Here is a 55,668-nt window from a genome sequence, read left to right as displayed (position 1 = left end):
CACCGTAACGCTCAAGGAAGTCGACCGCTTCAATGTCGGCAGCAAGCCGCAGCATGTCGTGCCGTCCTGGGATTTGAAGACGCTGTGGGTCGCCAACAACGGCACCGGCAAGAATGGCAGCCTGACGCCGATCGACCCGATTACCGCCAAGCCCGGCCAGCAGGTCCCGGTCGACGATCCCTACAACCTCTATTTCATGCCGGACGGCAGCGCCGCCATCGTCGTCGACGAAGCATTGCAGCAACTCGATTTCCGCGACCCGCACACCATGGCGCTGAAATCGAGCCTGCCGACGCCGGCCTGTCTCGGCATCAACCATGCCGATTTCTCGGTAGACGGCTCCTATGCGATCTTCACCTGCGAATATGGCGATGGCGGCCTGGCCAAGATCGACCTGAAGAACCAGAAGGTGCTCGGCCATCTCGACCTGTCCAAGATGGGCATGCCGCAGGACATCCGCCTCTCGCCCGACGGCAAGGTTTTTTACGTGGCCGACATGATGAATGACGGCGTCTTCCTGATCGACGGCGACAGTTTCAGGGAGATCGGCTTCATCCCGACCGGCATCGGCGCGCATGGCTTCGTCGTCAGCCGCGACGGCAAGCGCCTCTACGTCTCGAACCGCGGATCGCACAAGATGGAGCAGGGCAAGGCCAAGGGCCCGGGCAGCGTGACGGTGATCGACTTCGCCACCCGCTCAGTGGTCGCGCAATGGCCGATCCCCGGCGGCGGCAGCCCCGACATGGGCAATGTCAGCGCCGACGGCAAGCAGCTATGGCTCTCCGGCCGCTTCGACAACGAGGCCTATATGATCGACACGGTGAGCGGCGCGGTGACGAAAATCCGCGTCGGCCTCGAGCCGCATGGGCTGACGGTGTGGCCACAGCCGGGGCGGTATTCGCAGGGGCATACGGGGAACATGCGGTAGGATCGTTTGGGATGGCCTGCCACCCGAAGCTCGCAGAGCGAAGGGTGGTGCCCCTAGCCGGGATCGAACCAGCACTCCTTGCGGAACTCGATTTTGAGTCGAGCGCGTCTACCAATTCCGCCATAGGGGCTCAGGCCGGGCGGCCTGGATGGGCGCGGACTATACGGGCGGATGGGTGTTCGTCAACTGGCCTGTTGCGGATTTGCCCGCGCAGCGGCATTCCCCACCCTTCGGCCCTCGTGGCGACGCAGACATTGTGCGTCGCGAAAAATCTTTCTAGACAGGCGGGGCGTTGAGCGCCTCGCATCCGCAAGCTGGATGCGGCGCTTTGGGTCCTTGTCTTCCTGCCTGCCGTTGCCCACAACCGCAAAGCGTCTCGGGTGACATTGATCAGAGCAATTCCAGGAAAAGCGCGCTGCGGTTTTCCGTCCGGAATTGCGTCGACCGCATTAGGAGAGCCGATGCTTCGCGGACTTTACGACTGGACGCTCTCGCTGGCGGCGCGCAAATCCGCCGAATGGTGGCTGGCCTTCATCGCCTTCGTCGAAAGCTCGGTGTTCTTCATCCCGGCCGACGTGCTGTTCCTACCCATGGCGCTGGCGCGGCCCGAACGCAGCTATCGCTACGCGCTGATCGCCACGGCGGCATCCGTGCTGGGCGGCATTGCCGGCTGGCTGATCGGCTACTACGCCTACGACACGATCGCACGGCCGATGCTGGAGCATTTCGGCGGCCTTGCCACGTTCGAGAAGTGGCAGTCGTCGGGCGCCGAACTGATGCTGGTGCTGCTTGTCACATCCGGCGCGGCGCACCTGCCGCCGATCAAGGTGGTCACCATTCTGGCCGGCGCGCTTCACGTCAACATTGCCGTCTTCATCGTCTCGGCCATCGTGGCGCGCGGCGCTCGCTTCCTGCTGCTTGCCTGGCTGCTGCGCCGCTATGGCGAAGAGATCAGGGAGTTCATCGAAAAGCGCCTGGGATTGATCGTTGGCGCCGGCGCGGCTGCCCTGATTTTGCTCTATATCCTCGTCAGATACGCCCACGGATAGCGACGCAACCAACGGACCCGATCGATGACCGCGACCATGAATGCCGACACCGGACGCCAGCGCACGCGCGCAGCGCTGTTTCTCGCCGTCGCCATGGCGGCGACCGTCGGCTCGGCGCTGGCTTTCCAATATATCGGCGGCTACATTCCCTGCCATCTCTGCCTCGAGCAGCGCACCCCCTACTATATCGGCGCGCCGCTGATGCTGCTGGCCGTGATCGCCTCGATGCTTCATGCGCCGGCCTGGGCGATGCGCGGCCTGCTGGCGATCGGCGGCTTGCTGATGCTCTACGGCCTCTATCTTGGCGTCTACCATTCCGGCGTCGAATGGCATTGGTGGGCCGGCCCGACCGACTGCACCGCCGGCGCCGGGCCGGTTGACACCGGCGGCAAGGGCGTGCTCGACGCGCTCGACAAGTTCGTGCCGCCGTCCTGCGACAAGGCGGCGCTGCGCATCCTCGGCCTGTCGCTCGCCGGCTGGAACGCGATCGCCAGCCTCGTGCTCGCCGCCGTCGCCTTCCGCAGCGCGCTCGCGCGGGATTGAGCCTGATCGAGCGGCACGACGCAGAGTTCGTCCAGAAATTCGCCAGCCCGGATCGGCTGGTGCGGCTTTCGAGAACCGGAGCGGAGCGTACTTAAGTACGTGAGCACCGGAAGCGCAGAAAGCTGCGGCAGACGACCGGGCTCGCGGATTTCTGCCGAACTCTACGGTTCGAGTTCGACATCCCAGTACAGATAATCCATCCAGCTTTCATGCAGATGATTGGGCGGGAACAAGCGTCCGTTGTTGTGCAGGTCGTGCACCGTCGGCTGATAGGGTTTTTGCAGCGGCCACATCTTGGCCTGCGCCGGCATCATGCCGCCCTTGCGAAGATTGCAGGGCGAGCAGGCGGCGACGACATTCTCCCAGGTCGTCGCCCCGCCGCGATGGCGCGGGATGACATGGTCGAAGGTCAGATCCTCCGGCGTGCCGCAATACTGGCACTGGAAGCGGTCGCGCAGGAACACGTTGAAACGGGTGAAGGCGGGATGCCGCGACGGCTTCACATAGGCTTTCAGGCTGACCACGCTCGGCAGCTTCATCGAGAAGGTCGGCGAGGAGACCGCGTGCTCGTATTCGGCGACGATGTTGACCCGGTCGAGGAACACAGCCTTGATCGCGTCCTGCCACGACCAGAGCGACAGGGGGTAATAGCTGAGCGGGCGGTAGTCCGCATTCAGCACCAGCGCGGGAAGCCCATCCGGAGATACGGCAACCGTCACGTCCTTCGCCTCCTACATTCCAAACCGAACGGCGCGGATACTGTAAGCCCGACATGACAGGGATGTGAAGCGGATTGTCTCTCGCCGAAACTCTCAAAAACGCATGATTTTCATGCTTTTTTGGCCATTTCGACGGGAGGCGCCGCGTCCCTGCCCTTCAGTTCACGATAGTAGGCCCAAAAAAGCCGCGACGCGACACCCCGCCAGGGGCTCCATGATTCGGCCAGCCGGATAAGCATTTTTTCCGGCGGACGCGGGTCTATGCCGAGCGCATGGCCGACCGCCGTCTGCAGCGCGACGTCGCGCGCGGGGAACACATCCGGATGGCCGGCGGCGAACAAAAGGTAGCATTCGGCCGTCCATGGGCCGATCCCGGGCACGGCCGTCATCGCCGTGATCGCCTCGCCGGCGTCCAGGGTGCACAGGTGATCGAGATCGAGCCCGCCGGCCACGGCTTGCGCGACCGCAAGCAGCCCGCGCTGCTTCGGCCGCGACAGCCCGGCCTCGCGGAATATGTCCTCGCCGGCGGCCAGGATTGCCTGCGGCGTCAGCGGATCGACCAATTTGACCAGCCGCCCGAAAATGGCGTCGGCGCTCGCGCGCGATACCTGCTGCGAAACGATGATCGAGGCCAGGCTTTGAAACCCCGGTTCCGACAGCCGGAGCGGCACCTCGCCCGCCTTGCCGCGCACCGTCTCCAGCCGCGGATCGATCCGACAGAGGGCGTCGAGCCCAGCCGCAATGTCGTCGAGCGAGGCGATGCGTTGCACGTTGCTTGTTCCCAGGGCGCCCGCGAAGTGGCAATGGATGGCTAAATACCAACTGGCAAAAGCGCCTTTCAACCCGAATGCCATCTCGAAGATGACGCTCCTGACATTTCGCTTCGCCCCGAGCCCGAATGGGGAACTGCATCTCGGCCATGCGTATTCCGCCCTGCTTAACCGGCAGATGGCCGCGCAAGCGGGCGGACGCTTGCTGCTGCGCATCGAGGATATCGACGTCACCCGCTGCACACCCGAATTCGAGGCCGGCTTTTTCCGCGACCTCGAATGGCTGGGACTGCGCTGGGAACAGCCGGTGCGCCGGCAATCGGAACATTTTGCCGAATACCGGGCGGTGCTCGACAGGCTGATCGCCGAGGAACTGGTCTATCCGGCCTTCATGAGCCGGGGCGAAATCCGCGCCTTCATCGCCGAGAGAGGCGGCCGCGACTGGCCGCGCGATCCCGACGGCGTGCCGCTCTACCCGCCGCTCGACAAGGCCTTGCCGGCCAGGGAGCGCAAGCGGCGGATCGCCGAGAACGTGCCCTTCGCCTGGCGGCTCGACGTCGAGGCGGCAAGGATGCGCGTCAGGGCCGACCTGTCATGGACCGAATTCACCGATGAGACGATGTCGGCGACACGGGCGATCGAAGCGCAACCGCAGGCCTGGGGCGACGTCATCGTCGCCCGCCGCGACATCCCGACCAGCTACCATCTCGCCGTCGTCGTCGACGACGCGCTGCAGAACGTCAGCCATGTCGTGCGCGGCCAGGACCTTTATGCGGCGACGGGTGTGCAGCGTCTGCTGCAGGAACTGCTCGGCATGCCGCAGCCGCGCTACTTCCACCATCGCCTGATACTTGGCACTGACGGCAGAAAACTGTCCAAAAGCTTCAAGGACACGGGCCTAGCCGCGCTTCGCGAGGCAGGCATGTCGCCGCAGGACATCAGGCAGTTGGTCGGTCTGTGACTAGAGTCGCGCCATCCCGGCCTTGATCAGCGCCAGCACGCTGATGAAGATAAAAGCGCCGCCGAGCCCGCAGGCAACCGCCAGCCTGAGATCGCTCAGGCTGATGCCATGCTTGCTGGCGGCCGTCAGGGCGACGAAAAAGCCGAAGATGAACAGCAGCGTGTTGCCGGTTGGGCCAAATCCGCTCTCCTTCATGATCGCGTCGAGCGCCGTGCCGAAGAAGAAACCGAAGCCGGCGATGATCAAGAAGGCGAACAACAGCGAAGTCGTGTCGAGATGCAAAAACATGCCCACCCATGGCGCGACGACGCGCCATGCCCCTCCTGGCACGGTTTGTTGAATTCGACTTAGCTTATGGATCAAACGTTTCGTTTTGCTTGCCGGATTGAACGGCATTAGAGCAATTGCCGTCATCAACCGTTCACCCCGGCAGCCTCCCATCCATGCAGAGCATCAAGCGGTTCATTCCCGCCTCCTTCGTCGTTTTGTGGGCGACAGGCTTCATCGGCGCGCGCTACGCCATGCCCTGGGCGGAACCCTTCACCTTCCTTGCCATCCGCTTCGTGATCGCGGCGATCCTCTTTGCCGGCCTCGCCATGCTACTTGGCTCTCGCAAGGCCACGCGCGACGAAGCGCTGCACGCGACGGGCGCCGGCGTCCTCATGCACGGCGTCTATCTCGGCGCCGTCTTCTGGGCGATCCACCGGGGCATGCCGGCGGGGTTTTCGGCATTGATCGTCGGCCTGCAGCCACTGATCACCGCCGTGCTCGCCGGCAGATTCCTCGGCGAGGCGATCCTGCCCCGCCATTGGGCCGGGCTCGCTATCGGGCTTGTGGGCGTCGTCATCGTGCTGTGGCCGAAGCTCGGAGCGGTCGGCGGCGGCGTGACCGCGGCTACATTAATCGCCTCGCTCGTCTCGGTGCTCGCCATGAGCGCCGGCACCATCTGGCAGAAGCGCTACGCTTCCGGCGGCGATCTGGTGTCGGCGACGATGTGGCAGTATGTCGGCGGCTCCGCGGTCATGATCCTGGGCTCGCTCGCCTTCGAGACGCGCGCCATCACTGTCAATGGCGAGTTGATCTTTGCCATGGCCTGGCTGGTCCTGGTGCTGTCGGTCGGCGCCATCTTCCTGTTGATGGTGATGATCAGGGACGGCGAAGTGTCGAAGGTAGCCTCGCTGTTCTACCTGGTGCCGGCCGTGACCGCGGGCATCGCCTGGGTCCTTTTCGACGAGCAGCTCAACCTGCTGCAGATCGCCGGCATGGCGATCGCCACGCTTGGCGTCGCCCTGGCGACGGCTGGCCAGGCTGGGGGGAAGGGGAATTGAAGAATTGAGGAATTGGGGAAAAACCGGCAAGAGCTAGCGCTGTGGCCCTTCTTCAATTCTTCAATTCTTCAGTTCTTCAATTCCTCTGCTCGGGGACGCCAGCTCAGCCAACTCGGGCACGCGCCTCCAGATAGCGGCTGATCGCGGCGTTGAGCTCGCCGCCGAGGATGAAGATCGCCGAGATGATGTAGAGGAAAACCACCGCGATCATGATCGAGGCGAGCCCCGCATAGGTCGTCACGTAGGACGAGAAATGATCGAGATAGCTGGCGAAGATGGTCGAGCCGGCGAGCCAGGCGATCAGCGTGAAGACGATGCCCGGTATGATCGAGACAAAGCGGCGCTTGCCGGCCGGCAGCCAGATATGCACCGAGAACAGCCCGATGACGATGACGGTAGAGGCGACGACGTAACGCCACAGCGTGATGGTGCCCATATAAGGCTTGATCCATTCGAGATGCGCCTCCGCCAGCCTGGCCAGCAGAGGGGCGAACACCAGAAGCACGCTGACGGCCAGGAAGCAGGCCGTAGCGATCAGCACGAAAATGATGCTCTGCACCCTGCGGTGGATGATGCCGCGCGTTTCGGTGACACGATAGGCCCGGTTGAGCGAGGTGCGCAGCGCCTCGATGCCGTTCGACGCGAAATAGGCGGCAAGCACGACGCCGTAGGTCAAAAGGTCGGTTCGCCTGACGGTGAGGACGTTCTGCACCTCGCGCGCGATCGGCTTGGCGATCTGCTCCGGCCAGGTGTCGAAGACGAGATGCACCGCCGTATCCGAGAACGCCTGCGCGCCGAGGAAACTGGCCAGTGTCGTGGCGAAGATCAGGAACGGAAACAGCGCCATCAGCGAGGTGATGGCGAGATGGCTGGCCATCGCCCAGCCGTCGTCATTGGTGAAATGGCCGATCGCATCGTAGAGCACGCGCTTGACGGCGACGATATTCCTGAGCAAGGACCCGCGCTCCGCTCGATTGTGTCGACGCCGCGAATATGGGAAGTGATTGCGGCAAATGGCAACCCCAGGTCAGACAACGTCCACCGTCGCGAAAGAGTTGCGCACCGTCATCGTCACCGGGGCCTCCTCCGGCATCGGCGCCTATTGCGCGCGGGCCTTGAAGGCCGAGGGCTGGCGGGTCTTCGCAACAGCGCGCAAGCCAGCCGACATCGCCGTGCTCGAGGCCGACGGCTTGGAAGCCTTCTATCTCGATTATCGTGAGCCCGAATCCATCGCCGCGCTGGTCGAGGCGGTGCTTGAACGCACCGGCGGCACGCTTGACGCGCTGTTCAACAACGGCGCCTACGCCCAGCCCGGCGCCGTCGAGGACCTGCCGGTCGCAGCGCTGCGCGAGCAGTTCGAGGCCAATTTCTTCGGCTGGCACGACCTCACCCGGCGCGTCATGCCGGTCATGCGCCGCCAGGGGCACGGCCGTCTCGTCCATTGCTCCTCGATCCTCGGACTGGCGCCTGTCCGCTTCCGCGGCGCCTATTCGGCATCCAAGCACGCCATCGAAGGCCTGATGCTGTGCATGCGCCAGGAGCTCGAAGGCAGCGGCATCCATCTCTCGCTCATTGAACCGGGACCAGTGACCTCGAAGATCGCCAGCAATGGCTTGCCCTGGTTTTTGAAGAACATCGACGTCGAGAATTCCGTCCACCGCGCCGATTATCAGGCGCAGCTCGCCCGGCTGCAGGCCGGCGGCAGCGTGTCGAAGCTGAAGCCCGGCCCGGAGATCGTGCACAAGGCGCTCCGCCACGCGCTTCTGTCACAGCGCCCGCGCCCACACTATGTGGTAACGGTGCCGGCCAGGATCGGTGCGGTGCTGAAACGTATCCTGCCGGCGTCACTGCTCTACCGCGTGCTCGCCAGGCGCGCCTGACCGAAACTGAACCGGAGCCAGCCAGATGGTCATCATCTTGAAGATTCTCGCCGTCATCGCGATGGCGGCCGTGCTGATCGTGCTGGTCCGCGGCCTGATCAACATGATGCGCGGCGGCTCCGGCGTCACCTCGAACAAGCTGATGCAAGCCCGTGTGATGCTGCAGGCCGTAGCCTTGGCGCTGCTGTTGCTGGTGGTCTATTTCACGCGCAAATAACGCGGGCTCGGCTATTCCAGGAAGATGCGGTTTGCCGCCCGGAATTGCCGTAAGAAGTCGCTCAAGAGGGGGATGGTATGGTCAAGCTCAACAAGATCTACACCCGCACCGGCGATGACGGCACCACCGGGCTCGGCACCGGCGCGCGGCGGCTGAAATCCGACCTGCGCGTCGATGCCTATGGGACCGTCGACGAGGCCAATGCCTGCATCGGCTTGGCCCGCATCCATACCGCCGGCGGCCATCCCTTGATCGACGCCATGCTGTCGCGCATCCAGAACGATCTGTTCGATCTGGGGGCCGACCTTGCCATACCCGACGACGGCAAGCCCATGGACTACGAGCCGCTGCGTATCGTCGCCGCCCAGACCGGCCGCGTCGAACAGGACATCGACCTCCTCAACAAGGAACTGCAGCCGCTGAAATCCTTCGTGCTGAACGGCGGCACGCCGGCCGCCGCCGCGCTCCATCTGGCCCGCACCGTGGCGCGCCGGGCCGAGCGCCTGATGGTGGCGCTAGCGCAGGATCCGACCGAGCATGTCAACCGCGAGGCGCTCAAATACATCAACCGCGTCTCGGATTTCCTGTTCGTTGCCGCCCGTGCCGTGAATGACAATGGAAAGGCCGACGTGCTATGGGTTCCCGGCAAGAACCGCTGAATTCAGGGGCGGGAGGGTCCGATGTTCATCCCGCTTTATGACACCAACAGGCTGCGCCACATCCGCCTGCAATATGTGACGATCGGCCTGATCGTGGCGAATGCGCTGGTCTATCTGGCGACCACGCTTGGCGGTGAGAACTTCACCAATGCCGCGGTTCTCGGTCTCGGCTTCATCCCCTCGGTGGTCCACGACAAGGTCGAGCTGTCGCCAGAATTCGTCGTCATCCCCGAAAGCCTCAGCTACCTCACCTATTCCTTCCTGCACGCCGACATTTTCCATCTCGGCGGCAACATGCTGTTCCTGTGGGTGTTCGGCGACAATGTCGAGGATGCGCTCGGCCATATACGCTACCTGATCTTCTACCTCGCCTGCGCCATCGCGGGCGCTTTCTTCCAGGGGCTGGTGGCCTGGGATTCGCAGGTGCCGCTGATCGGCGCCTCCGGCGCCATTGCCGGCGTCGTCACCGCCTATTTGATTCTCTACCCTCGCGTGAAGGTCTGGGTGCTGGCCTTTGCCCGCATTCCCTTGCGCATTCCGGCCTTCATCCCGCTGATCCTCTGGATCCTTTTCCAGATCGTGATGTTTGCCGCCGGCGGCGAGGACCAGATTTCCTGGGCCTGCCATATCGGCGGCATCATCGCCGGATTCGTGCTGGTGCTGGTGCTGCGCAGCCGCGGCGTGCCGCTTCTGGCCGGCACCGACGGCGAGCCGGACCCGACGCCGAACATCCAGCAGCCGCCTGTCCCTGTCGAGCCGGCGGGCAGCGACTCGGCGCAGCCGGGGTCGCAATGGGGCCGTGGAGCAGCAACGCCTCGCGACTGAACCGATTTGGGTGCGTCATGGGATATTGACGCGCGGATTTGCCGCCACTACGGAAACGGCACCGTTGGGCGGATATTCCGCCGCTAATGTCGGCTTTCGACAACTCTGACAGGGCGTACGCTGCTATAGCGCCCCGACTATCTCAGGAGAGGTGACAGGAAAATGAAGATCCTTGTGCCCGTGAAGCGGGTTGTGGATGCCAACGTCAAGGTCCGGGTGAAAGCCGACGGACTGGGCGTCGAGCTTGCCAACGTCAAGATGGCGATGAACCCGTTCGACGAGATCGCGGTCGAGGAAGCGATCCGCATCAAGGAAGCCGGCAAGGCTGAGGAAATCATCGTCGTCTCGGTCGGCCCGCAGCAGGCGCAGGAAACGCTGCGCACCGCGCTCGCCATGGGCGCCGATCGCGCCATCCTGGTCAGGACCGACGAGCAGACCGAGCCGCTCGGCATCGCCAAGGTGCTGAAGGGTGTGGTCGAGGCCGAGAAGCCCGGCCTCGTCATCCTCGGCAAGCAGGCGATCGACGACGATTCCAACCAGACCGGCCAGATGCTGGCCGCGCTGCTTGGTTGGTCGCAGGGCACCTTCGCCTCCAAGGTTGAGCTCGCCGGCGACAAGGCCAAGGTGACGCGCGAAGTCGACGGCGGCCTGCAGACCGTGGAGCTGAAGATGCCTGCGATCGTTACCGCCGACCTTCGCCTCAACCAGCCGCGCTATGCCTCGCTGCCCAACATCATGAAGGCCAAGAAGAAGCCGCTCGACGAGAAGAGCCCGGCCGACTTCGGCGCCGACGTCAAGCCGCGCCTCAAGGTGATCAAGACCGAGGAGCCCGGCGGCCGCAAGGCGGGCGTCAAGGTGAAGTCGGTGGCCGAGCTGGTCGAGAAGCTGAAGAACGAAGCCGGCGTGCTCTAAAGCGATCAGGAAAGGACAAAGAAAATGGCAATTCTCCTCATCGCCGAACACGACAACGCAAGCCTTTCCGACCAGACCGCAAAAGCGCTGTCGGCGGCTCTCCAGATCGGCCAGGATGTCGACGTGCTGGTGGCCGGCAAGGGCGCCAAGGGCGCGGCAGATGCCGCCGCCAAGCTGAAAGGTGTCCGCAAGGTGCTGCTCGCCGAAGCCGACGAGCTTTCGGAACGCCTCGCCGAGCCGACCGCGGCTCTCGTGGTGTCGCTTGCGGGCGGTTATGACACGATCATCGCGCCGGCGACCTCCGCCGGCAAGAACATCGCGCCCCGCGTGGCAGCACTCCTCGATGTCGCCCAGGTGTCGGAAATCATCGAAGTCGTCTCGCCTGACACCTTCAAGCGGCCGATCTATGCCGGCAACGCCATCCAGACTGTCCAGTCGACCGACGCCAAGAAGGTCATCACGGTGCGCACGGCCTCCTTCGCGGCAGCGCCCGAGGGCGGATCGGTCCCGGTCGAGACAGTCGGCGCCGCCGCCAACCCCGGCCTGTCGTCTTTCGTCGAGAACAAGCTCTCGGAGAATGATCGCCCGGAACTGACCTCGGCCAAGATCATCATCTCGGGCGGCCGCGCGCTCGGCTCCTCGGAGAAGTTCCAGGAAGTCATCCTGCCGGTCGCCGACAAGCTCGGCGCCGCGGTCGGCGCCTCGCGCGCCGCCGTCGACGCCGGCTACGCGCCGAACGACTGGCAGGTCGGCCAGACCGGCAAGGTGGTCGCGCCCGACCTCTACATCGCCGTCGGCATTTCCGGCGCCATCCAGCACCTCGCCGGCATGAAGGACTCCAAGGTCATCGTCGCCATCAACAAGGACGAGGAGGCGCCGATTTTCCAGGTTGCCGACTACGGCCTGGTCGGCGATCTCTTCGTCATCCTGCCGGAGCTGCAAAAGGCGCTTTGACGCCGTCCGTTCCAGCATATTAAAATCCAAAGGGTGGGGTAGACGAAGTCGCCCCGCCCTTTTAGTTTGCACTGCACAAAAAGCGGGCCATCAAGGCCCGGAGTCAATCCGGCGGTTCGCATCCGGATTGCGGGAAACAAACAAGCAGGAGCGTCTTTGTACTTCAAGGAAAGTGCGGGCGTTCCGGACGGGATCGGGGTCATGAGCAAGATCGAGACGATCGGCATTGTCGGCGCGGGTCAGATGGGTGGGGGTATTGCCCATGTCTCGGCGCTGGGTGGCTACAAGGTCCTGATCCACGATACATCGGCCGACCGGATCGAGAAGGGCATCGCCACCATCAGCGGCAACATGGCCCGCCAGGTCGGTTCCGGCAAGCTCGAGGAAAAGGCGCGCAACGAAGCGATGGCGCGCATCTCCGCCGCCCCGGCCATGGCCGACCTCGCCGCCGCCGACCTCGTGATCGAAGCGGCGACCGAGGACGAGACGGTCAAGCGCAAGATCTACGCGCAGCTCTGCCCGCAGCTCAATCCGGAAGCGATTCTGGCGACCAACACCTCGTCCATCTCGATCACCCGGCTCGCCGCCCAGACTGATCGTCCCGAGCGCTTCATCGGCATACATTTCATGAACCCGGTGCCGGTGATGAAGCTGGTCGAGTTGGTGCGCGGCATCGCCACCGAGGACCAGACCTTCGAGGCCGCCAAGACCTATGTGAAGCACCTCGACAAGACCATCACCGTCTCGGAGGATTTCCCCGCCTTCATCGTCAACCGCATCCTTTTGCCGATGATCAACGAGGCGATCTACACGCTCTATGAGGGCGTCGGCACGGTCGACGCCATCGACACCGCCATGCGGCTCGGCGCCAACCATCCGATGGGACCGCTGCAACTCGCCGACTTCATCGGCCTCGACACCTGCCTGTCCATCATGCAGGTGCTGCATGAGGGCCTGTCGGACTCGAAATACCGCCCCTGCCCGCTGCTGGTGAAATATGTCGAGGCGGGCTGGCTCGGCCGCAAGACCGGTCGCGGCTTCTACGACTATCGCGGCGACCATCCGGTGCCGACGCGCTGATTGTCCGCGGCTGGACCCTTTCGACGCGGCTCAGGACGCCGCGGCGAGCGGCATAGGCGGCACATCTCTTGAAGCTTCGTCCGGCGCGGCGGAAACGCAACCGCGGCCGGCAGCCTTGGCGGCGTAGCAGGCGGCGTCCGCGCGGGCGATGATCTCGTCCACCTCACCGCAACCGGCGCGGATCGGCGCAAGGCCGATGCTGGCGCCGATCGAATGCGGGCGGCCGTCCCAGCTGAAATTGAGGTTGCGGATGGCATCGATGATCGAGCGCGCCGCGATCGGCCCGCGCGCCGCGTCGCCCGATTTGAGGATGACGGCGAACTCGTCGCCGCCGAGCCGCGCGACGATGTCTTCCAGGCCAAGCACATTGCGCAAGGTGTCGGCCACGCGCCTGAGCAGTGCATCGCCCGCGGCATGGCCGCCGGTGTCATTGACGGCCTTGAAGTGGTCGAGGTCGACGAACATGAACTGGTGCTCGCCGCCATTGAGACGACACTGGTCGACCAGTTCCTCCATGGTGCGGATGAAGCTCGAACGGTTTGCAAGCCCGGTCAGCGCGTCATGGGCGGCGGCGTAGGCCAACTGACGCTGCAGGGCGCGCGCGTCGGTGAAGTCCTGGAAGACGATGACCAGGCCGCAGAACTCCTCGCGGTCGTTCATGATCGGCGACACCACCTGGCGGATGCTGCAGCGTGTATCGTCGCGCCGCACGAGGACCGCGCGCGTGTTCTGGTCGCAAAGGGGCCGCGCGCTCGCCGAAGGGCGCGTCAAGCCGATTCTCTGCCCGCTTTCCTCGTCGACCGCCCAATAGACATGGCCGAGCACCTTTCCAAGGGCTTCGCCGACGTCAACGCCGGTGAGCTTTTCCGCGACCGGGTTCATGAAGGTGATGCGGTTGGCGGCATCGGTGCAGATCACCGCGTCGCCGATCGATTGCAGCGTCACCCTTAGGCGCTCTTTCTCGTCGGCCAGCATCGCGGCCGAAACCATCAGCCGCGCCTCAGCCTCCTTGCGCTGGGTGATATCGGTCAGGCTGCCAATGGCCCGGATCAGCCGGCCCTCGGCGTCGCGCTCGATCGTCTTGCCGCGATCGAGGATCCAGACCCAGTGGCCGTCCTTGTGCCGCATCCGGAACTCGGCCTCGAAGAAGGGCGTCTCGCCGGCAAGGTGCGCGCGATCCGCCTCGGCGACGCGTGCCTGGTCGTCGGGATGGATCATGGTCCGCCAGCGGTCGGGGTCGCCGTCGAGCTCGCCATCGGCATAGCCCAGCATCTTCACCCAGGTTTCGGAATAGGTCGTGCCACCCTTGCGCATATCGAGGCTCCAGACACCCTGTCCGGTGCTGGTGAGCGCGAAATTCCAACGGGTCTCGGCCTCGGCGATGCGCGCCTCCGCCTGCTTGCGCGCGTCGATGTCCTCGATCTGCGACACCAGATAAAGCGGCTTGCCGGTATCCTCGTCCCGGATGACCGAACCGGCGAGCTGTGCCCAGATCGGGGTCCCGTCCTTCCTGAGGTAGCGCTTTTCGAAATGGTAGGAGCTGATCGTGCCTTCCTTCACGTTCAGCATCGTCTCGCGGCCGATCGGCAGGTCGTCCGGATGCGTGATCTGCGGGAAGGTCAGCGCCTCGATCTCCGCGCGGCTGTAACCCAGCATGGCGGCGAAAGCGGAATTGGCCTGCTGGATGCGCCCGTCGAGCCCGACAATGGCGACGCCGATCGCCGAATCCTCCATGGCGCGACGGAAGCGCTGCTCGCTCTCGGCGATCTGCCGGCGGTCATCGACGATACGGTTGATGAACAGCGCCGACAAGAACAGCGTCGCGGCGGTGATGGCGATTGAAATCTGCAGGCAGAACTTCAGCGCGTCCGCACCAAATTCAAAGCGTGGCGACAGGACCGAAGCGGCGGTGGCAACGATGCCAACCGCCAGCAGCCCCTGCGCGGCGTGCCTGTCGGCACGAAGCCCTTTCCAGTTCAACCCCGCCACAATGCGATCCCACCCAATGCGCAACTGCACGTTGCCACAACCCTGGCGGATCGGTTTTAAGGAATCGTTGCGCAGATGAAAGCGGTAGCTCCGCTAACCGGCAAACAATTTCCGGCATGATTAAGGGACTGTTTCGAAACAGCCCCGGCGGGCTACCAGCGCACGAAAAGCCGGCCGCCGATGGCCCCGAGCAGCGTCAGGAAGGCGATGGCGATCGTATACCATGTGGCGACGAACAGCGGCGAATCGTCGAAGCAATGCGCGGCATAGAAGGTCGCCGCCAAGCCGCCCGCCAAAAGACCTGCAACCGCGCCGGCCAGAGCCGGCCGCGTCGGCGCGCCATAGCGCAGCATGCCAAGGAAAATCGCCAGCGGGCCGATGCCGATCAGCGGGATGAAGGTCATGCAGATCATCATGTTGGTGCCGACAAGCCGCTTGCCCCAGTCGGCCTCGGGCACGACGAAAAGCTCCAGGATCACCGCCAGCACGACCAGAAGCGGCGCGGCAACCATCCAGGCCATCGCCCGCCTGGTCGAGGCACCTGGCATCGACAGCACCCGGATCAGCGCGAAGGCGCTGGTCGCAAGCACCAGGGTGAACACGAATTTCGACATGAAGCGCATCGTGTGCATGGCCGGCATGATGTCGGGACGCGGCCCGATGGTCGTAAAGAACACGGCTGCCGCGATCGCCACGGCAACGCCGGCCGCCAGCCACCAGGCCTTGCCGAGCGGCATCGCCTTGTCGCGGGCATCGGCGTCGAGCGCCTTGATGAGATCCTCGGTCCTCATGTCACTGTCGTCCGAATCTTTTGGCGATCGCGGCGAGGCCGCGATGCAACGACACGCGCACCGCCGTTTCGCTGACGCCGAGCCTGGCGGCGGTCTCGCCGATCGAATGGCCGTCGACCGAGATTGACGAGACGACCGAACGCTGCGTCGGCGGCAGTCCCTCGAGCGCCCGGTTTATGTCGCGCTCGCTGACCGTCTCCGTCTCCGGCTCGGCGAAGGTCTCGGCGATCTCGTCGATCTCGACCTCGATGCGGCGCCCTCGCCGGCGAAACGCGTCGATGAGCTTGAAGCGGGCGATCGCGTAGACCCAGGGCAGCACCGGCGCGTCCGGCCGCCAGGTGTGGCGTTTCACATGAATGGCCAGCAAGGTTTCCTGCACGACATCCTCGGGGTCGACTCCGCCCTGAACGATCTTGCGCCGGACAAAGCCGCGAACGAGGGCGGCGATGCGGTGCAGAAAGTCGGCATAAGCCCTTTCGTCTCCCGCGATCGCGGCCCTGAGCAGCCCGGACAGCTCTGCCTCGTCCTTGCCGGTCACAAGAGTTTACTCCCGAAGTTCGCATCTCGGCCCTGGTTTGTTACGTGGCCGGCCAAATAATGTCCAAGCCAAACTGCCGCAAAATCACGATAGTTTGCGACGACCGCCGCGCCTTTTTAAATTTCGCGAAAAGGCGCGGCCCATGCGGCATCCGAGACGGTCGCACGACACGATACTGCTTATTTCGGCGGCGCTGCGATGATTTTTGCGCCATAGGCATGCCGCGATCGCCTTCAGAACCCGGGAAAACAGCCTCGGGCCGGTGCTTTTCAGATTGGCATGGCCCTTGCATCGTAACTGGCGTGCAGAGCGTCTAGGGTTCCGGCCGTGTCCATCACGGTGCTGGTCCGAGAGACGCAACCGCCAGGGATGCATTGAGGCATCCGGCGGAACACGGCGGGCCAAAATCCCGGGAGAACCCTGCACGGGTTTGCTGGCGCGAACCTCTCCCGGATGCGCGCTCCGTGAACCCCCAACAAAAGTCCGGACGCAATCCGGACCGCAAAAAGGGGTACGCAATGCTTCGCAAGCTGGCTGCAATCATCCTGGCCGCGTCACTCAGCCTTCCCTTGATCCCGGCCGCGCAAGCGGCGCCCAAGAAAGACTTCAAGATCTGCTGGTCGATCTATGTCGGCTGGATGCCATGGGGCTATCTCGCCGACAGCGGCATCATGAAGAAATGGGCCGACAAATACGGCATCAACGTCGAGATCACCCGCATCAACGATTACGTCGAAAGCATCAACCAGTACACTGCCGGCGGCTTCGACGGTTGCTCGATGACCAATATGGACGCGCTGTCGATCCCCGCCGGAGGGGGTGTCGACACCACCGCGCTGATCGTCGGCGACTTCTCCAACGGCAACGATGCCGTCATCCTCAAAGACAAGACCGCGCTCAAGGACATTTCCGGCCAGAAGGTCAACCTCGTCGAGCTCTCGGTCTCGCACTACCTGCTGGCGCGCGCGTTGGATACGGTCGGGCTCGCCGAGAAGGACATCACCGTTGTCAACACCTCCGATGCCGACATGGTCGCCGCCTATGGCACCGGCGACGTCACCTCGGTCGTCACCTGGAATCCGCTGGTCTCGGAAATCGTCGCCATGCCGGGCGCCCACAAGGTGTTCGATTCGACGCAGATCCCCGGCGAGATCATCGACCTGATGGTCGTCAACACCGCGACGCTGAAGGACAATCCGGCTCTCGGCAAGGCGCTCGTCGGCGCGTGGTACGAAGCGATGGCCCTGATGACCTCCGGCACGACCGAAGGCAAAGCGGCCAAGCAAGAGATGGCCAAGGCGTCCGGCACCGATCTTGCCGGCTTCGATGCCCAGCTCGCATCGACGGCGATGTTCTTCGAGCCGGCCAAGGCGGTCGAGTTCACCAAGGGCGCCGAACTGCCCAAGACGATGGATCTCGTCCGCAACTTCCTGTTCAGCCACGGCATTCTGGGCACCAAGGCGCCCACTGTCGACGTGATCGGCATGAGCTTCCCCGACGGCTCGACGCTGGGCGATGCCGGCAACGTCAAGCTGCGCTTCGACCCGGCCTTCATGGCGGAGGCGGCCGCCGGAACGCTCTAGGACCCATCGTCATGCTGGCCACAGGAACCGGTGCCGTGCAAGCCGGGGCGGGCGCGAACACCGCCAGCCCGCCCCCCAGCGTTGCGAAGACACGGCTTCGCCTGATCAACGCCACGGTCTCGCGTGGCGGAGCGGTGTTGCTTGGCACAATGCCCTTCGCGGCGGTTGCCGTGGCCTATCTGTCCGCTTCGGCGCAACGGCTGGCCGTCAACGCCAATGACAAGCTGCTGCCCGCCCCGGCACAGATGTGGTCGGCGTTCTTCGATCTGGCGACCGTGCCGGACAAGCGATCCGGCGACCTGATCCTGTGGGCCGACACTTATGCCAGCCTGGTCAGGTTGTTCGCGGGTGTCGGCTTGGCGACGCTCATGGCGCTCTTGCTTGGCATCGCCATCGGCTTCATCCCGCGCGTCAGGGCGTTTCTCCTGCCCTTCGTCACCGTTGTCTGCGTCATCCCGCCCTTGGCCCTGTTGCCGATCCTGTTCATCGCGCTCGGCCTCGGCGAAACGGCCAAGATCACCTTGATCGCCATTGGCGTGGCGCCTGTCATGGTGCGCGACATCGCCAACCGGGTCATGGAACTGCCGCCCGAGCTCATCGCCAAGGCACAGACGCTCGGCGGCAATAGCTGGACCATGGTTCTGAGGCTGGTGCTGCCGCAAATCATGCCGCGCCTCATCACCTGCGTGCGGCTGGCGCTCGGACCGGCCTGGCTGTTTCTGATCGCGGCGGAGGCCATCGCCTCGACCGAGGGGCTGGGCTACCGCATCTTCCTCGTCCGGCGCTACCTGTCGATGGACGTCATCCTGCCCTACGTCGTCTGGATAACGCTGCTCGCCGTCGCCACCGACTGGCTGCTCGCGCGGCTCTCGCATACGGTTTCCCCCTGGGCTCATCCGGAGTCGGACAAATGAGCCGTATCGTCGTCCGCGGCCTGGAAAAGAGCTACGGCGACGCACGCGTGCTGGAGCGCGTGAGCATCACCGCCGAGCCCGGCGAATTCCTGTCGCTGGTCGGCGCCAGCGGCTGCGGAAAATCGACCTTCCTGCGCATCCTGCTCGGCCAGGAGCGGCAGAGCGGCGGCGTGGTCGTCATCGGAGACCGGCCGATCGTGCCGGAACCGACGCCGCAGCGCGGCATCGTCTTCCAGCGCTACTCGGTGTTTCCGCATCTGACCGCGCTGCAGAATCTGCTGCTGGTCGAGGACTTCCGTTCCGGCGGACCTTTCGGCCGCGTCTTTGGCGCCAGGCGCAGAAGCGCGCGGCAGGAGGCCGAAACCATGCTGGAGCGCGTCGGCCTCGGTCATGCGCGCGACCTCTATCCGGCATCGCTCTCCGGCGGCATGCAGCAGCGGCTGGCGATCGCCCAGACCCTGCTCGGCCGGCCGCAGATCCTGCTTCTCGATGAGCCGTTCGGGGCGCTCGACCCGGGCATTCGCGTCGAGATGCACGAATTGCTCACCGAGCTGTGGAACGAGCACGGCATGACCGTGGTCATGGTCACCCACGACATCGGCGAGGCCTTCAAGCTTGGTACCCGCGTGCTTGTCTTCGACAAGGTGCGCCACGATCCCGAGTTCCCGTCCGCCTACGGCGCGACGATCACCTACGATCTGAAGCTCGACCGCAAGAGCCGGGCTTCCGCACGAGACGTGGCCGAAGTGGCCGCGATGGTCGGGACGACCCGACTGGACAGCGCAATCGCGACGACGGCGTCGTAACGGAGGTTTTTCATGCATAGAGACATTCCAGCGCGCCGGCACCGCCGGGCCGGGCTGTTTGATCGCCAGCCGCGCCAGCACCTGCATCATCCCAACTTCGAGATCCGCGACATGCAGGGCTGGAAGTCGATCGAGGCGGAAGGAAAGCTGCCCGAGGACGGCTGGCGCAAGGAACAGAAATGGGCTTTGGACATGGGTCTGCCGGGGTCGGATTCGATCACCGACAAGTCAATCCCGACCTTCGCGCGCGGCGAGCTGCCGCATTTCGCCGGCATCAACACCTTCCTCAAGGCGCCCTATGTCGAGAATGTCCGCGATGTCGGCCGATATGACGCTGCCGTCATGGGCATTCCCTTCGACAGCGGCACCACCTACCGTCCGGGAACCCGTTTCGGGCCGCAGGGCATCCGTCGCATCTCGGCGCTCTACACGCCTTACAACTACGAGCTGGGCGTCGACCTGCGCGAGCAGATGACGCTGTGCGACGCCGGCGACGTCTTCACCATTCCGGCCAATCTCGAAAAAAGCTTCGACCAGATCACCAAGGGCGTCAGCCATGTCGCCTCCTCGGGCGCGCTGCCGATCATGCTGGGCGGCGATCATTCGATCGGGTTTCCTTGCGTGCGCGGCATCGCCGACGTCACCTCGAAACGTATCGGCATCATCCATTTCGACCGCCATATCGATATCCAGGAAAAGGATCTCGACGAACGCATGCACACTACGCCCTGGTATTGGGCGACCAACCTGCCGAACGTCTCGGCCACCAATCTGGTGCAGCTTGGCATCGGCGGCTGGCAGGTGCCCCGCTATGGCGTGGCCGAGGCCAGGAAGCGCGGCACCAACGTGCTGACGATTTCGGACATCGAGCAGATGGGGCTGGAGAAGACGGCGGAGGTTGCGCTCGAACTGGCTTGGAAGGACGCAGACGCCGTCTACATTTCCTTCGACGTCGACAGCGTCGACTGTGGTTTCGTGCCAGGCACTGGCTGGCCCGAGCCCGGCGGCTTCCTGCCGCGCGAGGCGCTGAAGCTGCTCGGGCTGGTCTCGGCGCCCGGCATTTGCGGGCTGGAAGTGGTCGAGGTTTCGCCGCCATACGACACCTCAGACATCACCGCGCTGTTCGGTGTGCGGGTCGTCGTCGAGGCGCTCGGCTCGATGGTCGCCCACGGCACGCTGGGCAAGCACAAATCCATCATCGACAAGCCGACGAGCTTTTGACCATGCACGATGATCATCATCACCACAGTCACGATCATGGCGACGGCCACCACCATCACGGCCCGACCGGCTACCATCACCATCCGCACGCCGTCGGCCACAACGGGCCGGCCGGCAAACCGTTGCAGTGGCAGACGCCGCATTTGCCGCGCGAGCATGCGCCCGAGCCGGCCGACCCGCGCGCGACCGATCTCGATCTCGTTGAGACAGCCTTTCTCGACGGGTTCGCGCGGGCACCCGATCCATCCAGTTTCCTACGGCTCGCCGGTATTCCGTTCCTCGGCGAAACCACCGACGGCAGGCGGCTGCACCTGCTGCGGGTCGAGACGCAGGATATCGTCGACGTCGGCGCCGTGATGCCGCTGATCGGCGGCGCCGGCGTGACCTACAACCCGCTGCCCGCGAAGCTGACGTCACACCGGCGCCGCCTGGCATTCGTCTACCATGACGGCAATGGCCAGCGGCCTCTCGATTTTAGCGAGGCAAGGCTTCTGATCGACAGGTCCGCGGCGGCCGAAATCGCTATGCCCGGACAGTGAACGCCGGTTTTGACCCGGATCCTCCCCTCTCAGACAGGTTCAGACCCATGAACAGAATGCTTTCGATCCTCACCAGGCTTGCTCCGGCGGCCGCGGCGGCTCTCACACCCTCACTGGCCTTCGCTCACAGCGGGGGCTTTCACGTCCACGGCCTTCTGAGCGGCCTTCAACACCCGCTGGCCGGCATCGACCATCTGCTTGCGATGCTGTCGGTCGGCATCATTGCGGCACGAACTGGCGGCAGGGCCGGCATCCTCGTGCCGGCGTGTTTCGTAGCGGCGATGGTCGCGGGGGCCACGCTTGGGATCGCTGGTATCGGCTTGCCATCGCTGGAGTCCGGGATCGCGCTGTCGCTGGTAATTTTCGGCACCATGGTTGCGCTCGCCAAGCCGTTTCCGCTTACCCTTGCTGCAACGCTGACAGCGCTCTTCGGCCTCTTCCACGGCAACGCCCATGGTCTTGAGGTTCCGGAGACGGTCGGTGGCATGGCCTATGCGATCGGCTTCCTGGCCAGCACCTCGGCTTTGCACGCGACCGGAGTGCTGGCCGCCCTGACGTCGCGGAGCCGGCCGGCAGCTTTCCGCGCGGCAGGGATCGGCACCTCGCTGGTCGGAGTGGCGCTGGCCGCGCAGCTCTTCTGAACGGGCGGCTCAAGGATCGCGCGAACGGGAGGCGGAGCCATGCCCAGGCCATTGACGATCTGGCGGCGCATTCGAGAGCTGCTGTACCATATCCTGAAGGTACGAGCCGAACGGCTCTGACCGCATTCGCCTGGCAACCCCGTCGCACCGGACCCGATAATTTGGGCCCCCGTGCGACCAGAGATTGTTCGGCTTGAAACAACGAATGGCCATCCGAGACCGCCAGGCGCCCCGCAGGATTCTGTAACACCCCAATCACATGGAATTGTCCCGCGTGGCGCCGGCTTTAACGCCCCGCGACGGAATGAGCCACCTTCACAATGTTGACTATCGCTATCAGGTATTGATAGGTGCAGTCGCCTTCCCGGGGCGGATCACCAAGATCAAGGACCATGCCATGAAATATGCTCTTTCCACCCTTGCCGGCGCTGTTGCGTTGACAGCCAGCCTGGTCGCCGTGCCGGCCATGGCCGAGGATCAAGGCATCGTCGTCTACAATGCCCAGCATGAGAGCCTCGCCAAGGAATGGGCGAAAGGCTTCACCAAGGAGACCGGCATCAAGGTCACACTGCGCAACGGCGGCGACAGCGACTTCTCCAACCAGATCGTCGCCGAAGGCGCGGCCTCATCGGCCGACGTCTTCCTGACCGAGAACTCGCCGGCCATGGCGCTGGTCGAGGCGGCGGGCCTGTTCGCGCCGGTCGATGCCGACACGCTGTCCCAGGTGCCGCAGGAATATCAGCCCTCGACCGGCAAATGGGTGGGCGTCGCCGCCCGCAGCACCGTCTTTGTCTACAACAAGGACAAGCTCAAGGAAGACAAGCTGCCCAAGTCGCTGCTGGATCTCGCCGATCCGAGCTGGAAAGGCCGCTGGGCCGCCTCGCCCTCAGGGGCCGACTTCCAGGCCATCGTCAGCGCCCTGCTCCAGCTTAAGGGCGAGGCCGCGACCACCGACTGGCTGAAGGCGATGAAGGAGAATTTCACCGCCTACAAGGGCAACAGCACCGTGATGAAGGCGGTGAACGCCGGCGAGATCGAAGGCGGCGTGATCTACCACTATTACTATTTCGGCGATCAGGCCAAGACCGGCGAGAACAGCAAGAATATCGGACAGCACTATTTCAAGAACCAGGATCCGGGCGCGTTCGTGTCGATCTCCGGCGGCGGCGTACTGGCCTCCAGTAAACATCCGAAGAAAGCCCAGGCCTTCCTGAAGTGGGTGACCGGCAAGGGCGGCCAGGAGGTTTTGAAGACCGGCACGTCCTATGAATACGCGGTCGGCAAGGATGCCCAGTCCAACCCGAAGCTGGTGCCGCTGGCCGATCTGCAGGCACCGAAAATCGATCCGGCAACGCTGAATTCCAAGAAGGTCATCGAACTGATGACGCAAGCCGGCTTGCTTTAGTTAGCGTTCGTCCTAAAAGGGCGAACGACCATGCTCCCGCGGGAACTCGCTTCCGTGGGAGCGCTTTTGTTTTGGAGATGGCCTCGTCGATGACGATCATCTGCGTTTGCGGCCGCGTCCGCGGCTCATCACGTCGCTTCCAGGCGGCCTATTCCGACTGATGGCGTCCGCGATCCACCTCACGCCTTCCGCGCTGCCGGCGGCCGGGATGAAGAAGCGCCGGGCCATGTCGTGGATCACGCTCGCCGCGGCTCTCATCTCGCTCATCGCGCTGCTGCCTCTCGCCTTCATCGTCTGGATCGCGATCCAGACCGGCTGGGATACGGTGGTGGCGCTGATCTTCCGTCCGCGCGTCGGCGAGCTGCTTATCAACACCGTGCTCCTCGTCATCATCACCGTGCCGATCGCCATCACGCTGTCGGTGGCGCTGGCCTGGCTGACCGAACGCAGCGACCTGCCGGGCAACCGGTTGTGGTCGTGGCTGTCGGTGGCGCCGCTCGCCATCCCTGCTTTCGTGCACTCCTATGCCTGGATCAGCTTTGTCCCGGGCCTGCATGGGCTCTGGGCCGGCGTGCTGGTCTCCGTCATCGCCTATTTCCCGTTCCTCTATTTGCCGATCTCCGCCGCGTTGCGCCGTCTCGACCCGGCGCTGGAGGATGCGGCGGCGGCGCTTGGCCTCGGTCCGTGGCGGGTTTTCGCGCGCGTCGTGCTGCCGCAGCTGAGACTTGCCATCTGCGGCGGCTCGCTGCTGGTCGGCCTGCATCTTCTGGCCGAATACGGCCTCTACGTCTTCATCCGTTTCGACACCTTCACCACCGCGATCGTCGACCAGTTCCAGTCGACCTTCAACGGCCCGGCCGCCAACATGCTGGCCGCGGTGCTTGTGGCCTGCTGCCTCTTTCTGCTCGCCCTCGAGGTGATCGTCCGCGGCGAGGAGCGCTACGCCCGCGTCGGCTCCGGCGCAGCGCGCAAGCAGCAGCGCGCCCGGCTTGGCCGCGCCACTCTGCCTTGCCTGCTGTTGCCGGCGGGGGTCGCGTTGCTGTCGCTGGGTGTCCCCTTCGTCACCGTCGGCCGCTGGCTGCTGGCGGGAGGCGCGGATGTCTGGCGCTGGGACGAGATCAGCCTGGCGCTCGGCCAGACGCTGTTCCTCGCCATCGTCGGCGCGGTGCTTGCGACGGTTGCCGCCATGCCGATGGCCTGGATCTCGATCCGCGCGCCGGGACGGCTGCAGCGCCTGCTCGAGGGCTGCAACTACATCGTGGGCGCCCTGCCGGGCGTGGTCATTGCGCTGGCGCTGGTGACGATCACCGTGCGCGTCGCGCTGCCGCTCTACCAGACGCTGTTCACCATCCTGTTCGGCTATGCGCTGATGTTCCTGCCGCGCGCGCTGATAAGCCTGCGCGCTTCGATCGCGCAGGCCCCGGTGGAGCTGGAACGCGCCGCTTCCAGCCTCGGCCGGCCACCGGTCAAGGCGCTGTGGGCGACGACCATCCGTCTGTCGGCGCCGGGCGCGGCGGCCGGCATGGCGATGGTGGCGCTCGGCATCACCAACGAGCTCACCGCCACCCAGATGCTGGCGCCCAACGGCACCCGCACCCTGGCAATGGCCTTCTGGTCCTACAGCGGTGAGATCGACTACGCCTCCGCCGCTCCTTACGCGCTGATCATGGTGGCGATGTCGTTGCCGATGACCTGGTGGCTCTACGTCCAGTCGAAGCGGATGGCCGGACGATGAGCTTTCTTGAACTCAGCGATGTCGCCAAGAACTATGGTCCGGTGACGGCGCTGGCCGGCGTCGACCTTCAGGTCGAAAGCGGCAGCCGCACCGCGATCGTCGGCCCGTCCGGCTGCGGCAAGACCACCTTGCTCAGGCTGATCGCCGGCTTCGAGGCGCCGGACCGCGGTCGCATCGCGCTCGATGGCAAGGTGCTCGCCAACGGCGACGCGGCCGTGCCGGCGCATCGCCGCGGCATCGGCGTGGTGGCCCAGGATGGCGCCCTGTTCCCACATCTCAGCATCGCCGATAATATCGGTTTCGGCATCGCGCGGAATGCCGACAAACGGGTCGAGCATATCGTCGAGCTCGCCTATATCGTCGGGCTGGACAAGGCGATCCTGAAGCGCCGGCCGCACGAGCTTTCCGGCGGCCAGCAGCAGCGCGTGGCGCTCGCGCGCGCCATGGCGATGAAGCCGAGGCTCATGCTGCTGGACGAACCCTTCTCGGCGCTCGACACCGGGCTTCGCGCTTCGATGCGCAAGGCGGTCGCCGAGCTTCTGGAAGAGGCGGGCATCACCACCATCCTGGTCACGCACGACCAGGCCGAGGCGCTGTCCTTCGCCAGCCAGGTGGCGGTGATGCGCGACGGCCTGTTCTCGCAGGTCGGCACGCCGCGCGAGCTCTATTTCCAGCCCAGGGACAGGATGGTCGCCGAATTCCTTGGCGACGCCATCATCGTGCCCGCCAGGATCGCGGATGGCTTCGCCGTGTCGCCGCTCGGCCGCATCGCCGTCGACACCAAGGAACGGCGCGATGTCGCGCGCATCATGCTGCGGCCCGAGCAGATCCTGCTGAAGCTCACCTCGCGCGAAGGCATGTCGGGCACGCCGGATATGCTGTTCGGCGAGGTGACGGACTGCGAATTTGCGGGCGCCGTCTGCACCGTGGCGGTACGGCTGCTCAACAGCCCGGATCCGCCGGACGCGGCCGCGATCGGCAACACACCGCTTATCTTGCGCAGGACAGGCATGGACGCGCCAGCGGTCGGCGAGATCGTGCGCCTCACCGTCACTGGCAAGGCGCATGTCTTTGCCTGACTGCTAGACTAAAGCGGCCTTTAACGGACTCGTTCGCCCGTTGCCGGCGACCAGAGCGGCCATTGCTCGAGGAAATCGCAGCTATGGATTACCACACGCTGGCCGTCGATCAGGATGATCGAATAGGCGGGCGGCGCCTGCTCGACCATTTCGTCGCCGACCAGGTCGAGCATGAAGCGGGCATGCAGGCCGCGCTGCACCGAAAACGGAATCCCGGCGACGGTACCGGCGATGTCGCGGTGGACATGGCCGAAGAAGATGTAGCGGACATTGCCGTGACGGGTCAGCACGTCGACGAGCCGTTGCGGCTGTTGGAGGCCGAGCGGGTCGAGAATCGTCAGGCCCAGCTCGACAGGCGGGTGATGCAGGAAGACATAGGCCGCCTTGCCCGCTGCCTCGCCTAGCTGCGCGTCGAGCCAGCCAAGCCGGTCGTCGCACAGCTCGCCGGTAACGCGGCCTTCCGCCAGACTGTCGAGGAAAATGAGCCGCCCTTCCGGCGTGTCGAAAACCGACTGCACGAAACCGTTGCCGTCGGTGCCGTTTTCGGGGAAGGCGGCGATGAGGTTGGCGCGCCGGTCGTGGTTTCCGGGCAGCAGCCGATAAGGCACGGTGAGCCGGCTCAGCGCCGTCTTCAGGTCTGCATAGCTCTCGGCCTCGCCGTCGTCGGTCAGGTCGCCGGTAAAGACGCAAAGCGTCGCATCGCCGTGGCGCTGATTGATATGGTCGATGCAATGATCGAGCCGCTCAATCAGGTTCGCGCCATAGCGCATCTCGCGCAATCGGCCGAGATGGACGTCGGTAACCTGGATGATCTTCATGCCCTGAACCCTCAATCAAATTTCGCAAAACCGACGGGAAGGGATCACCCTTGAAGTGTCCGTTCCGGCACCGAGGCCTTGAACACGTCGAGCCTGCCGCCGGTCTCCGAGGAGAAGAAATGCAGGTCCGATTCGGCGAACTGCAGGCCGATCGTGCTACCCGGTTCGGGGTGGACGGTCTCCGACGTCACGACGGAGAACGGCGCGCCGTCGAGATCGACATAGATGACGCGGCCAGCGCCCAATTCCTCGATGAGGTCGACAGTCGCCGCGACCGCGCCCGGTGTGCCCGGCGCCGCCATGCGCACCGCCTCCGGCCGGATGCCGACCTCGACTTTCGCGCCCACGGCAAGGCCCGAGCGCGACACGTTGAGCTTGCGGCTGCCGCCGAGCAGCGAAATGCCGTCGAGCGTCACTTCGCCTTCGAGCATGTTCATCGCCGGCGCGCCGACGAAGGTCGCGACGAAGCGGCTTGCCGGCCGGCTGTAGACCTCAGCCGGGGTGCCGACCTGCTCGACGCGGCCGCCATTCATCACCACCAGCCGGTCGGCCAGCGTCATTGCCTCGACCTGATCATGCGTGACGAAGACCGACGTCGCGTTTAGCCGCCGGTGCAGCTTGCGGATCTCGGAACGCATCTGCACTCGCAGCTTGGCGTCGAGATTGGAAAGCGGCTCGTCGAAGAGGAACACCTTGGGCTCCCGGATCATGGCGCGGCCCATGGCGACGCGCTGACGCTGGCCGCCGGACAGCGCCATCGGCTTGCGGTCGAGCAGGTGCTCCAGTTCCAGGACGCGCGCCACCGCCTGGATGCGCTGCGTCCGTTCGGCGATGGGAACGCCGGCCACCTTCAGCGAATAGCCGATGTTCTGCGCCACGCTCATATGCGGGTAGAGCGCGTAATTCTGGAACACCATGGCGCAGCCGCGTTCGCGCGGCTCGAGCTTGTTGACCACCGTGCCGTCGATCGCGATCGTGCCGTCGGAAATCTCTTCCAGCCCCGCGATCATCCTCAGCAGCGTGGACTTGCCGCAGCCCGACGGCCCGAGAATGACGACGAATTCGCCCGAGGCGAAGTCGAGGTCGACCCCATGCACGACCTGCGTCTTGGCATAGTTCTTCTTGACGCCGCGAATGGTGATGGAGGCCATTCCTGTCTCCTTATTTTTCGGTCGCGATCAGGCCGCGCACGAACCAGCGCTGCATCAGCACAACGACGATCAGCGGCGGCAGCATGACGATCAGCGTGCCGGCCATGGCGATATGCCATTCGGGCGCGCCGCCGACATTGGGGATGAGCTGCTTCAGCTCGGTCACCGCCATCGCATGCGACTGGTCGGTGGTGATGAGCAATGGCCAAAGATACTGGTTCCAGGCCCACAGGAACATGATGGTGCCGAGCGCGGCCATGTTGTTACGCGACAGCGGCAACAGGATATCGACGAAGAAACGCAGCGCGCCGGCGCCGTCCATGCGCGCAGCCTCGGTCAATTCGTCCGGCACGGTCAGGAAGAACTGGCGGTAGAGGAATGTGCCGGTGGCAGTGGCGACCAGCGGCAATATCAGGCCGCTATAGGAATTGAGCAGCCCCAGGCTGAGCTGGACCTGAACCCCCGACACCTTTTCGATGAGCCAGGAGAGGCCGGTCAGGTCCAGGATCGCCTGGTAGGGTTCGAGAACATTGGCGACCACCGCATAGGTCGGCACGATGCGCACTTCGAGCGGCAGCATCAGCGTGATGAAGATCAGCCAGAAGATCAGCATGCGGCCGGGATATCGGAAATATACGATCGAGAAGGCGGTGAGCGCCGACACGATCACTTTGCCGGCGGCAACGCCGAACGCCATGATGAAGGAGTTCAGCAGCTTTGGGCCGAGATCGGCAGTCGTCCAGGCGGTCTTGATGTTGACCCAGAAGTCGCTCCCAGGCAGCAGCGACATCGGCACGTCGTTGACGTCCTTCAGATTGTGCGAGGCGGCGATCGCCACGATGACGAATGGCGCCACGCAGAAAATGAAGCCGGCGAACAGGATCAGATGCGTGAAGAAGTTGAGGATCGGGGTGCGCTCGACCATGGCCCGCCTCAACGATAATGCACGCGCCGCTCGATGAAGCGGAACTGGACGATGGTGAGCGCAATGATCAAGAGCATCAGGATGATGCTCTGCGCGGCGGCGCCCGAATAGTCGAGGCCTTTGAAGCCGTCGGAATAGATCTTGTAGACCATCAGATTGGTGGCGTTCGCCGGGCCGCCGGCGGTCATGATGTCGACGATGCCGAAGGAGTCCTGGAAACTCTCGGTGATGTTGATGACCAGCAGGAAGAAGATGGTCGGCGTGATCAGCGGGAACTGGATGTCCCGGAAGCGCCTGATGACGCCGGACCCGTCCATCGCCGCCGCCTCGATCAGCGAACGCGGGATCGCCTGGAAGGCCGCGAGGAAGAAGATGAAGTTGTAGCCGACATATTTCCAGGAGAAGGCGATGATGACGGACGCCATCGCGTCGGCGCCGTCGAGGCCCGGGTCCCAGAAGCCCGGCCAGACCTTGTTGACGACGGCCATGAAGCCGGCTTCCGGCGCCAGGATGAAGCGAAAGGCCATCGCCAGCGCGGGTGCGGCAATGCCGTAGGGCCAGATCAGCACGACCCGATAGAGCCACGAGCCGGCAAGCTGCCGGTCGGTCAAGGCGGCGAGCACCAGCGCGATGACCATCGCCAGGCCGGTGCTGGTCGCCGCGAAGACAAGGCTGGCGGTGATGGAGTTCCAATAGTCGGCGTTGGACAGGATCGAGCGGAAATTGTCGAGTCCGACCCAGATGTTGCCGCCGCCCCAGGGCTGCTGCAGCGTCAGCGACCAGTAGACCGCCTGGCCGGCAGGCCAGTAGAAGAAGGTGAAGATCAGAAGGAGCTGCGGCACCGCGAACAGGATACCGATCGTCCATCTGCCGAAAGTGACGCGCTTTTCCATCGATCCGCCGATGTCGTTGAACCGCCAGTCCGCTTTCTTGGCGCAAGACTGGATATGAAATGGCCGCCCGTCGAATCCTCGCGGGCGGCCGTTCCTCTATCCGGATCAGGGCAGGGTCTTACCCGGATAGGTCTGCTGGAAGCGCTCGAGGATCGCGTCGCCGTTCTTGACCAGCGTGTCGAGGCCTTCCTGCACGCTGACCTTGTTGGCGAAGATCGCCTGCATCTGCGTGCCGAACTCGGCGCGGATCTGGGTGAAGTTACCGAGGCGGATACCGCGGGTGATCTCGGTCGGCTCCGACGCGGTCAGGCTGGCGATCGCCACTTCTCGGCCCTTATAGGGCGCCTTGTCGTAGAAGCCGTTGGACTTCATGAAATCGAAGCCCGACTTCGCCACTGGGATGTAGCCGGTGTTGGTCGACCAGAACAAAGCAGTCTTGGGATCGTGGATGAAGTTGAGGAAGGCGGCCGCGCCCTTGTATTCGGCGTCCGACTTGCCGGACAGCACCCACAGCGACGCGCCGCCGACCAGGGAGTTCTTGCGCTCGGTGCCGGCATAGACCGGCAGTTCGGCGACATCCCAGTTCATGCCTTCCTTCTGGGTGCGGCCGACCGTGCCGTGATCGCCGACCGAGGTCAGGATGAGCTGGCAGGTACCGGTGGCGAAGGCCTGCACCATGTCCTGGCCGAGATCCTTCGACTTGATCTTGATCAGGCCGGCGTCATACCACTTCTTCAGATCGGTGACGTACTGGACGAACTTGGTCTTGTTGACTTCCAGACGGGCGTCGAGACCGTCATAGCCGTTGTTCTTGGTGGCGATCGGCTGGTTGTGGATAGCCGAGAACTGCTCCATCAGTTGCCAGCTTTCATTGGCCGAGATGTTGATCGCCATCGGGCAATCATAACCGGCGTCCTTCAGCGCCTTGAGATCGGCGCCGACATCTTCCCAGGTCTTCGGCGCCTCGGTCTTGCCGATCTTGGCGAAGGCGTCCTTGTTCCAGTACATCAGCGCCGTCGACGAGTTGAACGGGAAGGACAGCATCTCGCCCTTCGACGTCGCGTAATAGCGGGCGATGCCGGGGAAATAGTCGCTGTAGTCGATCTTGTAGCCGTTTTCTTCCATCAGCTTGTCGGCGGGCTTGTAGGCGCCCGACAGCATCATGGTGGCGGTGCCGACGTCATAGACCTGGACGACGGTGGGCTGCTTGCCGGCGCGGAAGGCGGCGATCGTGTTCTGCAGCGTGGCGTCGTAATTGCCCTGGCTGGTGCAGACGACCTCGTAGTCCTTCTGGGAGGCGTTGAAGTTCTTGCACAGCGTGTCGACGACGCGGGCGAGGTCGCCCGAAAGACCGAACCAGAAATCGAATTTGACCGGCTCTGCAAAAGCAGGAACCGCAAGCGCGGTGCTGAGCGCGCCGGCGGCAAGGGCAGCGAGGCCCCGCTTGATGATCGTCATGGTTTTCCCTCTTGAGTGGCAGTGTGACAAGGGTTTTGCGCAAGTCCTTGCCCGCTCTCATAGAGAAGGTATGTGACAGTTCTGTTGTGGCCCCTGGGCCGGCAGGCGGCCCCTGTGGACAGTCAGTCTCTCCTCTCCTGCCAGCGGTCGCGCCGGCATGAAAACGTCACATCGGCGCTCTAGAGAGCTAGGGTGCCCCAGGTGGCGAAAAGACCTCTTTGATTAACCGGCTGATTGGACGAGAAGAGACATGCTGGTTCCGCAGCTCACGCACGTGCCCGTCGCCGTCCGCAACGCCATGCGGGACGGGCCGCGCGACAGCGCCACCCATCTGCGCCACGCCGCCGCCATTCCTGCCCTCGGCGAGATCGAGATCGGTGGCCGGGCGTCACGCGAGAACGCCGGCGAGAGCCTGACAGTCATGGCCTGGAACGTCGAGCGGCTGCGTCACGTCGATGCCATCGCCGCAACGATCGCCGGCCGGGCGCCGGATGTCGTGCTGCTGTCCGAGGTCGACAAAGGCATGGCGCGCTCCGGCAACGGCCATCTTTTGAGCCGGCTTGCCGATCGCCTGGGCCATTCCTACGCCTATGGTGTCGAGTTCCTCGAACTCGGCACCGGCAACGAGACGGAGCAGGCGGCAAATGGCCGCGCCGAGAATGCAGAGGGCTTCCATGGCAACGCCATAACCACCGCCGTTCCGCTGCTGCGGCCTTTTCTCGTTCGCTTCGACGCCGCCGGCGCTTGGTTCCTGCCGGAGCATGGCCAGCCGCGTGTCGGCGGCCGCATGGCGCTCGGAGGCCAGGTGATGGCCGGCGACCGCCGTGTCACCGTCGCTTCGGTGCACCTCGAGAACCGCACCACGCCGGCAGGCCGCGCCGATCAGACCCGCCATCTGCTCGACGCCATCGACAAATATGATGCGGAAGCGCCTGTCCTGATCGGCGGCGACTTCAACACGCTGACCGCCACCTATCCGGAACGCAATGACGACCCGGCCGCGTGGCGAGAGCGCATCGTTGCCGAACCGGACCGGCTGATGTGCCCGGACCGCCATGAGCCCCTCTTCGCGATCATGACCGAACGCGGCTACGACTGGCGCGACGCCAACGCGTTCGACAAGCCGACGCAGCGGCGCGCGGCCGGCGACTTGACGCCAGCCGGCCATATCGACTGGTTCTTCACCCGCGGCCTTTCGGCAAGCGCGCCGGCGACGCTGCCGGCGGTCTTGCCGGACGGCAGCCCGAGCGCCGATCACGAGGCGCTGGTAGTGACCGTGCGGACGAAGTGACGGCGGCCTGCTCGACGCGTATCCTCGTCGATCCTCATCCTGAGGAATACAACCTGTTAAGCACGCAGGGGTTGCGGGCGGCATAATCGATTCTTCAGTTGTCCGGCCCTAATCAATCCCATTGCCTTGATTGATGCGGGTAGATCAGGTGAAGCAGGATGTTAACCGTCTATAATTGTATCGTGAACGAGCACGATCTGAGACTGGTTGCGCTGGCCGCGCTCATTTGCGGAATCTCCTGTTTCTCCGCCGTCAACCTTCTGCGCCATGTCGTGCAATCGACCAGCCGGAACCGTTATGCGTGGCTGCTGATTGCCGCCGCTTCGACCGGATTTGGCATCTGGGCGACGCATTTCATCGCCATGATCGCCTTCACGCCGGGAATACCCAACGCCTACAACGCCGAGCTTTCGGTCGCTTCGCTGGCGCTTTCCGTCATCCTGACGGCGGCCGGCATGTGGATCGCGACCGTACGCGGCGGCGTCGACCACTATCTCGTCGGCGGTGCCGTGCTCGGCATCGGCATCGCGGCCATGCACTATACCGGCATGGCGGCTTTCGAGGTCGAAGGCCGGATCGTCTGGAACCAGCTTTTCGTCGCCGCCTCATTGGCCTCGGGTATAATTCTTGCCGCGCTCTCGCTGTTTGTCGTGCTTCGCCGGCCATCGACGCTGGCGACGGTCGCCGGCGCTGTCCTGCTGACGCTGGCGATCTGCACGCTGCATTTCATCGCCATGGCCGCCGTCTCGATCTATCCGGACTCCTCGATCGAGATCTCGAAATTCACGATCGCGCCGATGTCGCAGGCCTTCGCCGCCGCCACGGCAAGCCTCGTCATCCTGGTGCTGGCGGCCACGGCGCTGTGGATCGATCTGCGCTTCCGCCGTCACAAGATCGAGGCGGACCGCATGCACGGCCTCGCCAATGCCGCGGTCGAAGGCCTCATCGTCTGCGACGGCAGCCGCGTCGTCAGCGCCAATGACAGCATCGCGGCGCTGAGCGGCATCGCCGCGACGACCCTCAACACGATGACACTCGGCGAACTGTTCGGCGAGCGGATTGCCGCCGCCGTCGCCCCCGGCAACGGGCAGGCGCAGGAAGCCGATCTCCGTGGCCATGGCGACAACCCGATCCCGGTGGAGCTGATCGCCAGGAACATCGATTATTGCGGCAAGCCGCATCTGGTCGTGGCCGTCCGCGATATCCGCGAACGCAGGAAGGCCGAGCAGGAGATCATGCGGCTTGCGCATTACGACCCGCTCACCGGGCTCGCCAATCGGCGCAGCTTCACCAGCCGCCTGGAAGCCGAGATCGCCGCGTCGGCGCCGGACGGCAAAAGCGCCGGCAAGGAGGGTCAGCTGGCGCTCATGCTGCTCGACCTCGACAGGTTCAAGGAAGTGAACGACCTCTTCGGTCACGCCGCCGGCGACGCCGTGTTGCAGAAGGTGGCGCATTGCGCCTCCGGCGTGCTGCGCCACGGCCAGATGCTGGCCCGGCTCGGCGGCGACGAATTCGCCATCATCGCTCCCAACCTTCCTGATCCGCAGGCGGCCGGCCGCATTGCCGAAGCGGTGCTGTCCGCCCTGCGCCAGGAAAACCGGCTGTCGCCCGGCGGCATGGTATCGGCCAGCATCGGCATCGCGCTCTACCCGCTCGACGCCGACGAACAGGCGGCGCTGGTCAGCCATGCCGACACTGCGCTCTATCGCGCCAAGGCCGAAGGCAAGGATACGTTTCGCTATTTCGAGGCCTCGATGGGAGCGGAGGCGCGCGACCGGCGCAGCCTGGAGCAGGACCTGCGCCACGCCGTGGCGCGCGGCGAATTCCGGCTCGTCTACCAGCCGCAGAAGGAAATCAGCAGCGGCAGGATGATCGGCTTCGAGGCGTTGCTGCGCTGGCAGCATCCCGAACGCGGCGAGGTTCCGCCCTCGGTGTTCATCCCGGTGGCCGAGGATAGCGGTTCGATCGCCCAGATCGGCGAGTGGGTGCTGGCGACCGCCTGCGAGGAAGCCGCGACGTGGAAGAACCCGTTGACGGTCGCCGTCAACGTCTCGGCGGTGCAGCTCCACAATCCCGATTTCAGCCGCAAGGTGCATGAGGTGCTGCTGCGCACCGGCCTCGCGGCAGGCAGGCTCGAGCTCGAGATCACCGAGACGGCGCTGGTGAAGGACATGCCGCGCGCGCTGGCCACCTTGCGCCAGATCAAGGCGCTCGGCGTGCGCGTGGCGATGGACGATTTCGGCACCGGCTATTCCTCGCTGTCCAACCTGCGCGCCTTCCCCTTCGACAAGATCAAGATCGACGGGTCCTTCATCAAGTCGGTCGACCGCAATGACCAGGTCGCGACCATCGTGCGCGCCGTGCTCGGCCTGGGGCGCGGCCTCGGCCTGCCGGTCCTGGCCGAAGGCGTCGAGACGCTCGACGAATTGCGCTTCCTCGATGCCGAGGATTGCGACATCGGCCAGGGATATTTTCTGGGCAGGCCCGGCCCGATCGAGGCGTTCGGCGAGCTCACGGGCGTTTCGCTGGCCGATGACGGCGTCAAGGAAGACGGCGGGGCAACCGCCAAGGTCGAAAATGTCCGCGGCGGCAGCATCCTGATGCTGCAACCGGCCGCGGCCGCACGTTCAGTCTAAGCAATTCCAGGAAAAGTGCGTAGCGGTTTTCCGTCCGGAATTGCGTCAATACAAAAGACTGCACGATCACGGCGTTAGCGCAGCCTCCACCAGCCGCTTGGCGTCCGGGCTCGACCATTCGGCCGGGCCGTTCATATGCGCGATCAGGCAGCCTTCCGCGTCGATCAGCATGGTGACCGGAAGCCCGAGCGCCAACCCGCGCGTCTTCGCCTCATTAAACAAGGCGATCGTCGGATCCCGGTAGAAGCCGAGCGTCTCGACGCCGATCTCCTTGAGGAACTTCTTCGGCTTCGTGTCGTCGCCGGTGTCGACATTGACCGCGACGACCTCGAAGGCATCGCTGCCCTTCTCCTTCTGCAGCGCATCGAGCGCCGGCATCTCGGCCCGGCACGGCGCGCACCATGTCGCCCACAGATTGAGCAGCACCGTCTTGCCGGCATGGTCGGCGATCGTCATCGGCCTGCCGTCGGGCCCGTTGAAGGCAAGAGCTTTCAGCGATTGCGGCGGATCGGCCGGCTGCAGCGCCGCGACCTGGCCGATGGCTTTCGCGGCGATGGTCTTGGCCCAGTCGGCCTTGGCCGCGCAGGCGGCGTCGTTCTTGCCGGCGGCCGCGGCGACGTTCTCCGGAGCATTGTTGCCAGAACCGCTCTCACTGACATATACCGCGACCGCGCCGGCCACCACGCCCGCCACCAGGGCGGCGAGGATGAGGCGCGGGGCCGGGAAGAATCTACTGCCGTCTGCCATTTTCAAAACTGCTCCGGAGCACGGGTTATAGCGATGAGCGACAAGAAGGCCAGCAACCAGATGTGGGGCGGACGTTTTGCGTCGGGTCCGGCCGCGATCATGGAAGCGATCAACGCGTCGATCGGCTTCGACCGCAAGCTCTATGCGCAGGACATAAGCGGATCGATCGCCCATAGCGAGATGTTGGCTGAAACGGGCATTATTTCGGCGGCCGATCAAGAAAAAATCGCTCACGGGCTGAACACGATCCTGAAAGAGATCGAGGCCGGCACGTTCGAATTCTCGACCAGGCTCGAAGACATCCACATGAATGTCGAGGCCCGCCTTGCCGACCTGATCGGCCCTGCGGCCGGACGCCTGCACACCGCACGCTCGCGCAACGACCAGGTGGCGGTCGATCTGAGGCTCTGGGTCAAGCAGGAATGCCAGCGCGTCGCCGGGGCGTTGAAGGACCTGATCGCGGCGTTCCTCGAACGCGCCGAGGAGCATGCGGCGACCGTCATGCCCGGCTTCACCCATATGCAGGCCGCGCAGCCGGTGACCTTCGGACACCATTGCATGGCCTATGTCGAGATGTTCGGCCGCGACCTCTCGCGCGTCCGCGACGCCATCGAGCGCATGGACCAAAGCCCGCTGGGCGCGGCGGCGCTGGCCGGCACCAGCTTTTCCATCGACCGCCACATGACGGCCAAGGCGCTCGGTTTCCACGAACCGACGCGCAATTCCCTCGACAGTGTTTCGGACCGCGACTTCGCGCTCGAATTCCTGAGCCTCGCCGCGATCTGCGCGACGCATTTGTCCAGGCTCGCCGAGGAGATCATCATCTGGTCGACGCCGCAATTCGGCTTCATCCGCCTGTCGGATTCCTTCTCCACCGGCTCCTCGATCATGCCGCAGAAGAAGAATCCGGACGCCGCCGAGCTGGTGCGCGGCAAGACCGGCCGCGTCAACGGCCATCTTCTCGGCCTGCTGACCGTGATGAAGGGCATGCCGCTGACCTACGGCAAGGACATGCAGGAAGACAAGGAAGCGGTCTTCGACGCCGCCGAGACGCTCGACCTGATGCTGGCGGCGACGACCAGCATGGTGCGCGACATGACCGTCAACGCCGCCGCCATGAAGAAGGCCGCCGGCGCCGGTCACGCCACCGCGACCGACCTTGCCGACTGGCTGGTCCGCAATCTCGGCCTGCCCTTCCGCGAGGCGCACCATGTCACCGGCCGCGCCGTGGCGTTCGCCGAGGAGAAGAAGGTCAGCCTGGAGAAACTCTCGCTGGACGATCTGCGCTCCATTCATCCCGGCATCACCGACGATATCTTCTCTGTGCTTGCCGTGCAGAATTCGGTGAAGAGCCGCACGAGCTTCGGCGGCACCGCGCCGTCGGAAGTGCGAAAGCAGATCCGCTACTGGAAAAAGCGGCTCGCCAAATCTTAAGGCTCGCGAACGCTTAAATTGCCGGGATGCAAAGCGCAGAAAACTCGGCTAAAAAGCGCAGCACAATAAACAGCTTCGAACGGATGGATCGATGACCCGTAGCAGGATTTTGGTGACGCTGGCACTGCTGGCGGCGGCTGTCACCGTCACGGCCTGCGGCAGGAAGACCGGGCTCGACACGCCCTATGAGGCGGCGGAGCAGGCGCGCAAGGATGCCGAACGCGCCAAGCAGCCCGTCCCGCCCGAGCCGGAGAAACCGGTCAAGGACAGGACGTTCATCCTCGATCCCCTGCTCTAGAGCCAACGGGATCGCTCGATCTCATTGCGCTCCAACTTTCCGGGACCAACCCTCGTGAACCATTTCGATTACCGCGACGGCGTGCTTCATGCCGAGGACGTCGCGATCCCCGATATCGCAGCCGAGGTCGGCACGCCCTTCTATTGCTATTCGACGGCCACGCTGACCCGGCATTTCCGTGTCTTCAAGGAAGCTTTCGCAGGGCTCGACGCCTTGGTCTGCTACGCCATGAAGGCCAACTCCAACCAGGCCGTGCTGAGGACGCTGGCAAGACAAGGCGCGGGCGCCGACGTCGTCTCGGAAGGCGAACTGCGGCGCGCCTTGGCCGCTGGCATCCCGGCCAGCAAGATACTGTTTTCCGGCGTCGGCAAGACCGCGCGCGAGATGGACTTCGCGCTCTCCGCCGGCATTCTTTGCTTCAACGTCGAATCCGAGCCTGAACTCGAACTGCTGTCGGCGCGCGCCGTGGCGCTCGGCAAGGTGGCGCCGATCTCGCTGCGCATCAATCCGGATGTCGATGCCAGGACGCACAAGAAGATCTCGACCGGCAAGGCCGAGAACAAGTTCGGCATCCCGTGGCAGCGCGCGCGAAAGGTCTATGCCCGCGCGGCCGAATTGCCCGGCATCAAGGTGACCGGCATCGACACCCATATCGGCAGCCAGATCACCGAATTGCAGCCCTTCGACGACGCCTTCGCGCTGCTGGTCGAGCTGGTCGGCGTGCTGCGCGCTGACGGACATTCGATCGAGCATGTCGATCTCGGCGGCGGCCTCGGCATTCCCTACCGTGTCGACAACAGCCCGCCGCCACTGCCCGACGCCTATGCCGAGATCGTCAGGAAGCACGTCACCAGGCTTGGCCTCAAGGTGATGTTCGAGCCCGGCCGCCTGATCGTCGGCAATGCCGGCATCCTGGTGTCCGAGGTCATTTATGTGAAGGAAGGCGACGCCAAGAACTTCCTCGTCGTCGACGCCGCCATGAACGATCTGATCCGGCCGACCCTCTATGACGCCTTTCACGACATCAGGCCGGTGGTGCAGCCGCCGGCCTCGACGCCGCGCATAAAGGTCGACGTCGTCGGCCCGGTCTGCGAGACCGGCGACTTCATCGGCCTCGACCGCGACCTGCCGAGGCTGAAGGCCGGCGACCTGATCGCCGTCTCCACCGCCGGCGCCTATGGCGCGGTGCAGGCCGGCACCTACAACACCAGGCTTCTGGTGCCGGAGGTTCTGGTCGACGGCGACCGCTTCCATGTCGTGCGGCCGCGCCAGACCTATGAGGATCTGATCGGGCTGGATTCGGTCCCCGACTGGCTGAAGTAGCGCGCTCGAGGCGTTAGAGTTTTTGCTGGATGAGCGCCTTGGCCTCGGCGATCCGCCTTTCGTCGCGGCGATAGAAGATCCATTGCTTCACCCGCTTTGTGCTGAGCAGGCGGGCTTGGGTGAGCACACGCATATGCTCGCTGAGCGTCGCCTGGGTGATGCCGAGCTTTTCGGCGATCACCAGCGCGCAGACACCATCCTCGACTAGGTCGCCATCGGCCTGGCGCGGGAAATGCGCGCGCGGATCCTTGAGCCAATCGAGGATCTGCAGCCGGCGCTCATTGGCAAATGCCTTGAAGATGTCGACCTCTTGCATTTAGCTATTTTGCTAAGTTACTAATTGAAGTCAATCCCGAGGGAGCAGACCATGTTGAACACCCGAACGATCACGCGCGAGCGCATCGCCGCCGTCGAACCGCGCATCCGGCCTTATGTGCGCCACACGCCGATCATGCGCGTGGACATGGCGGATTTCGGCCTTCCCGCCTTTCCGGTCGACCTGAAACTTGAATGCCTGCAGCATTCCGGTTCCTTCAAGGCGCGCGGCGCCTTCACCAACCTGCTCGAACGCCAGGTGCCCGAGGCCGGCGTGGTGGCCGCGTCCGGCGGCAACCACGGCGCGGCCGTCGCTTATGCCGCCATGAAGCTCGGCCACAAGGCGACCATCTTCGTGCCCGAGGTCAGCCCGCCGGCGAAGCTCGCGCGCATTCGCGGCTACGGCGCGGATCTGGTGGTCGGCGGCGCGCGCTATGCCGAAGCGCTGGCCGCCAGCGAGGACTTCGCGGCCCGGACCGGCGCCCTGCAGATCCACGCCTTCAACCAGGAGGAAACGCTGCTCGGCCAAGGCACGCTCGGCTTGGAGATCGAGGCCGATCTGCCCGAGATCGACACGCTGCTGGTTGCCGTCGGCGGCGGCGGCCTGATCGGCGGGATCGCCGCCTGGTTCGCGGGTCGCATCCGCATCGTCGCCATCGAGCCCGAGGGCGCGCCGACGCTTTACCGCGCCTTGGAGGCTGGAGAGCCGGTCGATGCCCCGGCCGAAGGCATCGCCGCCGATTCGCTGGCGCCGAAGCGCGTCGGCGAGATGATGTTTCCGATCGCCGAAGCCTTCGTCGAGCGCTCCATCCTGGTCAGCGACGACGACATCATAGCTGCGCAGAAGGCGCTGTGGGACCGCGTGCGAATCATCGCCGAGCCGGGCGGCGCCGCAGCCTTCGCCGCCATGCTTTCCGGGCATTATGTGCCGACGGAAGGAGAACGCGTGGCGGTCCTGGTCTGTGGTTCCAACACGAATCCCACCAATTTCTGATCATAACCCGGCCAAACCGCTTCACGTTTTTGGAACCCGCCTCGCCTTTGCCGTGTTTGCTGGTATCCTTCTGCTGATGACGTCCGGGCTGTTATGCCCGGGCAGGAAGGGCCGATGACGGAACGACCCATTTCCAGCGGCGAACGCGGCCTGGCTTTGCGCCTTGCGCTCAGCCGGTTGGCGACGCGGGCCTCGATGGTCTTCGAGCGCGGCTGGCCGCTCGTGCTGCCGCTGTTGATCGTCATCAGCCTGTTTCTCAGCTTTTCCTGGTTCGGTCTGTTCCCGCGTCTGCCTGACGTGGCGCGCATCGGCCTCTTGATCCTGTTCGCCCTGTCCGGGGGCGCGACGCTCTATCCGCTGCGTTTCTTCCGCATGCCGTCGGCCGCCGAGGTCGACAGGCGCATCGAAGCGGCGAACCAATTGCTGCACAGCCCGGTGCAGGTCCAGACCGACCGGCCGAGCGGCGGCGACAGCATCTTCTCGCAGGCGTTGTGGCGCGAGCACCAGAAGCGGATGGCCGAGCAGCTGTCGAGCCTCGGCGCCGACCGGCCGCGCAGCCGTGTGCCGGACTACGATCGCTGGGGCCTGCGCGCCGTGGCGGGGCTACTGTTCGTCACCGCTTTGGCCTTCTCCTTCGGACCCTTCGGCGGCCGGGTCAGCGACGGCTTCGTTGCCCGCGCCGCGCACGATACCGTACCGCCGCGCATCGACGCCTGGGTGACGCCGCCCGCCTATACCGGCAAGGCGCCGCTGTTCCTGACCGCCGACGCCAACCAGGCGGTCCAGACCTTCTCGGTGCCGCAAGGCAGCGACGTTTCGCTGCGCGTCACCGGCGGTTCCGGCGAGGAGACGCTGAGCTACGCAGATGCCGGCGGCAACGCGCGCGCCATCGAGCCCGCAGCGCCCAAAGGCCCCGCGCCCGCCAGCCAGGCCGCGCCCAAAGTGCGCCAGTTCTCCGGCAAACTGGATTCGAACGGCACGCTGACGCTTAGATCCGCCGAAAGCGATCTCGGCCGCTGGGCCTTTGCCGTCATTCCCGACAAGCCGCCGGCGATCCGCTTCGTCGGCGAGCCGAAGCGCGCCGTCAACGGCGCCATCGAGCTGAACTACGAGATCGATGACGATTACGGCGCCGCCTCCGCCAAGGCCGTTTTCGAGCTGTCGGCCCCCCCAGCCGCCAATGCGCATCCGCTCTACGGCCCGCCGGACCTGCCACTGACCCTGCCGCGCCGCGGCGGCAAGACGAACGCGGCCAAGACGACCAAGGACCTGACCGAGCATGTCTGGGCCGGCAGCGGCATCAAGCTGACGCTGAGCGTCACCGACGATGCCGGCCACACCGCGAGCAGCGAAACCAAGACGCTTGGGATGCCTGAGCGGCCTTTCGCCAACCCGCTGGCCCGTGCGGTGATCGAACAGCGCCGGCTGCTGGCGCTCGACACCAACGCCAAGCCGCGCGTGCTGGACCTGATGGACGCGATCACGCTGCGGCCCGAGGATACGTTCGACAACATGTCGAATTATCTCGCCATCATGAGCGCAAGGAGCCGGCTGAAGCTCTCCGAGAGCGACGACCAGCTGCGCAACGTCGTGTCTTATCTCTGGGAGATCGCGCTCGGCATCGAGGAAGGCAATCTGTCGGCCGCCGAGCGGCGGCTGCGCCAGGCGCAGCAGGCGCTGCAGGACGCCATCAAGAACGGCGCCAGCGATCAGGAGATCGAGAAGGCGATGAAGGAACTGCGCGAGGCGATGAACCAGTTCCTGCAGGAATTCGCCCAGCGCGCGCAGCAGAATCCGAACGCGCCGCAGATGCAGCAGAACGGCCGCGAGCTGCGCCAGAGCGACATCGATCGCATGATGGACCAGATCGAGAACCTGGCCAAATCCGGCGATCGCGACAAGGCCCAGCAGCTTCTCTCCGAGCTGCAGGACATGATGAACAACCTGCAGGCCGGCCGCCAGCAGCAGGGCGGCGAGCAGGACAGCGAGCTGCGCCAGCAGATGGACAAGCTCGGCGACATCATGCGCCGCCAGCAGGAGATGATGAACGACACTTTCCGTCTCGACCAGATGCAGCGCGGCCAGCGTGGCCAGGACGGCGAGCCGCAGATGGGCGAGGATGGCGAGCCGCAACAGGGCCAGGACGAGCAGCGGCCCGGCCCCGGCGAGGACCGCGATCCGCTGGGACGGCCGAAAATGTCGCCGAAGGATCTCGCCGATGCGCTGAAGCAGCTGCAGGAAGGCCAGGGCCAGCTGCAAAGCGAGCTCGACCAGTTGAAGAAGGGCCTCGAAGGCATGGGCATGGAGCCCAACGAGGGTTTTGGTGAGGCCGGCAAGTCGATGGGCGACGCCGAGCATTCGCTCGGCCAGGGCGATGGCGACCAGGCAGTCGGCCACCAGGGCCGCGCGCTGGAAGCGCTGCGCCGCGGCGCCAAGGACATGATGAAGCAGATGCAGGCCATGCAGGGCGACCAGGGGGGCAGCGAGCAGGGTGGGCGCCAGCAGGGCGCCGACCGCGATCCGCTCGGTCGGCCGCGCGCCACTAATGGCCCGGATGACGGCACCTCGGTCAAGGTTCCCGATGAGATCGACGTCCAGCGCGCACGCCAGATCCTCGACGCGATCCGCAAGCGGCTCGGCAACGCGCTGAGCCCCGACATCGAGCGCAGCTATCTCGAACGGCTGCTGGAGCTGAAATAGCTTCTGCCTCACAGCTCTTAGACTGGATGTGACGGCCCTTGCTAACTTTTGGGATGCTGGCGGGACAGCGCCCCCTCTGTCCTGCCGGACATCTCCCCCACTTGGGGGGAGATCGGATGTCGTCACCGCTTTCGCCAATCACCAACGCCGCAAATCACTGTGCGCCGGTATTTATGTCGCAGGCGCGACCTGCCTGGTCAGCATGAACGCCTCGCGGATCGCGTTCTCCATGCCGTCGATCGCCTCGCCGGTCGCGAGCGGATTGCGGTGCAGGACGACGTTGGACGAATCGATGTCGCCGAAGCCGTCGGCCGCCGTCAGTTCCCGGCAATCGGGCGGGATGTTGCTGCGCGAGATCGGCGCGATCGCCAGACCGGATGTCACCGCGAGCGTCAGGCCGCCATTGGTGTCGCTGGTATAGGCGACGCGGTAGTCGAGGCCGCGCTGCTGCAGCGACTTGATGGCGAAGTCGCGGCACCAGCCGTTACGGCTGTAAAGCGCGATCGGCACCGGCCGTTCCTCATGCATGTGGTGCAGCGTCGAGGTCACCCAGACCGTCGGGTCGTGCATCAGCACCTCGCCGCCGGAAGAACCCTCCCACTCGAACACCACGGCAAGGTCGAGCTCGCCAGCCGCGAGCGCCCTCACCTGCGAGTCCGAATGCGCGTACCGCACCGTGACCTCGACGCGCGGATGCCGCTTGGCGAATTCGCCAAGCGCCCGCGACAGGATCGAGCGGCCGTATTCGGCCGGGATGCCGATGCGCACCAACCCGCCGAGCGGCGGCGCTACCAGCGAGGCCGCCGTCTCGTCCAGCAGCGAGACGATCCGGCGCGCATTGGCGATCAGCTCGCCGCCGCGGCGTGTCAGCGCCACGCCGCGCGAGCCGCGCTCGAACAGGTTGTCGCCGACCATATCCTCCAGCTTCTTCATCTGCATGGACACGGCCGATTGCGTGCGCCCGGCCTTCTCCGCCGCTCGGGTGAAATTGCCGGTTTCGGCCACCGCCACGAAGGTGCGCAGGAGGTCGCTGTCGAGGACTGGTCTCATCGAAATCGCCATAAGAGAATTTGATTGCTGGCATCATTCCAATTCGTTTGCAACATGTCAAACGCCGCAGGATAGTCGCCACACCCATTGGATATGCGGCTGCGAGTCGGTCGCGGACCAATCGAAGAGTCCTCACTCGTACCCGCTGCCCGAAACGGTAGCGGGTTCCTTTTTGATGAGCGGTTCCAGGAAAAGCGCCCAGCAATTTTCCATTCGGAATTGCGTGGAATGAATGCGGCTCGCGGGGGGGCCGAGACTGATGCGGAACCGGATGGTGCTTGGCATTCTGAGCCTCTGCCTCGGCGTGCTGGTCTTTTCGCTGCAGGATCCGCTGGTGAAGGCGGTGTCGGGCGGCTATCCGGTGACCGAGGTGATGGCGATTCGCGCCATCGTCGCGCTGCCGATCCTGATCGTCATCGTCCAGGCCGATGTCGGCCTGAAGGCGGTGCTGTCGAAGCGCTTCGGCATGCTGACGTTGCGCGCCTTCATCCAGTTCTCGTCCTACACGGTCTATTATCTCGCGATCGCCGCCTTGCCGCTGGCCGACGCGGTGGCGCTCTATTTCATGGCGCCGCTGTTCATCATGGCGATGGCCGGACCTTATCTCGGCGAACGCGTCTCGTGGAAGACGCTGGCGACGGTGCTGATCGGCCTTGTCGGCGTGCTTGTGATGGTGCGTCCCGGCGCCGGGTTGTTCGACTGGGCGGCGCTGCTGTCGCTGGGCTCGGCCTTCCTGTACGGGTTTTCGCAGCTGATGGCGCGCCGGATCGGCGACACGGAATCATCGACGGTGATGGCCTTCTACCAGAACGGCGCCTATCTCAGCGGCGCCATCGCGGTTGCAACCGTCTTCCATCTTGCCGGTATCACCCATGCGGCGCATCCGAGCGTCGAATTCCTGGTGCGGCCATGGGTATGGCCGACGATGCCGGACTTCCTCAAGATGGCCGCCTGCGGCTTCGTCGCGTCCGCCGGCATGATCCTGCTGTCGCAGGCCTACCGGATGGCGCCGGCCAACCGCGTCGCGACGTTCGAATATACCGGCATCCTGTGGTCGCCGCTTTGGGGTTTTCTGTTCTTCGCCGAAGTGCCGCGCGAGACGACCGTGCTCGGCGCGGCGCTGATCATCGGCGCCGGCCTGCTGGCGCTCAACGGCGAGCGCCGGCGAAATGCCGCGCCTGCGACCGGCGCGGTCTCAGGCGAAGCAGCTTAACGCCTTGCCGACGCGGGCGCGGATCTCGGCAAGCGTGAACGGCTTCTGCACCACGTCGAGGATGATGCCGTTCAGTTCCTCGGCGCGTTCGCGCTGGTCGGCATAGCCGGTCATCAGCATGATCTTCATCGCAGGGAACTCTCTTGCGGCGGCCGTCGCCATCTCGATGCCGTCCATCTCCGGCATGCGGATGTCGGACACCACCAGATCGTAGCCGCCGCGGGCCTGCCGGATCGTGTCCAGCCCCTGCGCGCCGTCGGTGGCGACAGTGACATCATGGCCGTCGCGCTCCAGCGCGCGGGCGGCGAGGGTGCGGACGGATTCATCGTCCTCGACGATCAGAAGCTTTGCCATGCCGAGATAGATGCCGCCGAAACGTTGACGTTTTCTGAAAATTCTAACGATCGGTGGCTTTTCGGGATGACTTCGTCGCCCCTCAGGCGTCGCCCTTCACCACCCCGACAAACGGCAGCTCGCGGAACGCGTGGGCGACATCCATGCCGTAGCCGACCACGAAATAATCCGGGCAGTCGAACCCGACATAGTCGGCGTTGAGCGCGGTCTGGCGGCGCATGCGCTTGTCGAGCAGCACCGCGATGGCGCAGCTCTTGGCGCCGCGCGAAAGCATCAAGTCGCGGGTGTAGGAAAGCGTCTTGCCGGATTCCAGTATGTCGTCGATCAACAGCACGTCGCGGCCGGCAACCTCGTTGTCGATGTCGCGCAACACCCTGACCTCGCCGCTCGTGGTTCCGGCGCCGTAGCTGGAGATGAAGATGAACTCGACTTCCGGCGACAGGCCGACATCATGCATGGCGCGGATGAGATCGGCGGCGAAGACGAACGAGCCCTTGAGGATCGAGATCACCAAGAGGTCGTGATAGTCGCGCCCGGCGATTTCCTTGGCGAGCTCGAGATTGCGGCGTGCGATCGCCGACGCCGAAAACAGAACCTCGATGTCTTTGCCACGCACAACTGGCATTCTTTCGTCCTTCAAAATCACCTGGAATGCCAGGCGCTAGGTGTGTCGAGATTCAGGTCAGGCCGAGTCGAGAACGATGGCTTCCGAGAACCGGAGCGGAGCGTACTTGAAGTACGTGAGCACCGGAAGCGCAGGAAGCCGTCGTTCGCAGGCCGGCCTCACCTGAATATCGGCATACCTAGCCGGCGAAGATGACCGCGACAGTCCTTACCCCGTCTTTAGGCACATCGAGGCGGCTGGAAAAGCCGAATCTTTCGCCGGGCGCCAGTGAGCGATTGGATGTCCCCAGCCTGTAGCGGATGATATTGCTGTCGTTGTCGGTGACGCGGATTTCCAACGGCGGCAGTGTCTCCGACCTCTCCCCGTCATTGGCTGCCTCGCCATCGACGAACAACACCGGTTTCAGGCCCGACGCATCGATGCGCGACGTCACGCCGGAAATGGTGAGCGCGCTCGCCGGCGCGGCGTTCGTCCAAAAGGGGCTCTGGCGGACCAGCGCATGGCCGCCCGACACCCAGAAGGAGACCAGCGCGATGCCGACGCCTGCGATCCAGAACATCGGGCCGCCACGTGAGGGCCGCGCCGGCGCGGCATCCGGCTTGCGCAGCATGCCCATGCCTTCGATCGACGGCGTCGGCTGGATCTGCGGCTGGGGCGGCGACCGCTCCGGATGCGCGGCAAAACGCGGCAGCACCACATAGTCGGCATCGACGATGTCGGTCGCATCGGACACGATGCGCTCCGGCGCGGCATTTGTTGCCGGGCCGGTCATGATTTCGCCGGAAACGGGGCGCGCGGTTCTGTTCTCAGCCATTACGGCACCAGTGCAGTCTTCGTTTCTTTTGCGTAAACGCAATTGGTTAACGCTTCCCCACCGGAACCGCTTTGAGACGTCAAAATCGAGCCGAAATTAACCGACCGTTAACCATGCCGGCCGATGGTCTGTTAGAGCAATTCCAGGAAAAGTGTGAAACGGTTTTCCGTCCGGGATTGCGTGAAAGCGCAGAGATAGAGCGGTTCGCCGTTTCCGTGAAACGGTGGAGCGCTCTAGAGTTAGATCGTGGCGCGTCGCCGCCGAGAGTTTCAGGTCGCCGAACGTGATCCGCTTCGAAAATGTCGGCCTCCGCTATGGCATGGGTCCGGAGATCCTCCGCGACATCTCCCTGCACATTCCGGAGCGCTCCTTTCAGTTCCTGAGCGGCCCCTCGGGCGCCGGCAAGACGACGTTGCTGCGCCTTTTGTTCATGTCGCTGAAGCCGACGCGCGGACTGATCACCATCTTCGGCAAGGACCGTTCGCGCATCTCGCGCAGCGAATTGCCGCTGCTGCGCCGCCGCATCGGCGTGGTGTTCCAGGATTTCCGCCTGCTCGACCACATGACGACCTACGAGAATGTCGCGCTGCCATTGCGCGTGCGCGGGCGCGAGGAGGCTGGCTACCGCACCGACGTCACCGAGCTTCTGAAATGGGTCGGCCTCGGCGACCGTATGCATGTCCTGCCGCCGGTGTTGTCCGGCGGCGAAAAGCAGCGCGCCGCGATCGCGCGCGCCTTGATCGAACAGCCCGAAATCCTTTTGGCCGACGAGCCGACTGGCAATGTTGATCCGCCGCTGGCGCGCCGGCTGCTCAGGCTCTTCATCGAGCTCAACCGACTGGGCACCGCCGTCGTCATCGCCACCCACGACCTCGGCCTGATGGAGCAGGTCGATGCGCGCCGCATGATTTTGGCCGGTGGAAGGTTGGACGTCTATGACTGACTTCTCGGCCGATCACCTCCAGGATGAAGCCGAGGCGCCGGTGACGGTCCGGCGCGTCCAGCGCAAGACGGCGCCGATCGTGCCGGCGCAGAACATCGCCGGGCGGGCGCTTGTGCTGGTCATCGCCATCATGACCTTCCTGTCCTGCCTCACCTTCGGCGCGGTGACGCTGGTGCGCGACACCGCCTCGGTCTGGGAGAACCAGATCTCGCGCGAGGCGACGATTCAGATCAAGCCGGCCGACGGCCTCGACATGGAGGCGGCGCTTGCGCAGGCCTCGCAGATCGCCAGCGAGTTCCCCGGCGTGAAAGGCACCAAGATCATCGACCGCGACGCAACGGCGCGTCTTCTCGAGCCATGGCTGGGCAGCGGCCTCGACATCGACGAGTTGCCGGTGCCGCGCCTCATCATCGTCACCATCGACGAGGCCAGCCCGCCTGACTTTGCCGCCATGCGCGCGGCCATCACGCCCAAGATCCCGACCGCGGCACTCGACGATCACCGCACCTGGGTCGACCGCCTCGTCGCCATGGCGCACACCACGGTGACGATCGGCATCGCCGTTCTGGCGCTGATGCTCTCGGCAACGGTGCTGACAGTGGTGTTCGCCACGCGCGGCGCCATGGCCGGCAACGGCCATATCATCGAGGTGCTGCATTTCGTCGGCGCCGAGGCGCGCTTCATCGCGCGCGAATTCCGCTGGCATTTCCTGGTCACCGGCATGAAGGGCGCGGCCGCCGGCGGTGCGCTCGCGATCGTCGTCTTCATCGTCTTTTCCTGGTGGTCGTCGCGCAACATGGCGACGCCCGAGGCCGACCAGGCGACCGCTTTGTTCGGCAATTTCGCCATCGGCTCCGCCGGCTATTTCGGCGTCGGCCTGATGGTGCTGGTGATCGGCGCGCTGACCGCGGCGACCTCGCACGCGACCGTTGTCGCCTATCTCAGCGACATCGACGTTCGCCAGCCGGATGCGGGCTGACCAATGAACTCCAGCCGAAAGCTCGCGCAAGGCGTTGAATACAAACGAGACAACGATCACGGGTTGAGCAGGTGCCGTAACGCAAAGTGCGCCGCCCTACCTATCAAAGGCCGCATTTCGGAGTTAACCATTAGAAGCTTTCAGGATTAACCTGGGGATGATGGAAGCGCGGGAGCAGATCGAGACGGCTGGACGGATGCCGGCGGTGCGTGCCCGCGCCGCCGCCCCTGCCGGGTTCGGTCGTCTGCGGCTCGCCCTGCGCATCTGCGGTTTCGTCGCTCTCGCCTTGCTGGTGCTTTTTGCCGGCGGCTTCGGCTGGTTCGCCGACAAGGTCAGCCATATGACGACCCCGACCGATCCGGCCAGGGCCGATGCCATCATCGTGCTCACCGGCGGACAGTCGCGGCTCGACGCCGCCATGGACCTTCTGGCCTCAGGCAAGGGCGAACGGCTGCTGATCAGCGGCGTCCATCCTTCAGCCACCAAGCGCCAGCTGCAGGCGGCAATGGGCGGCGACAAGCAGCTCTTCTCCTGCTGCGTCGATATCGACCGCGCCGCGCTCGACACCATCGGCAATGCCGAGGAAAGCGCCAAATGGGTGGAAAACCACGCCTATGGCAGCATCATCATCGTCACCAACAATTACCATATGCCGCGCAGCCTGCTCGAGATGGGCCGGCTGCTGCATGGCGCGCGCCTCGAACCCTATCCGGTGGTCAACACCAATCTGGGCAACGGGAACTGGCTGACCAAGCCGGAGGCGCTGCGTGTGCTGCTCACCGAATACAGCAAATATGTGCTGTCGCTGGCGCGGGGCTTCCTGCCGCTTCGCGCAACGCCCGAGGGCGTCACGCTGGCGGAAGCATCGACCATGGTGAAGAACTAAAGCCCAGCCGCCGCACTCTCGCGCAAGCGGGCAATCTCCTGCTCCAGGCCGGCGATGCGCCGGTCGCGCTCGGCAAGTGCGGCCGCGACATCCGCCGCCTCGAAACGCTGCGGGATATGCTGCGGGCAATTGGCATCCCAGGCTGTGACCGTGAACAGGATCGCCTGCTCCGGCCGCGCCTTGTAATCCGCCGGCATCAGCTTCGCCGTCAGCTCCGGGTCATTTTCGACGACCCGTGCCCTGCCCCAGACCTTGATGCGCTGTCGCAGCATATAGTCGATGAGGAACAGGAAGGCCTGGTCGTTATCCTGCAGGTTGCCCTGGGTGATGAACTGCCTGTTCCCGGAGAAATCCGCGAAGCCGATCGTGTGCTCGTCCAGCACCTTGAGGAAGCCGGCCGGCCCGCCACGATGCTGGATGTAAGGCTGGCCTTCGGCATTTGCCGTCGCCAGGAACGCGCTGGACTGCGCCTCGATGAAGGCGGCAAGGTCCGGCGTGATCGTGGCGCGCCAGCCGCCGCGCTGCTCGACGCGCGCATAGGAATCGCGCGATCCCTTGCGTGACTGGATCGCCTTGACCGTGGGGGTGAAGGCGACATCGCTGGTGAAATCATTCATGTTGGCGCTCCTCAGACAGGATCGCAGGTTAAATAGCCCCTTCCGAAAATCGGATGTAGATGGCATATCTGCAACCCATCCTTCCAGATTTCGGAAGAGTGATGGATCGCCTTGACGCCATGTCCCTGTTCGTCGCCACTGTGGAGGCCGGCAGCCTATCCGCCGCCGCGCGGCGCACAGGCGTGCCTCTGGCGACCGTCAGCAGAAAACTCTCCGAGCTGGAGAAGCACTTGGGGACACGTCTGCTCAACCGCTCGACTCGGCGCCTGACGCTGACCGATGCCGGCCAGTCCTATGTCATCGCCTGCCGCCGCATTCTCGACGAGGTGAACGAGGCCGAGCGCACCGCTGCCGGCGAATATTCGAGCCCGACCGGCGAGCTGGTCATCACCGCGCCGATCGTCTTCGGCCGCCTGCATGTGCTGCCGGTGATCACCGACTTTCTCGCCTTGTACCCGCAAGTGGATATCCGCCTGACCTTGTCGGATCGGATCACCCAACTGGTCGAGGAGCATATCGATTTGGCCCTGCGCATCGGCGAGCTGCCGGACTCGGCCATGGTCGCGATCCGCGTCGGCTCGATCCGCCGCATCGTCTGCGCAAGCCCCGCCTATCTCGCCATGCATGGCACGCCGGAGCGACCGCCGGAGCTTGCGGGCCACAACTGCGTCACCTTCGAAGGCCTCGCCGCTCCCGCGACGTGGAGTTTCGGGACAGGCAAGACCGAAACCACGATCCCGGTCCGCTCGCGCCTTCAGGTCAACACCGCCGAGGCGGCGATCGATGCCGCCATTGCCGGGCTCGGCCTGACGAAGGTGCTCTCCTACCAGGCGGATGCCGCGGTGCGCGCCGGCGCGTTGCGGGTGGTGCTGGAGCCGTTCGAGCCCCCGCCCTGGCCGGTGAGCCTGGTTCATGCCGGCCAGGGCCGGCTGCCGGTGAAACTGCGCGCCTTCCTCGTTTTTGCAGCGCCGCGCCTCAAGGAGCGGCTGGCGCGGTCGTTGTAGAAACAGATTCGACCACCGCGCCGTTTCCTTTTTGCCGCCGCTTGGTGTAACCAACGCACACTTCCTCACGGGCCCCTTGCATGCTCATCATCCGCTCGCTGGCGTTCAACCTCGTCTTCTATCTCAGCCTGATCGTCCAGATGATCCTCTGGACGCCTTTCTATTTCCTGTCGCCGCGCCACCGCGCCTGGTTCGTGCCGAAATTCTGGTCGCGCACCTCGATGTGGCTCTATGAGAAGATCGCCGCGACGAAGAGTGAGATCTCAGGTGTCGAGAACCTGCCGGAAGGGTCCTTCATCCTGGCGCCGAAGCACCAGTCCTTCTGGGACGCGATCGCCTTCTTCCCCTATCTCGACGACGCGCTCTACATCCTTAAGCGCGAGCTGACCTGGATCCCTTTCTTCGGCTGGTACATCATGAAGATGCGCATGATCCCGGTCGACCGCGGCAGCCGTTCGAAAGCGCTGAAGGCGGTCGTCGTCGCGACCAGGCAGGAGATGGACCGCAATCCGCGCCAGCTCATCATCTATCCTGAAGGCACGCGCCGCCCGCCGGGCGCCGAGCCCTCCTACAAATACGGCATCGTCGAGATCTATTCGCAACTGGGCGTGCCCGTGGTGCCGGTCGCCCATGTCGCCGGCCTCTACTGGCCGCGCCGCAAGTTCCTGCGCTATCCCGGCACCATCAAGGCCCGCTTCCTGCCGCCGATCCCGCCAGGGCTCGGCAAGGAGGAGTTCATGCGGCGGCTGATCGGCGAGACCGAGGCCGCCTGCGACCAGATGCTTATCGAGGCCGCGCAGGCGCCGAACCCGCCGCCCATGCCGCCGACGGCGGTGAAGCGGCTGGCTGAGCTCGGCGTATCCGCGAAGTCCTGACCCGCTACCGCAGCGCCGCGAGCAGCGTCGTCAGCACTAGTGTAGCGGCAAACACCAGATTGATGATCCGCGACGCCAGCGGATGGCGAAGGAAGCGCGCGAAAGCCGTTCCGGCAAGCAGCCAGACCACATGGATGGCGACGATCATCGCGGCAAGCACCAGCAGCCTTGTGGAAACGCCGAGCGGATCGGCCTGCGACGCGGCGCCGGCGAAAACCGCGGCAATCGCCACATAGGCTTTCGGATTGGCGACGGCGAGCATGAAGCCGCCGAGAAAATCGGGCTTCGTCGCCATGCTCCCGCGCTCGGCCAAAGGCGGCGCGGTCGCTATTTTGAAGGCGAGATAAAGGATGTAGGCGGCCGACAGGATCGCCAGCACCGGCGCCACTCCCGGCACCGAGGTCAATATCCCGAAAATCCCGGCCGCCACCGCCAGAAGCACCGCGATCGTGCCAAGCACTACGCCCGAGGTGTAACCCAGCGAAGGGCGCAGTCCGAACGCCGCGCCGACCGCGGTCACACTGATCGTCGCCGGTCCCGGACTGCCCATGACGACCGTGGCGGCCACCACAAGCGCCAGCACTTGCTGCCAAGCCTGTGCCGCGCCCAGAACACTACCAGCCATGCCGAATCTCCTCCTGCCGCGATGCCACAGGATTTAGGAGGGACCGTCATGGCCGTCTTGGACGATCGTGCGAGTGCATTGACTGCGTTAAGGCTTGTTGAGATTCGGGTCAGGCCGGCCTCACCCGAAGATCAACAAGCCTTACGAGCTGGCCCGGTCCAATGCCGCGACATCATCCGCCGAAAGCTTGAGCGATGCGGCGCGGATCAGGCTGTCTATCTGGGCCGGCCTGGTGGCGCTGGCGATCGGGGCGGTGATGCCCGGCCTCGCGATGATCCAGGCCAGCGCCACTTCCGCCTGCTTGGCCGAATGGCGCTCCGCCACGGCATCGAGCGCGGAAAGGATGCGCATGCCGCGCTCGTTGAGGTAGCCGGCAACACCCTCGCCGCGCGCGCTTTGGCCGAGATCGGCCTTGCTGCGGTATTTGCCGCTCAAAAATCCCTTGGCCAGGCTGAAATAGGTGATGACGCCGATATCCTCCGCTTTGCAAAGGTCGAGCAGCGGGCCGTCTAGCGACGAGCGGTCGTACAAATTGTATTCAGGCTGCAGGACCTCGTAGCGCGGCAGGCTACGCAGGCTGGCCACGTCGAGCGCCGCGCGCAACTGGCCGGCATCGAGATTGGAGCAGCCGGGATAGCGGATCTTGCCCTTTTCGAGCAGCCGCTGATAGGCGCCGAGCGTTTCTTCATAAGGCGTGGTCGGATCAGGCCAATGCGACAGATAGAGGTCGATGACATCGACCTGCAGCCGCTTCAGCGAAGCGTCGACCGCCTTTTCGATATAGGCGGCGGAGAGGTCGCGCTTGCCCTGGCCCATATCGGAACCGACCTTGGTGATGACGATGATCTCATCCCGGTTGCCGCGGCTCTTCATCCAGTTGCCGATGATGGTTTCCGATTCGCCGCCCTTGTTGCCGGGGACCCAGCGCGAATAGGAATCGGCCGTATCGATGGCGTTCAGGCCGGCGCCGACGAACCGGTCGAGCAGGTCGAAGGAGGTCTTCTCGTCGGCGGTCCAGCCGAAGACGTTGCCGCCCAGGACCAGAGGCGCGATGGATAGTTCGGTGCGACCGAGACGGCGTTTTTGCAAGGCTGATCTCCGTGATGGAACGGGCCTGATGCCCAGGGGAGGGTCGCCGCTAAGCTAGGTCGTGCCCGGCCGAGGTCAAAGGCATGGTTTTGCTTTTTGATCGGACCAGAGCGATTCCAGCAAAAGTGCGGCGCGGTCAGGCTTGGCGGCTTCGCCGTAGCCTTGCGTCCGGAATTGCGTAAACAAAAAGGTCTTCACGAAGGTGCGACCTTGCGGCCCACTTCCTCCAGCCAATGATCGCGGATGCCGAGCGCCTCGAGATGATCGAGCGTGCTCAGCACATAATCCTCGTTCCGGCCTGACTGGCCGACGGCGCCGCGAACGATCCTTGCCGCGTGATCGGCATCGAGCGCGCCGGCATATTGCTCATGCTGCCGGTCGACGATGTAGGCGACCGCCTCGACCGAACCGCCCTCTCCTTCCCCGTCCTTGCCCAGCCGGACAGCGAGCACGCGTTCGAGATAGACGCTGGTCACCAGCTCGCGTTCACGCAGATAGGAAAGCACCTCGTCGCGCAGATTGCCGGGAACGCGGTAGGCGAGGCCGATGCAGGAGCCGCCTCGGTCGAGGCCGAGCACCAGGCCCGGCCGTTCGCGCGTGCCGCGATGCACGAAGGAATAGACGCAAAGCGAGCGGCGATAGCCGTAGAGCCGGGCGCGGCGCGTCTCGACATGGGCGAATCCGGGCCGCCAGATCAGCGACCCATAGCCAAAAACCCAAAAATCGCCCATATCGCCAAGCCTGATCGCATTCGAGTGAACGACACCGCACCGGAAGGTGCTTCTTCCGCTTGTTTGCGTGAGAGTAAATGCCTGCACGCCGGGGTTAACGAGAGCCGCAGCATGACGTCAAGTGACGAGCAATCGCCCAAACCCCGCCGCCGGCTGCTTTGGCTCGCGGCGTTGATCGTCGTGCTGTTCGCCATCTACAGTGGCGGCTGGTTCTATCTCGCCGAAAGGCTCAAGACCGAAGCCGACCAGGCGGTGGCGCGGCTGGGCAGCAAGGGCATCGCCGCCGGCTGCGCCAATCTCACCGTCAGCGGCTACCCGATGAGCTTCACGGTCTCCTGCGACAACATCGCTTACGAGGACGACGCCCGGAAAGTCGCCGCTTCCACCGGAAGCTTCAATGCCGTCGCCGCGATCACCGGCCCCTTGTCGACGGTCGCCGACCTGCGCGGGCCGCTGCGGACGATGGCGCCCGGCATGCCGCCGCTCTGGATCGACTGGGACCAGCTGCAGGCCAATGTCAAAGTGTGGTGGCCGCTGCCGCGCAGTGTCTCGCTGCGGGCCGAAGGGCTCAACGGCCAGACCGATCCGCAGGATGACACCGATCCGATGCAGTTGTTCAGCGCCGGCAAGGCGGCCGGGCAATTGCAGCCGGCCGGCCAGGACATCAACTATGTCGGCAGCTTCGCTGATCTGGAGATCAACGCGGATGCAATCGACGGACGCGTGCTGCCGGCGCTGGACGGCAGCGGCGACGTGACGCTGAAGAACGGCGTGGCGTTGATCGCGACACCCCCGAAGAGCCTGCGCGGCCAGT

57 protein-coding genes, 1 tRNA gene and 1 riboswitch (2 of these 59 only partly in view) are annotated in these 55,668 nt (G+C 64.7%); of the genes, 35 read left to right on the top strand and 23 right to left on the bottom strand.

Annotated elements, in window-relative coordinates; all coding sequences use genetic code 11:
- Window positions 1-928 carry the 3' portion of a YncE family protein gene (locus CK230_RS09675; protein WP_095817012.1) on the top strand. Its footprint begins 233 nt before the window's first position, so the window shows 928 of its 1,161 coding nt (coding positions 234-1,161); the start codon falls outside the window, past its left edge; it ends in the stop codon at window positions 926-928.
- A gap of 45 nt (window positions 929-973) precedes the next feature.
- Here the strand turns inward: CK230_RS09675 and CK230_RS09670 are convergent.
- Window positions 974-1,058 (bottom strand) — tRNA-Leu (locus tag CK230_RS09670).
- A 331-nt stretch (window positions 1,059-1,389) separates the two neighbouring features.
- Here CK230_RS09670 and CK230_RS09665 point away from each other — a divergent pair.
- Window positions 1,390-1,977, top strand: coding sequence for a YqaA family protein (locus CK230_RS09665; protein WP_095816922.1), 588 nt, complete (start codon window positions 1,390-1,392; stop codon window positions 1,975-1,977).
- Between the two features lie 24 nt (window positions 1,978-2,001).
- Window positions 2,002-2,520: a disulfide bond formation protein B gene (locus tag CK230_RS09660; protein WP_095816921.1), complete on the top strand. Its 519-nt coding sequence runs from the start codon at window positions 2,002-2,004 to the stop codon at window positions 2,518-2,520.
- A gap of 161 nt (window positions 2,521-2,681) precedes the next feature.
- Here the strand turns inward: CK230_RS09660 and CK230_RS09655 are convergent, their stop codons facing one another.
- Window positions 2,682-3,239, bottom strand: coding sequence for an HNH endonuclease (locus tag CK230_RS09655; protein WP_027167440.1), 558 nt, complete (start codon window positions 3,237-3,239; stop codon window positions 2,682-2,684).
- A 110-nt stretch (window positions 3,240-3,349) separates the two neighbouring features.
- Window positions 3,350-4,009: a DNA-3-methyladenine glycosylase gene (locus tag CK230_RS09650; RefSeq protein ID WP_095816920.1), complete on the bottom strand. Its 660-nt coding sequence runs from the start codon at window positions 4,007-4,009 to the stop codon at window positions 3,350-3,352.
- Window positions 4,010-4,100: 91 nt separating this feature from the next.
- On the opposite strand from CK230_RS09650, the gene gluQRS reads away from it, so the two are divergent.
- The gene (gluQRS, locus tag CK230_RS09645) at window positions 4,101-4,970 is read left to right on the top strand and encodes a tRNA glutamyl-Q(34) synthetase GluQRS (protein ID WP_095817011.1); all 870 of its coding nucleotides are present in this window, start codon (window positions 4,101-4,103) and stop codon (window positions 4,968-4,970) included.
- Here gluQRS and CK230_RS09640 read toward each other — a convergent pair whose 3' ends face one another.
- Window positions 4,971-5,384: a hypothetical protein gene (locus tag CK230_RS09640; RefSeq protein WP_245429867.1), complete on the bottom strand. Its 414-nt coding sequence runs from the start codon at window positions 5,382-5,384 to the stop codon at window positions 4,971-4,973.
- A 29-nt stretch (window positions 5,385-5,413) separates the two neighbouring features.
- On the opposite strand from CK230_RS09640, the gene CK230_RS09635 reads away from it, so the two are divergent.
- A complete protein-coding gene (locus tag CK230_RS09635; protein WP_095816918.1) occupies window positions 5,414-6,298 on the top strand; it encodes a DMT family transporter in 885 nt (294 codons plus the stop codon).
- 103 nt (window positions 6,299-6,401) lie between these two features.
- On the opposite strand, the gene CK230_RS09630 is transcribed toward CK230_RS09635, so the two are convergent.
- Entirely contained in the window at window positions 6,402-7,253 is an 852-nt protein-coding gene (locus tag CK230_RS09630; RefSeq protein ID WP_095816917.1) for a YihY/virulence factor BrkB family protein, read from the bottom strand.
- 58 nt (window positions 7,254-7,311) lie between these two features.
- Here CK230_RS09630 and CK230_RS09625 point away from each other — a divergent pair, with 58 nt between their 5' ends.
- The 7 genes from CK230_RS09625 (at window position 7,312) to CK230_RS09595 (ending at window position 12,825) form a co-directional block, all read left to right on the top strand.
- Window positions 7,312-8,178: an SDR family oxidoreductase gene (locus CK230_RS09625; RefSeq protein WP_095816916.1), complete on the top strand. Its 867-nt coding sequence runs from the start codon at window positions 7,312-7,314 to the stop codon at window positions 8,176-8,178.
- Window positions 8,179-8,203: 25 nt separating this feature from the next.
- Window positions 8,204-8,395: a twin transmembrane helix small protein gene (locus tag CK230_RS09620; RefSeq protein WP_095816915.1), complete on the top strand. Its 192-nt coding sequence runs from the start codon at window positions 8,204-8,206 to the stop codon at window positions 8,393-8,395.
- 77 nt (window positions 8,396-8,472) lie between these two features.
- On the top strand, window positions 8,473-9,054 hold the full coding sequence (locus CK230_RS09615; protein ID WP_095816914.1) for a cob(I)yrinic acid a,c-diamide adenosyltransferase: 582 nt from the start codon (window positions 8,473-8,475) through the stop codon (window positions 9,052-9,054).
- A gap of 21 nt (window positions 9,055-9,075) precedes the next feature.
- Window positions 9,076-9,879: a rhomboid family intramembrane serine protease gene (locus CK230_RS09610; RefSeq protein ID WP_095816913.1), complete on the top strand. Its 804-nt coding sequence runs from the start codon at window positions 9,076-9,078 to the stop codon at window positions 9,877-9,879.
- Between the two features lie 162 nt (window positions 9,880-10,041).
- Complete coding sequence (locus tag CK230_RS09605) at window positions 10,042-10,791, top strand: electron transfer flavoprotein subunit beta/FixA family protein (RefSeq protein ID WP_095816912.1); 750 nt, start codon at window positions 10,042-10,044, stop codon at window positions 10,789-10,791.
- A gap of 24 nt (window positions 10,792-10,815) precedes the next feature.
- Window positions 10,816-11,745 (top strand): electron transfer flavoprotein subunit alpha/FixB family protein, encoded by a 930-nt coding sequence (locus tag CK230_RS09600; RefSeq protein WP_095816911.1) that lies wholly within the window; start codon window positions 10,816-10,818, stop codon window positions 11,743-11,745.
- Between the two features lie 201 nt (window positions 11,746-11,946).
- Entirely contained in the window at window positions 11,947-12,825 is an 879-nt protein-coding gene (locus tag CK230_RS09595; RefSeq protein WP_095817010.1) for a 3-hydroxybutyryl-CoA dehydrogenase, read from the top strand.
- Window positions 12,826-12,855: 30 nt separating this feature from the next.
- Here CK230_RS09595 and CK230_RS09590 read toward each other — a convergent pair whose 3' ends face one another.
- The 3 genes from CK230_RS09590 to CK230_RS09580 all read right to left on the bottom strand — a co-directional run bounded on the left by CK230_RS09590 (window position 12,856) and on the right by CK230_RS09580 (window position 16,143).
- Window positions 12,856-14,814 carry a PAS domain S-box protein gene (locus CK230_RS09590; RefSeq protein WP_245429866.1) on the bottom strand — a complete coding sequence of 653 codons (1,959 nt, stop codon included), beginning with the start codon at window positions 14,812-14,814 and terminating at the stop codon, window positions 12,856-12,858.
- A 152-nt stretch (window positions 14,815-14,966) separates the two neighbouring features.
- Window positions 14,967-15,605 carry an NrsF family protein gene (locus tag CK230_RS09585; RefSeq protein ID WP_095816909.1) on the bottom strand — a complete coding sequence of 213 codons (639 nt, stop codon included), beginning with the start codon at window positions 15,603-15,605 and terminating at the stop codon, window positions 14,967-14,969.
- 1 nt (window position 15,606) lies between these two features.
- Window positions 15,607-16,143: a sigma-70 family RNA polymerase sigma factor gene (locus CK230_RS09580; RefSeq protein ID WP_095816908.1), complete on the bottom strand. Its 537-nt coding sequence runs from the start codon at window positions 16,141-16,143 to the stop codon at window positions 15,607-15,609.
- Window positions 16,144-16,445: 302 nt separating this feature from the next.
- Window positions 16,446-16,561, top strand: a riboswitch (guanidine-I (ykkC/yxkD leader).
- 100 nt (window positions 16,562-16,661) lie between these two features.
- On the opposite strand from CK230_RS09580, the gene CK230_RS09575 reads away from it, so the two are divergent.
- From CK230_RS09575 to CK230_RS09535, 9 genes are all read left to right on the top strand, one after another.
- The gene (locus CK230_RS09575) at window positions 16,662-17,726 is read left to right on the top strand and encodes a putative urea ABC transporter substrate-binding protein (protein ID WP_095816907.1); all 1,065 of its coding nucleotides are present in this window, start codon (window positions 16,662-16,664) and stop codon (window positions 17,724-17,726) included.
- Window positions 17,727-17,875: 149 nt separating this feature from the next.
- Window positions 17,876-18,640, top strand: coding sequence for an ABC transporter permease (locus CK230_RS09570; protein WP_095817009.1), 765 nt, complete (start codon window positions 17,876-17,878; stop codon window positions 18,638-18,640).
- Window positions 18,637-19,446 carry an ATP-binding cassette domain-containing protein gene (locus tag CK230_RS09565; RefSeq protein ID WP_095816906.1) on the top strand — a complete coding sequence of 270 codons (810 nt, stop codon included), beginning with the start codon at window positions 18,637-18,639 and terminating at the stop codon, window positions 19,444-19,446. Before CK230_RS09570 ends, CK230_RS09565 begins: the two co-directional genes overlap by 4 nt.
- A 12-nt stretch (window positions 19,447-19,458) precedes the next feature.
- Window positions 19,459-20,667, top strand: a complete 1,209-nt coding sequence (locus CK230_RS09560; RefSeq protein ID WP_095816905.1) for an agmatinase family protein — start codon at window positions 19,459-19,461, stop codon at window positions 20,665-20,667.
- 2 nt (window positions 20,668-20,669) lie between these two features.
- Window positions 20,670-21,206: a hypothetical protein gene (locus CK230_RS09555; protein ID WP_095816904.1), complete on the top strand. Its 537-nt coding sequence runs from the start codon at window positions 20,670-20,672 to the stop codon at window positions 21,204-21,206.
- Between the two features lie 56 nt (window positions 21,207-21,262).
- Window positions 21,263-21,847, top strand: coding sequence for a HupE/UreJ family protein (locus tag CK230_RS09550; protein WP_095817008.1), 585 nt, complete (start codon window positions 21,263-21,265; stop codon window positions 21,845-21,847).
- 397 nt (window positions 21,848-22,244) lie between these two features.
- Window positions 22,245-23,252 (top strand): iron ABC transporter substrate-binding protein, encoded by a 1,008-nt coding sequence (locus CK230_RS09545; RefSeq protein WP_095817007.1) that lies wholly within the window; start codon window positions 22,245-22,247, stop codon window positions 23,250-23,252.
- A 160-nt stretch (window positions 23,253-23,412) separates the two neighbouring features.
- Entirely contained in the window at window positions 23,413-24,987 is a 1,575-nt protein-coding gene (locus CK230_RS09540) for an iron ABC transporter permease (protein ID WP_095816903.1), read from the top strand.
- The gene (locus CK230_RS09535; protein ID WP_095816902.1) at window positions 24,984-26,066 is read left to right on the top strand and encodes an ABC transporter ATP-binding protein; all 1,083 of its coding nucleotides are present in this window, start codon (window positions 24,984-24,986) and stop codon (window positions 26,064-26,066) included. Before CK230_RS09540 ends, CK230_RS09535 begins: the two co-directional genes overlap by 4 nt.
- 20 nt (window positions 26,067-26,086) lie before the next feature.
- Here CK230_RS09535 and CK230_RS09530 read toward each other — a convergent pair whose 3' ends face one another.
- From CK230_RS09530 to CK230_RS09510, 5 genes are all read right to left on the bottom strand, one after another.
- Window positions 26,087-26,884: a phosphodiesterase gene (locus CK230_RS09530; protein ID WP_095816901.1), complete on the bottom strand. Its 798-nt coding sequence runs from the start codon at window positions 26,882-26,884 to the stop codon at window positions 26,087-26,089.
- 44 nt (window positions 26,885-26,928) lie between these two features.
- Window positions 26,929-28,035, bottom strand: a complete 1,107-nt coding sequence (gene ugpC, locus CK230_RS09525; protein ID WP_095816900.1) for a sn-glycerol-3-phosphate ABC transporter ATP-binding protein UgpC — start codon at window positions 28,033-28,035, stop codon at window positions 26,929-26,931.
- Window positions 28,036-28,045: 10 nt separating this feature from the next.
- Window positions 28,046-28,960: an ABC transporter permease subunit gene (locus CK230_RS09520; RefSeq protein WP_095816899.1), complete on the bottom strand. Its 915-nt coding sequence runs from the start codon at window positions 28,958-28,960 to the stop codon at window positions 28,046-28,048.
- A gap of 8 nt (window positions 28,961-28,968) precedes the next feature.
- A complete protein-coding gene (locus tag CK230_RS09515; RefSeq protein WP_095816898.1) occupies window positions 28,969-29,853 on the bottom strand; it encodes a sugar ABC transporter permease in 885 nt (294 codons plus the stop codon).
- A gap of 105 nt (window positions 29,854-29,958) precedes the next feature.
- On the bottom strand, window positions 29,959-31,311 hold the full coding sequence (locus CK230_RS09510) for an extracellular solute-binding protein (protein WP_095816897.1): 1,353 nt from the start codon (window positions 31,309-31,311) through the stop codon (window positions 29,959-29,961).
- A gap of 250 nt (window positions 31,312-31,561) precedes the next feature.
- Here CK230_RS09510 and CK230_RS09505 point away from each other — a divergent pair, with 250 nt between their 5' ends.
- Entirely contained in the window at window positions 31,562-32,602 is a 1,041-nt protein-coding gene (locus CK230_RS09505) for an endonuclease/exonuclease/phosphatase family protein (protein WP_095816896.1), read from the top strand.
- A gap of 158 nt (window positions 32,603-32,760) precedes the next feature.
- A complete protein-coding gene (locus CK230_RS09500) occupies window positions 32,761-35,238 on the top strand; it encodes a bifunctional diguanylate cyclase/phosphodiesterase (RefSeq protein WP_095816895.1) in 2,478 nt (825 codons plus the stop codon).
- 66 nt (window positions 35,239-35,304) lie between these two features.
- Here CK230_RS09500 and CK230_RS09495 read toward each other — a convergent pair whose 3' ends face one another.
- Window positions 35,305-35,985: a TlpA disulfide reductase family protein gene (locus CK230_RS09495; protein ID WP_095816894.1), complete on the bottom strand. Its 681-nt coding sequence runs from the start codon at window positions 35,983-35,985 to the stop codon at window positions 35,305-35,307.
- Between the two features lie 33 nt (window positions 35,986-36,018).
- Between CK230_RS09495 and argH the strand changes: the two genes are divergently transcribed.
- The 3 genes from argH to lysA all read left to right on the top strand — a co-directional run bounded on the left by argH (window position 36,019) and on the right by lysA (window position 39,040).
- The gene (gene argH, locus CK230_RS09490) at window positions 36,019-37,419 is read left to right on the top strand and encodes an argininosuccinate lyase (protein WP_095816893.1); all 1,401 of its coding nucleotides are present in this window, start codon (window positions 36,019-36,021) and stop codon (window positions 37,417-37,419) included.
- A gap of 91 nt (window positions 37,420-37,510) precedes the next feature.
- Window positions 37,511-37,717, top strand: coding sequence for a lipoprotein (locus tag CK230_RS09485; RefSeq protein WP_095816892.1), 207 nt, complete (start codon window positions 37,511-37,513; stop codon window positions 37,715-37,717).
- A gap of 54 nt (window positions 37,718-37,771) precedes the next feature.
- Window positions 37,772-39,040 (top strand): diaminopimelate decarboxylase, encoded by a 1,269-nt coding sequence (lysA, locus tag CK230_RS09480; protein WP_095816891.1) that lies wholly within the window; start codon window positions 37,772-37,774, stop codon window positions 39,038-39,040.
- A 13-nt stretch (window positions 39,041-39,053) separates the two neighbouring features.
- Here lysA and CK230_RS09475 read toward each other — a convergent pair whose 3' ends face one another.
- Window positions 39,054-39,356 (bottom strand): metalloregulator ArsR/SmtB family transcription factor, encoded by a 303-nt coding sequence (locus CK230_RS09475; RefSeq protein WP_095816890.1) that lies wholly within the window; start codon window positions 39,354-39,356, stop codon window positions 39,054-39,056.
- A 51-nt stretch (window positions 39,357-39,407) separates the two neighbouring features.
- Between CK230_RS09475 and CK230_RS09470 the strand changes: the two genes are divergently transcribed.
- Both CK230_RS09470 and CK230_RS09465 read left to right on the top strand, forming a co-directional pair.
- Window positions 39,408-40,349: a threonine/serine dehydratase gene (locus CK230_RS09470; protein WP_095816889.1), complete on the top strand. Its 942-nt coding sequence runs from the start codon at window positions 39,408-39,410 to the stop codon at window positions 40,347-40,349.
- Window positions 40,350-40,463: 114 nt separating this feature from the next.
- Window positions 40,464-43,049, top strand: a complete 2,586-nt coding sequence (locus CK230_RS09465; protein ID WP_095817006.1) for a TIGR02302 family protein — start codon at window positions 40,464-40,466, stop codon at window positions 43,047-43,049.
- Window positions 43,050-43,220: 171 nt separating this feature from the next.
- Here the strand turns inward: CK230_RS09465 and CK230_RS09460 are convergent, their stop codons facing one another.
- Entirely contained in the window at window positions 43,221-44,099 is an 879-nt protein-coding gene (locus CK230_RS09460) for a LysR substrate-binding domain-containing protein (protein ID WP_095817005.1), read from the bottom strand.
- Window positions 44,100-44,358: 259 nt separating this feature from the next.
- Between CK230_RS09460 and CK230_RS09455 the strand changes: the two genes are divergently transcribed.
- Window positions 44,359-45,312, top strand: a complete 954-nt coding sequence (locus tag CK230_RS09455) for a DMT family transporter (protein WP_095816888.1) — start codon at window positions 44,359-44,361, stop codon at window positions 45,310-45,312.
- On the opposite strand, the gene CK230_RS09450 is transcribed toward CK230_RS09455, so the two are convergent.
- The 3 genes from CK230_RS09450 to CK230_RS09440 form a co-directional block, all read right to left on the bottom strand.
- Entirely contained in the window at window positions 45,295-45,666 is a 372-nt protein-coding gene (locus tag CK230_RS09450) for a response regulator (protein WP_095816887.1), read from the bottom strand. The genes CK230_RS09455 and CK230_RS09450 overlap by 18 nt on opposite strands.
- A gap of 82 nt (window positions 45,667-45,748) precedes the next feature.
- A complete protein-coding gene (gene hpt, locus CK230_RS09445; RefSeq protein WP_095816886.1) occupies window positions 45,749-46,291 on the bottom strand; it encodes a hypoxanthine phosphoribosyltransferase in 543 nt (180 codons plus the stop codon).
- A 178-nt stretch (window positions 46,292-46,469) separates the two neighbouring features.
- The gene (locus tag CK230_RS09440; RefSeq protein WP_095816885.1) at window positions 46,470-47,105 is read right to left on the bottom strand and encodes a hypothetical protein; all 636 of its coding nucleotides are present in this window, start codon (window positions 47,103-47,105) and stop codon (window positions 46,470-46,472) included.
- 283 nt (window positions 47,106-47,388) lie between these two features.
- Here CK230_RS09440 and ftsE point away from each other — a divergent pair, with 283 nt between their 5' ends.
- From ftsE to CK230_RS09425, 3 genes are all read left to right on the top strand, one after another.
- Window positions 47,389-48,048 carry a cell division ATP-binding protein FtsE gene (gene ftsE, locus CK230_RS09435; protein ID WP_095816884.1) on the top strand — a complete coding sequence of 220 codons (660 nt, stop codon included), beginning with the start codon at window positions 47,389-47,391 and terminating at the stop codon, window positions 48,046-48,048.
- Window positions 48,041-49,027 (top strand): ABC transporter permease, encoded by a 987-nt coding sequence (locus CK230_RS09430; protein ID WP_095816883.1) that lies wholly within the window; start codon window positions 48,041-48,043, stop codon window positions 49,025-49,027. Before ftsE ends, CK230_RS09430 begins: the two co-directional genes overlap by 8 nt.
- Before the next feature lie 157 nt (window positions 49,028-49,184).
- On the top strand, window positions 49,185-49,913 hold the full coding sequence (locus CK230_RS09425) for a YdcF family protein (protein WP_095816882.1): 729 nt from the start codon (window positions 49,185-49,187) through the stop codon (window positions 49,911-49,913).
- Here CK230_RS09425 and CK230_RS09420 read toward each other — a convergent pair.
- Window positions 49,910-50,530 carry a pyridoxamine 5'-phosphate oxidase family protein gene (locus tag CK230_RS09420; protein WP_095816881.1) on the bottom strand — a complete coding sequence of 207 codons (621 nt, stop codon included), beginning with the start codon at window positions 50,528-50,530 and terminating at the stop codon, window positions 49,910-49,912. The two genes, CK230_RS09425 and CK230_RS09420, sit on opposite strands and share 4 nt — an antisense overlap.
- 101 nt (window positions 50,531-50,631) lie before the next feature.
- On the opposite strand from CK230_RS09420, the gene CK230_RS09415 reads away from it, so the two are divergent.
- On the top strand, window positions 50,632-51,534 hold the full coding sequence (locus CK230_RS09415) for a LysR family transcriptional regulator (protein WP_095816880.1): 903 nt from the start codon (window positions 50,632-50,634) through the stop codon (window positions 51,532-51,534).
- A gap of 80 nt (window positions 51,535-51,614) precedes the next feature.
- Window positions 51,615-52,409 (top strand): 1-acyl-sn-glycerol-3-phosphate acyltransferase, encoded by a 795-nt coding sequence (locus CK230_RS09410; RefSeq protein WP_095816879.1) that lies wholly within the window; start codon window positions 51,615-51,617, stop codon window positions 52,407-52,409.
- Window positions 52,410-52,413: 4 nt separating this feature from the next.
- On the opposite strand, the gene CK230_RS09405 is transcribed toward CK230_RS09410, so the two are convergent.
- The 3 genes from CK230_RS09405 to CK230_RS09395 form a co-directional block, all read right to left on the bottom strand.
- Window positions 52,414-53,034: a LysE family transporter gene (locus CK230_RS09405; RefSeq protein ID WP_095816878.1), complete on the bottom strand. Its 621-nt coding sequence runs from the start codon at window positions 53,032-53,034 to the stop codon at window positions 52,414-52,416.
- 141 nt (window positions 53,035-53,175) lie between these two features.
- The gene (locus CK230_RS09400) at window positions 53,176-54,123 is read right to left on the bottom strand and encodes an aldo/keto reductase (protein WP_095816877.1); all 948 of its coding nucleotides are present in this window, start codon (window positions 54,121-54,123) and stop codon (window positions 53,176-53,178) included.
- 194 nt (window positions 54,124-54,317) lie between these two features.
- On the bottom strand, window positions 54,318-54,854 hold the full coding sequence (locus CK230_RS09395; protein ID WP_095816876.1) for a gamma-glutamylcyclotransferase: 537 nt from the start codon (window positions 54,852-54,854) through the stop codon (window positions 54,318-54,320).
- A 111-nt stretch (window positions 54,855-54,965) separates the two neighbouring features.
- Between CK230_RS09395 and CK230_RS09390 the strand changes: the two genes are divergently transcribed.
- On the top strand, window positions 54,966-55,668 hold the 5' portion of the coding sequence (locus CK230_RS09390) for a DUF2125 domain-containing protein (protein ID WP_095816875.1). Its footprint extends 296 nt past the window's final position; only the first 703 of its 999 coding nucleotides appear in the window; the start codon lies at window positions 54,966-54,968; the stop codon falls past the right edge of the window.

Origin of the sequence: Mesorhizobium sp. WSM3859 (genome assembly GCF_002295065.1) — a bacterium.
Lineage (GTDB): Bacteria > Pseudomonadota > Alphaproteobacteria > Rhizobiales > Rhizobiaceae > Mesorhizobium.
Note: the sequence above shows the minus strand (reverse complement) of the source record. Positions and strands in the feature narration are given on the sequence as shown.

Bases quoted from the DNA above. Each gene is read 5' to 3' on its own strand.
- CK230_RS09665 (WP_095816922.1), top strand. From the start codon at position 1,390: ATGCTTCGCGGACTTTACGACTGGACGCTCTCGCTGGCGGCGCGCAAA.
- CK230_RS09660 (WP_095816921.1), top strand. From the start codon at position 2,002: ATGACCGCGACCATGAATGCCGACACCGGACGCCAGCGCACGCGCGCA.
- gluQRS (WP_095817011.1), top strand. From the start codon at position 4,101: ATGACGCTCCTGACATTTCGCTTCGCCCCGAGCCCGAATGGGGAACTG.
- CK230_RS09640 (WP_245429867.1), bottom strand. From the start codon at position 5,384: ATGACGGCAATTGCTCTAATGCCGTTCAATCCGGCAAGCAAAACGAAA.
- CK230_RS09635 (WP_095816918.1), top strand. From the start codon at position 5,414: ATGCAGAGCATCAAGCGGTTCATTCCCGCCTCCTTCGTCGTTTTGTGG.
- CK230_RS09625 (WP_095816916.1), top strand. From the start codon at position 7,312: ATGGCAACCCCAGGTCAGACAACGTCCACCGTCGCGAAAGAGTTGCGC.
- CK230_RS09620 (WP_095816915.1), top strand. From the start codon at position 8,204: ATGGTCATCATCTTGAAGATTCTCGCCGTCATCGCGATGGCGGCCGTG.
- CK230_RS09615 (WP_095816914.1), top strand. From the start codon at position 8,473: ATGGTCAAGCTCAACAAGATCTACACCCGCACCGGCGATGACGGCACC.
- CK230_RS09610 (WP_095816913.1), top strand. From the start codon at position 9,076: ATGTTCATCCCGCTTTATGACACCAACAGGCTGCGCCACATCCGCCTG.
- CK230_RS09605 (WP_095816912.1), top strand. From the start codon at position 10,042: ATGAAGATCCTTGTGCCCGTGAAGCGGGTTGTGGATGCCAACGTCAAG.
- CK230_RS09600 (WP_095816911.1), top strand. From the start codon at position 10,816: ATGGCAATTCTCCTCATCGCCGAACACGACAACGCAAGCCTTTCCGAC.
- CK230_RS09595 (WP_095817010.1), top strand. From the start codon at position 11,947: ATGAGCAAGATCGAGACGATCGGCATTGTCGGCGCGGGTCAGATGGGT.
- CK230_RS09585 (WP_095816909.1), bottom strand. From the start codon at position 15,605: ATGAGGACCGAGGATCTCATCAAGGCGCTCGACGCCGATGCCCGCGAC.
- CK230_RS09575 (WP_095816907.1), top strand. From the start codon at position 16,662: ATGCTTCGCAAGCTGGCTGCAATCATCCTGGCCGCGTCACTCAGCCTT.
- CK230_RS09570 (WP_095817009.1), top strand. From the start codon at position 17,876: ATGCCCTTCGCGGCGGTTGCCGTGGCCTATCTGTCCGCTTCGGCGCAA.
- CK230_RS09565 (WP_095816906.1), top strand. From the start codon at position 18,637: ATGAGCCGTATCGTCGTCCGCGGCCTGGAAAAGAGCTACGGCGACGCA.
- CK230_RS09560 (WP_095816905.1), top strand. From the start codon at position 19,459: ATGCATAGAGACATTCCAGCGCGCCGGCACCGCCGGGCCGGGCTGTTT.
- CK230_RS09555 (WP_095816904.1), top strand. From the start codon at position 20,670: ATGCACGATGATCATCATCACCACAGTCACGATCATGGCGACGGCCAC.
- CK230_RS09550 (WP_095817008.1), top strand. From the start codon at position 21,263: ATGCTTTCGATCCTCACCAGGCTTGCTCCGGCGGCCGCGGCGGCTCTC.
- CK230_RS09545 (WP_095817007.1), top strand. From the start codon at position 22,245: ATGAAATATGCTCTTTCCACCCTTGCCGGCGCTGTTGCGTTGACAGCC.
- CK230_RS09540 (WP_095816903.1), top strand. From the start codon at position 23,413: ATGGCGTCCGCGATCCACCTCACGCCTTCCGCGCTGCCGGCGGCCGGG.
- CK230_RS09535 (WP_095816902.1), top strand. From the start codon at position 24,984: ATGAGCTTTCTTGAACTCAGCGATGTCGCCAAGAACTATGGTCCGGTG.
- CK230_RS09530 (WP_095816901.1), bottom strand. From the start codon at position 26,884: ATGAAGATCATCCAGGTTACCGACGTCCATCTCGGCCGATTGCGCGAG.
- ugpC (WP_095816900.1), bottom strand. From the start codon at position 28,035: ATGGCCTCCATCACCATTCGCGGCGTCAAGAAGAACTATGCCAAGACG.
- CK230_RS09520 (WP_095816899.1), bottom strand. From the start codon at position 28,960: ATGGTCGAGCGCACCCCGATCCTCAACTTCTTCACGCATCTGATCCTG.
- CK230_RS09515 (WP_095816898.1), bottom strand. From the start codon at position 29,853: ATGGAAAAGCGCGTCACTTTCGGCAGATGGACGATCGGTATCCTGTTC.
- CK230_RS09510 (WP_095816897.1), bottom strand. From the start codon at position 31,311: ATGACGATCATCAAGCGGGGCCTCGCTGCCCTTGCCGCCGGCGCGCTC.
- CK230_RS09505 (WP_095816896.1), top strand. From the start codon at position 31,562: ATGCTGGTTCCGCAGCTCACGCACGTGCCCGTCGCCGTCCGCAACGCC.
- CK230_RS09500 (WP_095816895.1), top strand. From the start codon at position 32,761: ATGTTAACCGTCTATAATTGTATCGTGAACGAGCACGATCTGAGACTG.
- CK230_RS09495 (WP_095816894.1), bottom strand. From the start codon at position 35,985: ATGGCAGACGGCAGTAGATTCTTCCCGGCCCCGCGCCTCATCCTCGCC.
- argH (WP_095816893.1), top strand. From the start codon at position 36,019: ATGAGCGACAAGAAGGCCAGCAACCAGATGTGGGGCGGACGTTTTGCG.
- CK230_RS09485 (WP_095816892.1), top strand. From the start codon at position 37,511: ATGACCCGTAGCAGGATTTTGGTGACGCTGGCACTGCTGGCGGCGGCT.
- CK230_RS09475 (WP_095816890.1), bottom strand. From the start codon at position 39,356: ATGCAAGAGGTCGACATCTTCAAGGCATTTGCCAATGAGCGCCGGCTG.
- CK230_RS09470 (WP_095816889.1), top strand. From the start codon at position 39,408: ATGTTGAACACCCGAACGATCACGCGCGAGCGCATCGCCGCCGTCGAA.
- CK230_RS09465 (WP_095817006.1), top strand. From the start codon at position 40,464: ATGACGGAACGACCCATTTCCAGCGGCGAACGCGGCCTGGCTTTGCGC.
- CK230_RS09460 (WP_095817005.1), bottom strand. From the start codon at position 44,099: ATGAGACCAGTCCTCGACAGCGACCTCCTGCGCACCTTCGTGGCGGTG.
- CK230_RS09455 (WP_095816888.1), top strand. From the start codon at position 44,359: ATGCGGAACCGGATGGTGCTTGGCATTCTGAGCCTCTGCCTCGGCGTG.
- CK230_RS09450 (WP_095816887.1), bottom strand. From the start codon at position 45,666: ATGGCAAAGCTTCTGATCGTCGAGGACGATGAATCCGTCCGCACCCTC.
- hpt (WP_095816886.1), bottom strand. From the start codon at position 46,291: ATGCCAGTTGTGCGTGGCAAAGACATCGAGGTTCTGTTTTCGGCGTCG.
- CK230_RS09440 (WP_095816885.1), bottom strand. From the start codon at position 47,105: ATGGCTGAGAACAGAACCGCGCGCCCCGTTTCCGGCGAAATCATGACC.
- CK230_RS09430 (WP_095816883.1), top strand. From the start codon at position 48,041: ATGACTGACTTCTCGGCCGATCACCTCCAGGATGAAGCCGAGGCGCCG.
- CK230_RS09425 (WP_095816882.1), top strand. From the start codon at position 49,185: ATGATGGAAGCGCGGGAGCAGATCGAGACGGCTGGACGGATGCCGGCG.
- CK230_RS09420 (WP_095816881.1), bottom strand. From the start codon at position 50,530: ATGAATGATTTCACCAGCGATGTCGCCTTCACCCCCACGGTCAAGGCG.
- CK230_RS09415 (WP_095816880.1), top strand. From the start codon at position 50,632: ATGGATCGCCTTGACGCCATGTCCCTGTTCGTCGCCACTGTGGAGGCC.
- CK230_RS09410 (WP_095816879.1), top strand. From the start codon at position 51,615: ATGCTCATCATCCGCTCGCTGGCGTTCAACCTCGTCTTCTATCTCAGC.
- CK230_RS09405 (WP_095816878.1), bottom strand. From the start codon at position 53,034: ATGGCTGGTAGTGTTCTGGGCGCGGCACAGGCTTGGCAGCAAGTGCTG.
- CK230_RS09395 (WP_095816876.1), bottom strand. From the start codon at position 54,854: ATGGGCGATTTTTGGGTTTTTGGCTATGGGTCGCTGATCTGGCGGCCC.